The 52500-nt window shown below is 46.8% G+C and carries 44 protein-coding genes and 1 pseudogene (1 of these 45 only partly in view); 31 read left to right on the forward strand and 14 right to left on the reverse strand.

The genetic code is table 11. The features are described 5' to 3' along the window. Positions 1–1563, reverse strand: coding sequence for a chromosomal replication initiator protein DnaA (gene dnaA, locus P6910_RS00005; protein WP_317144249.1), 1563 nt, complete (start codon positions 1561–1563; stop codon positions 1–3). Positions 1564–2408: 845 nt separating this feature from the next. On the opposite strand from dnaA, the gene rpmH reads away from it, so the two are divergent. The 5 genes from rpmH (at position 2409) to mnmE (ending at position 6582) form a co-directional block, all read left to right on the forward strand. Then, positions 2409–2543: a 50S ribosomal protein L34 gene (rpmH, locus tag P6910_RS00010; RefSeq protein WP_252177766.1), complete on the forward strand. Its 135-nt coding sequence runs from the start codon at positions 2409–2411 to the stop codon at positions 2541–2543. A gap of 13 nt (positions 2544–2556) precedes the next feature. Further along, positions 2557–2925 carry a ribonuclease P protein component gene (rnpA, locus tag P6910_RS00015; protein WP_317144250.1) on the forward strand — a complete coding sequence of 123 codons (369 nt, stop codon included), beginning with the start codon at positions 2557–2559 and terminating at the stop codon, positions 2923–2925. Between the two features lie 250 nt (positions 2926–3175). Beyond that, positions 3176–3421, forward strand: a complete 246-nt coding sequence (gene yidD / locus P6910_RS00020; protein ID WP_410493961.1) for a membrane protein insertion efficiency factor YidD — start codon at positions 3176–3178, stop codon at positions 3419–3421. Then, positions 3397–5076: a membrane protein insertase YidC gene (gene yidC / locus P6910_RS00025; RefSeq protein ID WP_317144251.1), complete on the forward strand. Its 1680-nt coding sequence runs from the start codon at positions 3397–3399 to the stop codon at positions 5074–5076. The genes yidD and yidC overlap by 25 nt, the downstream gene beginning before the upstream one ends. A 129-nt stretch (positions 5077–5205) precedes the next feature. After that, positions 5206–6582, forward strand: a complete 1377-nt coding sequence (gene mnmE, locus P6910_RS00030) for a tRNA uridine-5-carboxymethylaminomethyl(34) synthesis GTPase MnmE (RefSeq protein WP_317144252.1) — start codon at positions 5206–5208, stop codon at positions 6580–6582. Positions 6583–6602: 20 nt separating this feature from the next. Here mnmE and P6910_RS00035 read toward each other — a convergent pair whose 3' ends face one another. The 8 genes from P6910_RS00035 to P6910_RS00070 all read right to left on the reverse strand — a co-directional run bounded on the left by P6910_RS00035 (position 6603) and on the right by P6910_RS00070 (position 15708). Continuing rightward, positions 6603–7487, reverse strand: coding sequence for a sterol desaturase family protein (locus tag P6910_RS00035; RefSeq protein WP_317144253.1), 885 nt, complete (start codon positions 7485–7487; stop codon positions 6603–6605). An 86-nt stretch (positions 7488–7573) separates the two neighbouring features. Then, positions 7574–8014 (reverse strand): DUF1499 domain-containing protein, encoded by a 441-nt coding sequence (locus P6910_RS00040; RefSeq protein ID WP_317144254.1) that lies wholly within the window; start codon positions 8012–8014, stop codon positions 7574–7576. Between the two features lie 104 nt (positions 8015–8118). Further along, positions 8119–8718, reverse strand: a complete 600-nt coding sequence (locus tag P6910_RS00045) for a nucleotidyltransferase family protein (RefSeq protein ID WP_317144255.1) — start codon at positions 8716–8718, stop codon at positions 8119–8121. Further along, a complete protein-coding gene (locus tag P6910_RS00050) occupies positions 8699–9706 on the reverse strand; it encodes an XdhC family protein (protein ID WP_317144256.1) in 1008 nt (335 codons plus the stop codon). The genes P6910_RS00045 and P6910_RS00050 overlap by 20 nt, the downstream gene beginning before the upstream one ends. A gap of 71 nt (positions 9707–9777) precedes the next feature. Beyond that, positions 9778–12039, reverse strand: a complete 2262-nt coding sequence (locus P6910_RS00055) for a xanthine dehydrogenase family protein molybdopterin-binding subunit (RefSeq protein ID WP_317144257.1) — start codon at positions 12037–12039, stop codon at positions 9778–9780. After that, the gene (locus P6910_RS00060) at positions 12036–12575 is read right to left on the reverse strand and encodes a (2Fe-2S)-binding protein (protein WP_317144258.1); all 540 of its coding nucleotides are present in this window, start codon (positions 12573–12575) and stop codon (positions 12036–12038) included. The genes P6910_RS00055 and P6910_RS00060 overlap by 4 nt, the downstream gene beginning before the upstream one ends. Positions 12576–12934: 359 nt before the next feature. Beyond that, positions 12935–13993 (reverse strand): ABC transporter ATP-binding protein, encoded by a 1059-nt coding sequence (locus P6910_RS00065; RefSeq protein ID WP_317144259.1) that lies wholly within the window; start codon positions 13991–13993, stop codon positions 12935–12937. Continuing rightward, the gene (locus tag P6910_RS00070) at positions 13990–15708 is read right to left on the reverse strand and encodes an iron ABC transporter permease (protein ID WP_317144260.1); all 1719 of its coding nucleotides are present in this window, start codon (positions 15706–15708) and stop codon (positions 13990–13992) included. Before P6910_RS00070 ends, P6910_RS00065 begins: the two co-directional genes overlap by 4 nt. A gap of 300 nt (positions 15709–16008) precedes the next feature. On the opposite strand from P6910_RS00070, the gene P6910_RS00075 reads away from it, so the two are divergent. The 4 genes from P6910_RS00075 to P6910_RS00090 all read left to right on the forward strand — a co-directional run bounded on the left by P6910_RS00075 (position 16009) and on the right by P6910_RS00090 (position 25368). Next, a complete protein-coding gene (locus P6910_RS00075; RefSeq protein WP_317144261.1) occupies positions 16009–16281 on the forward strand; it encodes a type II toxin-antitoxin system Phd/YefM family antitoxin in 273 nt (90 codons plus the stop codon). A gap of 360 nt (positions 16282–16641) precedes the next feature. Continuing rightward, positions 16642–19272 (forward strand): ATP-binding protein, encoded by a 2631-nt coding sequence (locus P6910_RS00080; RefSeq protein WP_317144262.1) that lies wholly within the window; start codon positions 16642–16644, stop codon positions 19270–19272. 377 nt (positions 19273–19649) lie between these two features. Next, the gene (locus tag P6910_RS00085) at positions 19650–22253 is read left to right on the forward strand and encodes a hypothetical protein (RefSeq protein WP_317144263.1); all 2604 of its coding nucleotides are present in this window, start codon (positions 19650–19652) and stop codon (positions 22251–22253) included. 562 nt (positions 22254–22815) lie between these two features. Beyond that, positions 22816–25368, forward strand: a complete 2553-nt coding sequence (locus P6910_RS00090; RefSeq protein WP_317144264.1) for an ATP-binding protein — start codon at positions 22816–22818, stop codon at positions 25366–25368. 144 nt (positions 25369–25512) lie between these two features. Here the strand turns inward: P6910_RS00090 and P6910_RS00095 are convergent, their stop codons facing one another. Together P6910_RS00095 and P6910_RS00100 are read right to left on the reverse strand one after the other, a co-directional pair. Then, the gene (locus P6910_RS00095; protein ID WP_317144265.1) at positions 25513–26529 is read right to left on the reverse strand and encodes a Fe(3+) ABC transporter substrate-binding protein; all 1017 of its coding nucleotides are present in this window, start codon (positions 26527–26529) and stop codon (positions 25513–25515) included. A gap of 234 nt (positions 26530–26763) precedes the next feature. Continuing rightward, positions 26764–27816, reverse strand: coding sequence for a hypothetical protein (locus tag P6910_RS00100; RefSeq protein ID WP_317144266.1), 1053 nt, complete (start codon positions 27814–27816; stop codon positions 26764–26766). Between the two features lie 865 nt (positions 27817–28681). Here P6910_RS00100 and mnmG point away from each other — a divergent pair. Beyond that, positions 28682–30556 carry a tRNA uridine-5-carboxymethylaminomethyl(34) synthesis enzyme MnmG gene (gene mnmG / locus P6910_RS00105; protein WP_317146597.1) on the forward strand — a complete coding sequence of 625 codons (1875 nt, stop codon included), beginning with the start codon at positions 28682–28684 and terminating at the stop codon, positions 30554–30556. Here the strand turns inward: mnmG and P6910_RS00110 are convergent. Beyond that, complete coding sequence (locus P6910_RS00110) at positions 30531–30902, reverse strand: hypothetical protein (protein WP_317144267.1); 372 nt, start codon at positions 30900–30902, stop codon at positions 30531–30533. The two genes, mnmG and P6910_RS00110, sit on opposite strands and share 26 nt — an antisense overlap. Before the next feature lie 331 nt (positions 30903–31233). Between P6910_RS00110 and rsmG the strand changes: the two genes are divergently transcribed. The 8 genes and pseudogenes from rsmG to P6910_RS00150 all read left to right on the forward strand — a co-directional run bounded on the left by rsmG (position 31234) and on the right by P6910_RS00150 (position 37303). Further along, positions 31234–31878 (forward strand): 16S rRNA (guanine(527)-N(7))-methyltransferase RsmG, encoded by a 645-nt coding sequence (gene rsmG, locus P6910_RS00115; RefSeq protein ID WP_317144268.1) that lies wholly within the window; start codon positions 31234–31236, stop codon positions 31876–31878. A gap of 52 nt (positions 31879–31930) precedes the next feature. Beyond that, positions 31931–32737 (forward strand): ParA family protein, encoded by an 807-nt coding sequence (locus P6910_RS00120; protein WP_317144269.1) that lies wholly within the window; start codon positions 31931–31933, stop codon positions 32735–32737. After that, positions 32734–33639, forward strand: a complete 906-nt coding sequence (locus P6910_RS00125; RefSeq protein ID WP_317146598.1) for a ParB/RepB/Spo0J family partition protein — start codon at positions 32734–32736, stop codon at positions 33637–33639. The genes P6910_RS00120 and P6910_RS00125 overlap by 4 nt, the downstream gene beginning before the upstream one ends. Positions 33640–33752: 113 nt before the next feature. Then, positions 33753–33896 (forward strand): hypothetical protein, encoded by a 144-nt coding sequence (locus tag P6910_RS00130; protein WP_317144270.1) that lies wholly within the window; start codon positions 33753–33755, stop codon positions 33894–33896. 15 nt (positions 33897–33911) lie between these two features. Then, positions 33912–35288, forward strand: a pseudogene (locus tag P6910_RS00135) (bifunctional 2',3'-cyclic-nucleotide 2'-phosphodiesterase/3'-nucleotidase); the annotation flags it as partial. A 38-nt stretch (positions 35289–35326) separates the two neighbouring features. Further along, entirely contained in the window at positions 35327–35611 is a 285-nt protein-coding gene (locus P6910_RS00140) for a recombinase family protein (protein WP_317144271.1), read from the forward strand. Positions 35612–35622: 11 nt separating this feature from the next. Further along, positions 35623–36786 (forward strand): RNA-guided endonuclease TnpB family protein, encoded by a 1164-nt coding sequence (locus P6910_RS00145; protein WP_317144272.1) that lies wholly within the window; start codon positions 35623–35625, stop codon positions 36784–36786. Positions 36787–36841: 55 nt separating this feature from the next. Beyond that, positions 36842–37303, forward strand: a complete 462-nt coding sequence (locus P6910_RS00150; RefSeq protein WP_317146599.1) for a 5'-nucleotidase C-terminal domain-containing protein — start codon at positions 36842–36844, stop codon at positions 37301–37303. Positions 37304–37897: 594 nt separating this feature from the next. On the opposite strand, the gene P6910_RS00155 is transcribed toward P6910_RS00150, so the two are convergent. Beyond that, positions 37898–38089: a hypothetical protein gene (locus tag P6910_RS00155; protein ID WP_317144273.1), complete on the reverse strand. Its 192-nt coding sequence runs from the start codon at positions 38087–38089 to the stop codon at positions 37898–37900. 468 nt (positions 38090–38557) lie between these two features. On the opposite strand from P6910_RS00155, the gene P6910_RS00160 reads away from it, so the two are divergent. The 10 genes from P6910_RS00160 to P6910_RS00205 all read left to right on the forward strand — a co-directional run bounded on the left by P6910_RS00160 (position 38558) and on the right by P6910_RS00205 (position 47159). Beyond that, complete coding sequence (locus P6910_RS00160; protein WP_317144274.1) at positions 38558–39460, forward strand: LysR substrate-binding domain-containing protein; 903 nt, start codon at positions 38558–38560, stop codon at positions 39458–39460. 320 nt (positions 39461–39780) lie between these two features. After that, positions 39781–40176 carry an ATP synthase subunit I gene (locus P6910_RS00165; protein ID WP_317144275.1) on the forward strand — a complete coding sequence of 132 codons (396 nt, stop codon included), beginning with the start codon at positions 39781–39783 and terminating at the stop codon, positions 40174–40176. A 54-nt stretch (positions 40177–40230) separates the two neighbouring features. Further along, positions 40231–41112, forward strand: coding sequence for a F0F1 ATP synthase subunit A (gene atpB / locus P6910_RS00170; RefSeq protein ID WP_317144276.1), 882 nt, complete (start codon positions 40231–40233; stop codon positions 41110–41112). Positions 41113–41203: 91 nt separating this feature from the next. Beyond that, on the forward strand, positions 41204–41458 hold the full coding sequence (gene atpE, locus P6910_RS00175) for a F0F1 ATP synthase subunit C (RefSeq protein WP_257253757.1): 255 nt from the start codon (positions 41204–41206) through the stop codon (positions 41456–41458). A 211-nt stretch (positions 41459–41669) separates the two neighbouring features. Then, a complete protein-coding gene (locus P6910_RS00180; RefSeq protein ID WP_317144277.1) occupies positions 41670–42140 on the forward strand; it encodes a F0F1 ATP synthase subunit B in 471 nt (156 codons plus the stop codon). Between the two features lie 12 nt (positions 42141–42152). Continuing rightward, entirely contained in the window at positions 42153–42686 is a 534-nt protein-coding gene (locus P6910_RS00185) for a F0F1 ATP synthase subunit delta (protein ID WP_317144278.1), read from the forward strand. 37 nt (positions 42687–42723) lie between these two features. Continuing rightward, positions 42724–44265, forward strand: a complete 1542-nt coding sequence (gene atpA, locus P6910_RS00190; protein ID WP_317144279.1) for a F0F1 ATP synthase subunit alpha — start codon at positions 42724–42726, stop codon at positions 44263–44265. Between the two features lie 85 nt (positions 44266–44350). Beyond that, positions 44351–45211 (forward strand): F0F1 ATP synthase subunit gamma, encoded by an 861-nt coding sequence (gene atpG / locus P6910_RS00195; protein WP_317144280.1) that lies wholly within the window; start codon positions 44351–44353, stop codon positions 45209–45211. Positions 45212–45253: 42 nt separating this feature from the next. Next, positions 45254–46630 (forward strand): F0F1 ATP synthase subunit beta, encoded by a 1377-nt coding sequence (atpD, locus tag P6910_RS00200; RefSeq protein ID WP_317144281.1) that lies wholly within the window; start codon positions 45254–45256, stop codon positions 46628–46630. Between the two features lie 103 nt (positions 46631–46733). Then, positions 46734–47159 (forward strand): F0F1 ATP synthase subunit epsilon, encoded by a 426-nt coding sequence (locus P6910_RS00205; protein WP_317144282.1) that lies wholly within the window; start codon positions 46734–46736, stop codon positions 47157–47159. A gap of 101 nt (positions 47160–47260) precedes the next feature. Here the strand turns inward: P6910_RS00205 and P6910_RS00210 are convergent, their stop codons facing one another. After that, the gene (locus P6910_RS00210) at positions 47261–49711 is read right to left on the reverse strand and encodes a hypothetical protein (RefSeq protein WP_317144283.1); all 2451 of its coding nucleotides are present in this window, start codon (positions 49709–49711) and stop codon (positions 47261–47263) included. A gap of 430 nt (positions 49712–50141) precedes the next feature. Between P6910_RS00210 and P6910_RS00215 the strand changes: the two genes are divergently transcribed. From P6910_RS00215 to P6910_RS00225, 3 genes are all read left to right on the forward strand, one after another. Then, positions 50142–51707, forward strand: a complete 1566-nt coding sequence (locus P6910_RS00215; protein ID WP_317144284.1) for a hypothetical protein — start codon at positions 50142–50144, stop codon at positions 51705–51707. 151 nt (positions 51708–51858) lie between these two features. Further along, positions 51859–52143, forward strand: coding sequence for a hypothetical protein (locus P6910_RS00220; protein ID WP_317144285.1), 285 nt, complete (start codon positions 51859–51861; stop codon positions 52141–52143). Positions 52144–52232: 89 nt separating this feature from the next. Next, a protein-coding gene (locus P6910_RS00225; protein WP_317144286.1) for a hypothetical protein crosses the window boundary here: on the forward strand, positions 52233–52500 show its 5' end (the start). The gene runs 1292 nt beyond the window's last position; the window shows 268 of its 1560 coding nt (coding positions 1–268); its start codon is at positions 52233–52235; the stop codon falls past the right edge of the window.

A 52500-nucleotide genomic window follows, 5' to 3' on the forward strand; every position in this document is an offset into this window, starting at 1 on the left:
TCAGCTAGTCAGAGATCTCAAAAGATTTTTGTAGTCATCACGGATTTCACCGTCTTCATCCACCAGCTCTTTCACTTTACGGCAGGCATGAAGCACAGTGGTATGATCCCGTCCGCCGTAGGCGTCGCCAATTTCAGGCAGACTGTGACTGGTCAGTTCCTTGGAAAGAGCCATTGCAATCTGTCTGGGTCGGGCCACAGAACGACTACGACGTTTAGATAGAATATCAGCTACCTTGATCTTGTAGTACTCAGCCACTGTTCTTTGAATATTATCAATACTGACCTGTTTATCCTGCAAGGCAAGCAGATCTTTCAGGGACTCCCTGATCAGATCAATATCAATCTTGCGCCCCATAAAATGGGCACTGGCAATCACCCGTTTCAGAGCGCCTTCCAGTTCACGGACATTGGATCGAATTCGCTGAGCGATAAAGAAAGCCGCTTCATGGGGTAAATCCACTTTTTGCTGTTCTGCCTTCTTCATTAATATCGCTACTCTGGTTTCGAGCTCGGGAGGCTCTACTGCGACCGTCAGGCCCCAGCCAAATCGGGACTTTAATCGTTCCTCGACACCACTGATTTCCTTGGGGTAACGATCACAGGTCAGAATCATTTGTTGGCCCCCCTCAAGCAGCGCATTGAAGGTATGAAAAAACTCTTCCTGGGAACGCTCCTTACCGGCAAAGAACTGGATGTCATCAATCAGCAGGGCATCGACGGAGCGATAGTAGCGTTTGAAGTCATTTATGGCATTTAATTGCAACGCCTTGACCATGTCGGCAACAAAGCGCTCGGAATGCAAATATACGACTCTGGAATTACGATTTTGGCGAACCAGAGAATTACCCACGGCATGCATAAGGTGAGTTTTACCCAGACCTACACCGCCATATAAAAACAGTGGATTGTAAGCGGCTCCGGGGTTTTCAGACACCTGACGGGCTGCTGCAAGTGCCAGCTGATTCGATTTACCTTCAACAAAGGTATCAAAGGTGAAGTGGGCATTCAGGGAGCTGTTATGTTTTATTGAACCCTCAACTTCTATTTGTCGTCCGGAAGAAGGTTCTTCTTTCTTGGCAGGATGACTGCTGGCAGTGGCCTCTTTTGCTTTCAGAGGATTGACTTTCTTAGGTATGGCAGGGGGCTCAATACTTTCAGACGACACAGGTTTACTAGTTGAAAGGCCCGATGCTTCACTGAGGTTGGACACCAGCTCCCGGGTCACCGCCCTCTTTTCTTCTACGACAGGCTTGGGTTGTTCAGGGCGTAGAGGACTGCTGCCAGGTGAAGAACTCCTTCGGCTGAGAGACTGGGGACGACGGTTCGACACGGCCAGCGCTAGCGCCGGCGACTGTCCATCGGTCAGTTCATCAAGTATCTCTTCAATGCGCGGCAGAAACTTCTCTTTCACCCAGTCTGCGACAAAACGATTAGGAGCCAGCAGGCAAAGATCGTGTTCATCACCCATGACTTTCAATGGGCGAATCCAGGTATTGAACTGCTGTGAGGACAGTTCATCTTGAAGCAAGTCCACACACTTTTGCCAGAGCTCTAAAGGCACAGGCGCTCTCCTGAAAATGGGTGAAATGGAAGCCGGTCAGCCTGCCTGCTGGACGACTTCACTAATGGCAGGAAACAGAATCTGTCCAGAAACACTTATTCTTCCACAGCAGAACAATGCAGAAACGCAGGAAGAATAGGCCAAAAAACAGCTTCAATTGTATCCTTTCAGGGAAAAGTTATCCACACCTTAAATTTTTTTGAAGCCTATCCAGAAAATAGTCTTTTTACTTAATTATCAACACTCTATAGGCAAAAAGAGACAAAAAAAGAGACCGCCAGTGATGAAAAAATAATGTGGAAAAGGCTGTGTTCACAAAGGCTGATGAAGGATGAGTGAGCTGTGAATAAGTATGATGCATTGACGTGCTGTGTATAAAGTACCAGTTTATACACAGGCTGTGAGCAGGCAGAGAACAGTATAGTCGCTTATTTTCTACACATTCACACACACGAACGAAGCCAGAGAACAAAGGGCTTTATAGGACTTATCCACATAAAAAGTGCTGCTTAATATTCATTAAAAAAACAAAACACCGTCACTCAAGTACATATGTATTATATGTATTTCATTATCTTGAATGACTCGCAAAAACATTTTTGATTTATAAACGTCATTTAAAAATCGTTGGTGTGCTATTTTTCCCTTATATATAAGGAACGTAATTTCCCTTATAAGAATGCACTTTTTCACTAACCCTTCTTGATATCTGCATAGAGTTGCCAGCCCTCTAAGGATTGAGCCCTGAGCCTCGGTGGCAAACTCTTGACAAATGCAAATTGACGCTTATCTCTCAATTACTTAGAATGCCCGTCTTTTTGTAAATCGATAAAACGAGTAACGTCATGAAAAGAACATTTCAGCCCAGTAATCTGAAGCGCAAGCGCACTCACGGTTTCCGTGCTCGCATGGCTACCAAGAACGGTCGTGCGGTTATCAACCGTCGTCGTGCCAAAGGTCGCAAGCGTCTGGCCGCCTGATTTGGACTGACAGGTGAGCTTCGCTTTTGGTCGCGATCTGCGACTTTGCTCAGCAGCTGATTTTAAGCAGGTTTTCGACCGTACGGATATCAAGGTCAGTAGTCGCCATTTGCTGATACTGGCTTGCCAGAATGAGCTTGACCACCCCCGGCTGGGGCTGGTGATCGCCAAAAAAAATATCCGTAAAGCTACCGGCCGTAATCGAGTCAAACGGCATATTCGGGAAACCTTTCGCCTCCATCAGGGGGAACTGGGAAACCTGGATATCGTTGTCCTGGCCAGAAGGGGTCTGGGTGAGCTGGAAAGCTGCGATATCAATAAACTGCTCACCCACCAATGGTTTAAACTGGCCAGACGTCGGAACGAGCAGAAGGTTTCCTGAATGGAGACCATCGCCTGAAGCAGGCACTCTATGGAGTTGCATGACAGTGGAGGTAGAAACTACCTCCAGTCTCTCTTCAGAAAGCCAGTCATACTGTCTCCACTCAAATCAGCCGATGCGTTTCCTGTCTATTCGGCACAGACAGAGTAAAGTCGACATGACCAGACCTGTGATGAATTTTCTCGTGCTTTTGCCCAGACGCGCTGCCATGGGATTGATCAAGGTGTACCGTTACTGCCTGAGCCCCATTATGGGCAGACATTGTCGCTTTTACCCCAGCTGTTCCAGCTATTCACAGGAAGCTCTCCAACATCATGGTTTTCTGAAAGGCAGTTTTCTGACCTTGAAACGACTGCTGCGTTGCCATCCCTGGCATCCAGGAGGTTTTGATCCGGTGCCCGCTCCCTCGGACAAACAACACCGGTCATCAGACGATCATATTCATCACCAAGACTCTTTGGCTCGGACATCATGGATCTGCAAAGAACACTCTTGATAGGTGCTATAGCCGTTGTTGGTGTATTTACACTTCAACAATGGAATGAAGATTACAATCAGACCCGGCCGACCAGCGATGCTGTTGTGGCTAATGTCTCCACTTCTCAAAGTGGTTCTGATTTACCCACTATCTCACCATCATCTTCCTCTCCGGAAATTCTGGATGACAAAGTTCAGACCTCTGCTCAACTGATCAATGTTAAAACAGATACACTGAACCTTCAGATTGACCCCGTCGGTGGTGACATTATCGGACTCAGCCTGCCCAAATACCCGGCCTGGCTGCCTGAAGAAGGCGAGAAAGCTACGCCTTTCCAGCTGCTGGTTAACAGACCCGACTGCACACCGGGTGAAGTGACCTGTGTCTACACCGCTCAAAGCGGCCTGATTGCTACTGACGGTCCTACCAACGATCAGAATCAGAGGCCCCTCTACAGCACTGCACAGACCAGCTACACCTTGCCAACCGGTCAGGACCAGCTGATGGTTAAACTGACTCGCAGCGCTGGCGATGTTCAGGTGACCAAAAGTTATACCTTTAAGCGCGGCTCCTATGAAGTCGAACTGGCTTACGAAATTGCTAACAACAGCGACAAGGTATGGCGTGATCCCTTTTATGCCCAGCTGAAGCGGGATGGTTCAGAAGACCCAAGCTCTGTAAACTCCAGTGCCCCCATGAACACCTATCTGGGGGCGGCTGTTCGTTCTATTGATGAGCCATACAGAAAGCTGCCTTTCGATGATTTCCAAAAAGAGCCTTTCAAGGAAAGAGTCGAGGGTGGTTATGCTGCCATTCTTCAGCACTACTTTGTCAGTGCCTGGGTGCCTGCCCAGGACAAGCCTCATAATTATTACACACAGGAATCTCGTAACAACGAATACTACAGGGTGGGTTTCTACAATGACCCTCTGGTGGTAAATCCAGGTGAGAAAGCCATCACCGGTGCTACGCTTTATGCCGGTCCTAAAGATCAGCCAGCCTTGAAGAATCTGGCTGATGGTCTGCAGCTGACCATGGACTTTGGCATGCTTTGGTTCCTGGCTCAGCCTCTGTTTAAGTTGCTGCAGTTCATCCACTCTCTGGTAGGCAACTGGGGTTGGGCAATCATCCTGCTGACAGTCTGTGTGAAAGCGGTATTCTACCCACTGAATCAGGCCAGCTTCCGTTCTATGGCTAAAATGCGCAAGCTGGGGCCAAAGATGCAGGAGCTGAAAGAGAGATTCGGTGACGATCGCCAGAAGATGTCTCAGGCCATGATGGAGATGTACAAGAAAGAGAAAGTCAACCCAATGGGTGGCTGCCTCCCGATTCTTGTCCAGATGCCAGTATTCATTGCCCTCTACTGGGTACTGCAGGAGGCTGTAGAACTGCGTCAGGCTCCCTGGCTTGGCTGGATTAAGGATCTGTCCCAGATGGACCCTTACTTCATCCTGCCGTTGATCATGGGTGCTTCGATGTTCGTGCAGCAGATGCTGAACCCGACACCTCCTGACCCTGTTCAGGCCAAAGTGATGAAGTTGATGCCGCTGATCTTTACCGTATTCTTCCTGTGGTTCCCTGCAGGGCTGGTACTCTACTGGGTAACCAACAACATTCTGTCGATTATTCAGCAATACATCATTACCAGAAAGATCGAGAAAGAAGACTCCTGAGTCTGTAAATCTCAAAAAAAACGGACCACAACGGTCCGTTTTTTTGAGATCCCTGACGGTCATGGCACCAGCAACCACCTTGGATTAGACTAGGCCATCATTTTTCTTATTCCTCAGCCAGTAATTGCTATGTCCGATCTCAGTGCACTCCATAAAGACACTATTGCCGCTCAGGCAACCGCTCCCGGTAGAGGTGGGGTAGGGATCATCAGGGTCTCAGGCCCTGAAGCTTTAAGGGTTGCCAGAGAGGTTCTAAAGATGGAGCCCAAGCCTCGTTTCGCTCATTATGGTCCTTTTTACGATGAGCAGGATGAGGTTCTGGACGAAGGCCTGGCTCTTTACTTTCCTAATCCAAATTCATTTACCGGAGAGGAGGTCATTGAGTTCCAGGGGCATGGTGGTCCTGTCATTCTGGACTTACTGTTGAAAAGAATTAATGCCCTTGGGGTAAGGCTGGCCAATCCCGGAGAGTTTTCCGAAAGAGCCTTCCTGAATGACAAGATGGATCTGGCGCAGGCTGAGGCCATAGCAGATCTGATCGACAGTACTTCAGAACAGGCAGCCAGATCGGCATTAAGATCACTGCAAGGCGCTTTCTCCAGAAGAGTCAACGAACTGGTCGAATCCCTGATTGAACTGAGAATTTACGTTGAAGCCGCCATCGACTTTCCGGAAGAAGAGATTGATTTCCTGGCCGACGGCAAAGTGGCAGGCGACCTCAAAACCATCATCAGCCATCTTGCCCAGGTCATGAGAGAAGCGGGTCAGGGGGCTATTCAGCGTGAAGGTATGACCGTAGTGATTGCCGGACGTCCCAATGCCGGTAAATCCAGCCTTTTGAATGCGTTATCAGGACGGGAGTCAGCTATTGTAACGGACATTGCCGGTACCACCCGTGATGTCCTCAGGGAGCATATCAATATCGACGGTATGCCCTTGCATGTTATTGATACCGCCGGTCTGCGAGAGACAGATGATAAAGTCGAACAGATTGGTGTAGAACGCGCCTTCAGGGAAATAGAAGACGCTGATAGAGTACTCCTGATGGTGGACGGATCAACCACTGACGCAACCGATCCACACGACATATGGCCAGAGTTTGTTGACCGGCTGCCTTCCAGAGAAAAGCTCACTGTGATCCGTAACAAGATTGACCTGACAGGCGAACAGGCAGGCATAGAGGACGCTGAAGGGGTTCCCCTCATAAGGGCCTGTGCCATGAGAGAACACGGCCTGGACGCTCTCAGAGAGCATCTGAAAGCCTGTATGGGCTATGAGGGTGCCATGGAGGGTGGTTTTTCTGCCCGGCGCAGACATCTGGATGCGCTGCGAAGAGCAGAGGAGTTTCTGGATAACGGTCAGAAGCAGCTTGAATACATGGGGGCAGGTGAACTTCTGGCTGAAGACCTGCGACATGCCCAGAAGGCTCTGGGCGAGATCACCGGCGAGTTCTCCAGCGATGATTTGCTGGGCAGGATTTTCTCCTCCTTCTGTATTGGCAAGTAGGTGAAATTCAGAGGTTCAGTTTACTTTTTTAACATTTGCTCTGAAGTTTCAGGCTCTGCCAATGTTGGTCTATCACTTGGTGGAGCAAGAAAGATCTTCAGGCGCTGTTTTAGTGTCAGGTGTTTGCCTTTTGCTTCCCTAAACATATCCCGCCATTCAGAGAAGGTCACAGTCAAAGGGTTAAAGCTGTCGACAGGCTTGCTGACCCCGTAACGCACAGTTTCTACTTCTGGTTCAAAGGTACCGAATAGCTTATCCCAGACGATCAGAACACCGGCATAGTTTTTATCAATGTAATGAGAGTTGATACCGTGGTGAACCCGATGATGGGAAGGTGTGTTAAAAATAAGCTCGAACTTGCCAAGATTGCGAACCCACTGAGTATGGACAAAGAACTGAAGCCCTAAGTTAAGCAGCACTGCAAAGATAACCCATTTAGGCTCAAAACCGATGATGACTAAAGGAACCCAAAACAGCCACATACCGGCAATTGGGTACATCAGGCTTTGGCGAAACGCGGTGCTGAAATTCATTCTTTGCGAACTATGATGTGCGACATGGGCAGCCCACATCCAGCGTATCCTGTGGCTGGCGCGATGAAACCAGTAGTAGCAGAAATCCTGTAAGATCAGCAAAGCAACAAAAGAAGCTGCGTTCATTTCAATCTCTAGTAACTTCCAGCCAAAAAGCCAGAAATAGAGTTTAACGATCACCAGGCCTGTAACGAGATCTGCCAGCTGATGCATACCTGCTAATGAGAAATTACACAGTACTTCTGGCAGTTTATAGGCGGAGCTTTCCGGTAGCATTCCGCCCTTTTGGCCGATGAAATATTCCGCCAACATTAAACCGATAAACAGCGGCGCCAGCAGCATCAGCAACCATTCGGGATGGTCAATAATCATTTGAAATTCCATCTTCTGCCTTCGTCAATAAGGGTTAACATTTGGCATAGTGATCTTCAGTTTGCCCGGGCAAGTTGCCAAATAAACTAATGCTCTTTTAGGGCTTTAAGAGAGGTTTTCAGACTGTCGAGCCAGAGCGTGATTCTTTTCTTGTTCGCGCCAAGATCGGAGTAGCCGTAATGTGAGCGAGAGTAAATGGCCAGTGTGCTGGTATCTTCCCCCTGACTGTAAAAACGTACGGTAATGGTATCCGGATAGCCCATGAAAGGGGTTCTCTGGACATAGTCGACTTGCTGACCATCATCACTGGTGCGCAAGACTTCTACCTTGTCCTGACTTTGGGCAATATCTGAAAACCGCTCTTGCAGCTCTGTGACACCGACGTTCAGAACAGGGCTGATCTGATGGGGCTCTGCTAAAAACTTGCCTTCTGGCAAAACCAGATATTGATTGGGCTTTTCGTGCAGTTTTAATGTTTCAAAATCAATGACCCGGTCATCAATAGCTGTGAAAAGGAAGTCCAACATCAGATTTTCTCCGAATCAGTTTTTCGGGCATCAGTATGACGGATCTGAGTGGAGGCTGAAAGAGCCCTGGATGCGTTAAATCTCTCTAAGCTCGTTTCAGGGCCTCAAGTGTAATCAATATCCTTGATCACACCTTCGTCAGAAGTTTCTATCAAAATCGGTTTGTGGGTTTTGAGAATAGATTTAGCACCTTCATCACCACTCAGCAATGTTAAATCTGTTTGCAGAAAAGCCGGAAATAAAACGGGATGAGCAGGGATGGGATCTGAATCTTCAGATTGATAGATCGGCCTGATGATTTTCTTGAGTTCATTGTTTTTAAAGCTTTTTATGAGGTGCCTGTAGGTGTCAAATTCAATGTAAGGCATATCTCCCAGACAGAGAAGGATGTTTTGATCCTCAGGGATATTGTCAATAGCTATAACAATGGATGAACTCATACCTTTTTCAAAATCAGGGTTTTCAGTGTAAGAAAGACCGTATGTATCTAATGCACGTTTAAGAATGTCATCCTGAGGCCTGACGACCACTAAAACCTGATTAACATGGGGCAGGGCATTCAATGCACTAACCACGGCCATAGGGATGCCGTTAATCTCATGCATCATTTTATGGCCGTTAAATCGCGAGCCTTTGCCTGCGGCTAAGATAACCGCTGTTATTTTCTCGCAAGGGTTGAATTTTTCAATGCTGGCTGATGTCACAAGCGGTCGTCTGACTGATTTGATCTTCTTTCTTTTCCAGCGCCTTACCGGGCTGTATGCCATTTTTAATGGCAGTGATTTCAGCGAGAATAGAAAGTGCGATTTCAGCCGGGGATTTACTACCGATATTTAATCCAACCGGGCCATGGAGCTGGTTAACCTCAGCATCAGTGAAATCAAAATGCTCCCTGAGGCGTCTGCGACGCTGCTGATTGTTGAGTCTTGAGCCAAGAGCGCCAATATAGAATGCATTGCTTTTTAATGCCGTTAGTAAAGCCATGTCGTCTACTTTCGGGTCGTGGGCCACTGCGACAATGGCTGTGCGAACATCGACATTTAAATCCTGAATGACATCATCGGGAAAGCCTTTTAATAACGGCAAGTCTTTTAAGGGCCAGTTGCTTCGATAATCAGGCCTGGGATCGCTGACCAAAACTTCAAATCCAAGGCCGCGTGCAAATTCAGCCAGATATTGGCCGGTTTCACCGGCACCAATCACCATTAATCGCCAGGTTGGTCCAAAGACGTTTTGCCAGTGGGTTTGTGACAACCCTGGTTCTTGTTGCTTCCAGGGAGTATAAATCACTTGACCCGTTTCAAGGCTCACCTTTCTTAAGACGGTTTTTCTCGCTTCAATGTGATCAATAAGCAATTTAACGTCTGCCATTTCATTGAGAGGCTCCGCCATGAGTTCCAGAGCCCCTCCACAAGGTAATCCGAATCGGTGACGTTCTTCAGCCGTTTCTCCGTAGATGATTTTTTGCACAAATCTGACAGGGTTTTGGGCTAGCTGTGCAATTAAATCTTCTTCAACACATCCGCCACTGACGCTACCAAAAAAGCGACCAGAAGAACTTACCGCTAAAAGGGAACCTACCGGTCGGGGAGAGGTGCCCCAAGTCTTAGCGACACTGACGAGGGAGATTTCATCACCTTGTTCAAGACAAGATAAACAACCTTTGAGAACTTCTAATTGTGAATCTTGCATATTGAACCTTTGCTTATTCATCCCAGGCAGTATTCTGTCCCTCGCGATGCTGAGGGACCAAGCTCGACAAATTAACTGAGTTTAAGAGGCAAGCTTCTTAAACGCTTACCTGTTGCTGCAAAGATGGCATTGCCCACAGCCGCTGCAATGGGCGGCAGGCCTGGTTCACCGACACCGCTTGGTGCTTCATCGCTGTCAACGATGACCACATCAATTTCTGGTGATTCATGCATTCGCAGTATCGGGTAATCATGGAAGTTACTTTGAATCACTGCACCGTCTTTGAGTGTGATCTCTCCATAAAGAGCAGCGGTCAAACCAAATAAGATGCCACTTTCCATTTGTTGGATAACGATTTCGGGGTTAACCGCCAGACCGCAATCTACCACACAAGTCACTTTGTGAACTTTGATTTGGCCGTTGTTCACAGATACCTGTGCGATTTCTGTCACATATGACAAGAACGAAGTATGAGCTGCTACGCCGTGATAATGACCTTCTGGTAAAGGATTTCCCCAGCCCGCTTTGTCGGCAGCAATTTTTAAAGTGTTCGCCAGTCGAGGATTATTTTTCAGGTGTTTAAGGCGATAGGCGACAGGATCCTGTTTTTGCAAAATGGCGATTTCATCCATCATGCTTTCTTTAAAGAAACCGCTGAATGAGTGACCAACACTACGCCAAAAACCTATGGGCAGTCCCGGATCAACCGTAACATGGTCAACGGATTTATGGTTGGCATCATAATCTTCGAATAAGCCTTCTACTGAAGTAGGATCCACCGTCCAGCCATCAAACAGGCCGTAACCGGCTTTACTGATCCAGTCGACCATAGCGTCAGGCAGGAATGCTGGCATCATGGCATCGGCCAGTTCATCCATGCTATAAGGTATGACATTTGCACCAGAGCGCTTAACGTTCCAGCTGTCAATATTACCGTCTTTATCTAAGCCAACTTGAAACTTAGCCAGGGTCGCAGGGCGATAATAGTCGTGTTTTGTATCATCTTCGCGACTCCAGATCAGTTGCACTGGCAGGCCTGATGCCTTGGCTATGGAAACGGCTTCGGCAACAAAGTCGCTTGATATACGACGTCCGAATCCTCCCCCGAGAAATGTACTATGAATCGTGACGTCATCTTTTGCTACATCACCGTAAAAAGCACCCAGTTTGGCGGCAATTCCGGGGTTTTGGCTTCCTGTCCAAATGTCTAATTTGTCACCCGTGAATTTCGCGGTGCAATTCATAGGTTCCATAGTGGCGTGGGCCAGGAAGGGGGCCCAATATTCTCCAGATACAACGGTGCCGGAAGCTTTTAATGCATTGCGACCCTCTCCTTCTTCGTGTGCATTATCCGCTTCATCGCTATCCAAAGCTTCTTTAAAGAGTTGTTTACCGTTACCTGCTTCAGTGGCAGCGCTGGTAAATTTTGAGAGAGTTTCAGGTAATTCCCATTGTACTTCTAGCACAGGTAAGGCCGCTTTTGCCTGATAGTAATGATCCGCAACCACGGCTACACCGTTGAAGATTCTGACAACAGCTTTTACACCGGGCATGCTTTTCACTTTGCTGTCATCAAAGCTTTTCACAGTGCCACCAAATACCGGGCAACGCTTTAACACAGCCCGGTGCAGGCCCTCAAACTCTACATCCAAGCCAAATTCCGCCAAGCCTGTGCTTTTTGCTACAGCATCCAGACGTTTTGAGTATTTACCAATATATTTGAAGTCTGCTCTTTTCTTGATGGGTGTTTCTTCAGGAAGGCTCAATTGAGAAGCCGCTTCGCTGAATGCACCGTAAGGTAGCTTTTTACCCTTGGCTACAATCATTCCATTATCAGTTTGGATTTGATCAACTGACAAATGAAGTACGTTTGCGGCAGCTTGTCGAATAACCATACGAACATTTGCTGCCATTTGGCGAAGCGCAATGAAATGAGTACGAATACTGTTGCTACCACCTGTTAGTTGCAGGCCATATTCCGGGTTTGCGTATTCTTCGCAAGCGCCAACCAGTTTAACCTTGATGTTATCTGGATGAACGTCGAGTTCTTCTGCCAGCACTGTGGTCAGGCCTGTGTATACACCCTGTCCCATTTCCGAGCGGGGAAGATAAAAATAGATTTCATTATTGCCGGTAATTTGCAGCAAAGCATTGGGTTGCAGATCACCGTTCATATTATTGTGGGATTTATTGCTGGCACAGGCAGCCAGGGGAATTCCAACCACCAGACCGCCACCAATAATGCCCAGTTTTTTGAGAAAGCTACGGCGGGAGCTGTTTTCTAATGTCTGTTCTTTTTTCGGTAGCGATTTTTTTTGTTCAGTGACACTCATGATTGCACTTCCTGTGTTTCCAGTGAAGAAGTTGCCCTTGGATCAAACAGTTGCGCGGCTTGCAAACGGCCTTTGCCATTTCTTAAATCTGCCGCAGCATTTTTGATGGCTTTTTTCACATTAGGATAAGTACCGCAGCGGCAAATGTTGCCGCTCATGGCGTTGTCGATGTCACTGTCACTGGGGTTTGTATTCTGGCTAAGTAATGCGGTAGCACTGACGATTTGCCCACTCTGGCAATAGCCACATTGTGGAACACCGGCTTCTACCCAGGCGTTCTGCAAAGTGGACATCATTTTTGGATTACCAATGCCTTCAATGGTGGTGATATTTCTATTGGCCACGGCTTGAACGGGCATAATGCAGGCTCGGGAACTGACACCATCGATTAACATGCTACAGGCACCACACAAGCCCATACCGCAACCGAATTTTGTACCTTTCATTTTTAAATGTTCGCGAACCACCCAAAGCAAAGGTGTATCGCCCGGTGCGTCTACATTGACCGTTTGTCCGTTGAGTTTAAAGCTAATCACTTGTGCCACCCAGCTGTGCCAGTTTCTTGTCTGGCTCAAAAAAACAACCCTGTTAATATGCTTTGAGCCATTTATTATTTTGTGGTTTAGGGTAACCACCTCATATCCGTCGTATACTCTGCTGCTTAAACAATAGTCTCAGCAACCCGGCGGAGGCAGTTTCAGTCACGGATCATTATACGGAACTCTGCCCACAAGCATAGTGGGAGGTCTGGTCACGCTTTCAAAGACCAGAATGGCCTGCCAGAGACACTGAGCATGGATGGATTGTTAAAGTGGAATGGATAGCCTGACAATCTGATTTTGTTTTCAGGATACACAGGCTTGGTTGCGCCGGGTAAAACATAAACTCTGAAGCGTCAGATTGAATACCCTTTCTGATCGAACAGAAGCAGGTCATGGGGTCTTACCGAGATATCCACAGGTGTGCTTTCCGGGAACGGGGTTGAGTTTTCCACAACCAGAATATTTTCTTCCAGCTTAACCTCGGTCCTTAATCGGGTTCCCATAAACTGCTGGCTTTTAATCTGGGCAGGATTCAGCGGGTTTTCGCACTGACACCTCTCAATCGAAAACATTTGCGGGCGGATAAACAGTTCTGCAGTCTGACCGGGGTCTGCTGAAATATCAGTGGATGACTCAACGACGCCGACCGGTGTTGAAACAGTGCGACTGTTTATCACTTCACAGGGCAGGAGATTACCAGACCCCATAAACTCTGCCACAAAGCGGGATGCCGGGCGGTTATAGACGTCGAAAGAGTGACCTCGTTGCAGAATGTTGCCATCATGCATAATGGCAACGGAATCAGCAAAGGCAAAACCTTCATCACGATTATGGGTGACAAACAGTCCAGTGACTTTCTGTTGCTTGAGAATATCCCTGACCTCCCTCACCAGTCTCTGTCTTACCTGACTGTCAATATTGGAAAAAGGTTCGTCCAGCAACAACAGGGAAGGGCTGTTAGCCAAGGCTCTGGCAATAGCAACACGTTGTTGTTGGCCGCCAGAAAGTTCATGAGGATAGCGCTTGTCCAGGCCAGAAAGGTTGACCAGCTCCAGCATGGCTTCGACACGCCTGCGGGTATCTTTGCGAGAAAGGTTTTTCAGACCAAAAGCAATATTGTGAAACACAGTCAGATGAGGGAACAGAGCATAGTCCTGAAAGATCATTCCCATTCCACGCCGTTCCGGGGGCAGTGTTCCATGGACTGAACTGACAACCTGACCGTGCAGGGAAATGGTCCCTGCAGATGGCTGAAGAAGACCTGAAATGGCTTTTAAAAGCGTGGTTTTACCGCAGCCGCTTCGACCCAGCAGGCAAACAATTTCTCCCTGTTCTACCTCAAGGCTCAGGTTAGAGAGTACTTCTGTCTGTTCATAACGGCAGCTCAGGCCTGCAATAGTCAGGGCGGTCATTTTTGTTCTGCCTCCAGCGAACGGTTCAGAAGTATCAGTGGTATCAGTCCGGCCAGTACCATTATCAATGCTGCCAGAGCAGCCTCTTCCAGTCTTTCATCGGAAACAAACTGGAAAACCCGGGTAGCCAGTGACTCAAAGCCAAAAGGTCTCAAAAGAAGAGTAGCTGGCAGCTCTTTCATGGATTCGATAAAAACCAGCAGAAATCCAGTCAACAAACCTCTGCGAATCATGGGAATATGAACGCGTCTCACCATTTCTGAAGGTTTGCATCCCAGTGTTCGGCTGGCCATATCCAGAGAAGGGGAGACTCTTCCCAGGCTGGATTCGACACTGCCAACGGCCACGGCAGAGAAGCGAACGGTGTAGGCGAAAACAAGGGCAAATATCGAGCCACTGAAAATCAGGCCAACGGGTGGTAATTCAAAGGCCATAATCAAACCATTCAAACCGTGGTCAGACAGGGTTAATGGGGTTAACACCGCAATCGCCAGAACATTTCCGGGAAGGGCATATCCGCTAGAAACCAACCGGGAAGGAATATTGGCAAAGCGATCGTCCTGAAGGCGCTGATACAGTCCCAGAAATAAGGCGACCAGTGTTGCAGATGTGGCTGCGGCTAATGAAACCTTCAAACTGTTGAGGCTGTAAGTCAGCCATTCCTGGTTCCAGGAATCACTGAAATATCGGAAAACGTAATCCAGCAAAATAGCGGCAGGCAGAAGGAAACCCAGTATTACCGGCACCCAGCACCAGAACATGGCCAATGGCTTTTTCCAACCCCTCAAAACAGAGGCTTTCCTGTGATCCTGCCCGGTGCTTTTCTGGTAGAGCTGTTGTCTCCTGCGACTGTAACTTTCCAGTGAGATCAGCAGCATCACTACAACCAGCATGATGGCTGAAAGTTTGGCAGCGGCATTCAAACTGCCATAACCCAGCCAAGTGTCATAGACAGCTGTCGTTAGAGTCGGAACAGCAAAGTAATCAACCGTGGCAAAATCACCCAGTGTTTCGATGCCCATGAGGGCCAGGCCGGTGACGATAGCCGGTCTGGCCATGGGGATTGAGACCCTCAGAAAACTGGAAGCAGGAGAGCATCCGAGCAGTCGGCTGGCCAGCGTCTGACTCTGGGAATGTTCAAGAAATGCGGTTCTGGCCAGCAGATAAAGATAAGGATAAAGCACCAGCGCCAAAATGATGACTGCACCACCCAGACTGCGAATATCCGGGAAAAAATAATCCGCAGCACTCTGCCAACCCGTTAAATCCCTCAGCAGTCTTTGCACAGGGCCGGCGTACTCCAGCAGGTCTGTATAGATATAGGCGACCACGTAAGAGGGCATGGCCAGAGGCAGTACCAGAAGCCATTGCAGATAACGTTTACCGGGAATTTCACAGTTTGCCATGATCCAGGCTGCAGGAAGGGCAAGGATCAAACCCAGAATAGCGACACCCAGGATCAACAGTACGGTGTTGAGGATATAAGTGCCCAGCACAGTATTTCGCAGATGAGCAAAAATCTCACCGCTAGGCGCCGACGCTTCATAGACCAGAGCCAAAAACGGAGTAAAAAGCAGAAGAGCCAGCAACCAGCTGCCAGCTCTCCAGAAAATCGAAAGGCCTTGTCTTGAATATGACTTATCAATGCCACGCTGCAAAGAGAGTGGTGATAAGTCATTTTCCTGTGTTTCTATGGCGGTAAGCACCTGTTTCATGAAAGTCTGTTCAAATATCTGTCCGAGCTCTGCCAGGCGGTCAATTTTACAGAAAACGGAATGAATATCAGTAAAATTTGCATCTCTCTTTCAAACAGCAGGGTCTGTTCTGAAAAGAGATCAACTCAATGACAGATCAAAACGGACTTCGTCCAACAATTTCTGAGTGGTCACGTAGTTCTCAGTGAAGGTAGCCTGAGCTTTCTCACTCAAACTATGCAGTCACGTGTAGACTTGCCTTTTAAATGCCTGCTCTCAATTGTGTACGGTAATACAGTAGACCAAAGGTTGAGGTAATTTATGGAGAGTGTCAGCGTTAATCAGTTCAGGGGTAACCTGAAAAGCTTTGTGGAGAAGGTTGTGGACAACCGCATTCCGCTTAAGGTCACTCGGCGCGGTGGAGAAGACTTTGTAGTGATCAGTGCTGATGACTGGGAGCGGGAACAAGAGACCCTTTATGTGCTGCAGAATAGTAGCTTGATGCAGCAGATTGCAGACTCAAAGAGTACACACAGCCGGGGTGAGGGCTATCAGCCAAGTGAAGAGGATATCAGTGAGATCATTGGTCTTTGAGGGTAATACTTGGCAGGTATACGTAGCTTTACGCGAGAAAGATAGAGTGTGTCGTAAAAGCCAAAATTCAAATCCAGTAGGACGGGGATTCCTGTTAGTCACCTGACAGGTTCCTGTTTCACAGTTCGTTGCTCTGGGAACAAGCGGGGCCGCCCAGGCTTGGTTCTCACACAAAAGCAATGAACTAAATCATTTCCTTTCTGTCTAAATATTAGGGCGATAGTACAAGTTACGGATAATTTACCTCTTCTCTTGAGATTGCCTGTAGAACGGTCATGAAGCATTAAATTTGCCAGGCAAATGAGCTGACCACAAGGACAGTATTAACAGCAGATACAACTTAATAAAGGACGATTAATTATGGATAATGCAAATACTTTTGTTACCGGCCATCAGTCAGGTGTACCTCTCCAATACGGAAAAACAGAGACTGAATCATCTAAAATAACGGCTGAAAATAGCCCCTCTCTCACCACTTCAGGTTCCACCTCAAGAAGTGTAAAGCCCTCGCCAGTAAAAAATGGTGGTGAGATGAGCGTCGCTGACAACCCGAAAGAAAGGGGGGATTCAAGCGGGCAGACGCAGAGCCTGAGGAAAAGAATAATTGAAAATTCCAGTACTTCGTTCTCCGCAAGCGGTACTGTCATATCTAAACAAGGTTCAAAACAATACCGACCCTACTTCTATGACCCTTTCTACGAAGTTGATCGGGGTATTCAAGAACATCATATTGAATCTTTACGCAAGATAACTCCCTCTTACAAATCCTTCCCGGCAAATGGCAGTAATAGGCCCATGGATGAACTATTTGCCGAACATACGATTCATTGGCTCCAGCGCATTAACACATCATACGAAGAGCGGAGCTCAGTCATTACAAGCATTTATGATTTTTATAATTTTTATAAAAAAAAGGCATCATTAGAAAAAGTCAGTGTTACCAAATTGAGCACTGGCTTAGACTCGACAAGTTTATCTCCTTCTGGCTCAGCCAGGGCAGACTGTTCTCCTTCCTTTGCTCAGATGTATGATGGGATAGAACGGCTGGAGTTAAGAAAACGTCTGGGTATATTTTATCCTGAGGATTATAAGAAATATGAACTTCCCGAGCTGTCATACGGTATCTACCTCGGGCGGCACACACTACCAGAATTTTTTGACCTGGGTAACAGAAACAGTTTTGTAGCAGTGGATAACGGGCATACACCCAGTGAGTGTCTGAATGCTTTTTTTCATGGTCCTACCCTCGCGGACTGTGCAACGGCTTTACTGGCCTGTCAGTATCGAGCCATTGAATCCATCATTGGCACTGACGAATTCAACCGGATCTTTGGTGCACCGATCTCAAAGTTCAGAATTTCCTGTACGATTATGTCGCATACCAGCAAACACACTACTAACGTCGGGAATATTGATCCAATCGATGCCACCAACCCTATCTATGATCTGTTTTACAATCTTTCGCTCAGTGACGAAACCGGCACTAATTTAACTGGCAGGGAACTGTCAGAACGGGATATCAAAAAGGGTGATGTCATCTACATTCAGGGTGTTGAAAGCTACCTGGAGAAACATAAGAGCGGTTGTTCTCTGGGTTTTAATCTGATGTGCACCGGGCAAAACAGCAGCGGACAGAATCTCTATCTGGGGTTTGGTCCAGATAAATTTGATGAACCGAAAACCTACGACCAAGTCAAAAAAATACTGATTGATGGCTACAATAAACCACAGAATTCTGTGACAAACTATGCAATCAAAAAGGGGGAAACGCAGTATGCCCAGCTGAAAGACAGTATTCTGCCCCATGACCACCCTATTGTTGGCATCACTTTTGCGCTTCGCTTCAGTATGGAGTTCTGGAAATATTTTTCGTCGCAGCGCGACCAAGTCTGGCATCATCGACCGCTGTTGCCTGTCACACCGACTATGAAACCAAAGCCGGTGCATCAGGTTTCACTGTTCACCATTGAAAATCTTGATGCTGATCTGGATCAATTGGAACCCGACTCAGAACAGCAGGAACGGATGAAAGATGCGGCCCGGAAGTTCACACACGCTGTGATTAATAATCAGGGTGGAGCCTCGCACAAAAAGCCCATGGGACTATTCCTGACCGGATCAGCGGGAATAGGAAAAACGTACCTTTGTGTAGCTGTTGCCAAAAAAGCAGCCGAATATGGTGCCAGCGTCCTTTACATAGACGAAGCTATGGTACGCGATCTGTATATGGACTATCAGGGTAGAGAAGAGCAATGGGCCAAAAAGATCGACGAAATGCTTGCCGGAAAGGATTTGGTGGTCATTGATGATGCCAACGACGGATGCCTTTGCAAAAAACTTCTGGCAAAAGCAATGAAACATGTGATGACTGATAACAAGGCCATCATGCTCAGTTCAAATAATTATATTCCTGTCAAGGATGCAACCCCTTGCGTTATTAATCCCTTAACCAGGGAAGCCCATAACTTTCTTTACCTGAGCGATTTGCAGGGGGACAGTCGCCGTTCCCAATGGTGGCACAGCCCTGAAATACAGGCTGCTGATGCAATATCGCAACTGGGTCAGTATCATGGCCCCAGGGCGGCAGCAGTCATCACCGAGAACGCTGTATCAATAGACGAAATGGCCAGAATGCTCAGTATTCCGGCAGAACAGATCCGTCAGGTGGGTTCCCCTCTTTCGCCCGGACTCCCACTAAAAATAAGCCCTGATTACCGTCTCAGCGATTTATCCAAAACACAGCATCAGGCTGTTTTTATGGAGTGTGATCCTGCTTATAGACGTGATGTTGAGCAGCTCATAAATATTGTTCAGAGAGTACACGACGAAGGCTTAAAGCTGGTGGTCAAAACCAAAGACCGCTTATTATTGTTAAAAGCTGTACCGGATCTCCTGGAGAAAGACTTTTTTCTTGAAACGTACGAACTCCGTATTGCTGACCGACTCAAGCATATGTTCCGGGACTTTTCGGAATCCGGACTCCAGGGTTGACTCGGGGCTCGGCCAGCAGAATTGCTTTTACATCGGAAGCTAAGGCGCCGAAGCCTCGACCAGAGTCAGTCATTAGCGGAGTAAGAAGCCAGGCAGATCGTCGGATTTGAACTCAGCTCGGGAAACGGCCAATCAGCTTCAAATACACAATCTGGTAGATTAGGGTTCAAATTCCTGACCAGAGCCCCCCTTTAGCAGTGAACTAAATCATTTCCTTTCTGTCTAAATAAACAGAGCGATAGTACAAGATTCGGATAATTTACTCCTTCTCTTGAGATTGCCTGAAGAACTGTTATGAAGCATTAAATTTGCCAGGCAAATGAGCTAACCAGAAGGATGGTATTAACAGCAGATACAACTTAAAAGGACGATCAATTATGAATAGTGTAACTTTTTCTACTACCGGCTGTCAGGCCGCTGTAGCTTTCCAATTCGAAAATATAGAAAATAGTCCCCCTTTCACCTCTTCAGTTTTCACCTCAAGACGTGTAAATCCCTCGCCAGTAAAAAATGCTCCTGAGATGAACGTCGCTAACAACCCGAAAGAAAGGGTGGATTCAAGCGGGCAGTCGCAGAGCCTGAGGAAAAGAATCATTGAAGAGTCTAATACTGCCGCAAGCGGTACTGTTCTATCTGCACAAGGTTCAAAACAACATTTTCCTTTCTCTAATGCCTCTGTCTCACGAGATGATGATGCTATTCTGGCAATTCATTTCAAATCTTTAGACACGATTACACCCTCTTACAAACCCTCCCCGGTAAGTCACAGTAATAAGCCCATGGATGAACAATTTGCCAATAAAACGATTCATTGGCTCGAGCAACTTAACACATCATACGAAGAGCGGAGCTCAGTCATGACAAGTTTTTATGATCCAGTTCCGCCAATGAACGCAAGTTTTACCCAATTGAGCAATAACTTTGTCAGGACAAACTTTTATGATCCAGCTGCGTTTATGGGCACACTTTTTACGAGCAATGGCCTTGACATGACAACCTGCGGTGCTTCTCGTTCGCCAGAAGTGCAGGAAGCAAGAAAACGTCTGGGTGTTTTTTATGATGAGGATTATATGGACTATGAACTTCCCAGGCTGTCAAACGGTATTAACCTCGTAACGCACTCACTACCAGAATATTTTGACAGGAGTTATAGATCCAGTTTTGTAGCAAAGGATAACGGGCATACACCCAGTGAGTGTCTGAATGCTTTTTTTCATGGCCCCACCATTGCAGACTGTGCGACAACCATGCTGGCCTGCCAGTATCGAGCCATTGAATCCATCATTGGCACCGACGAATTCAACCGGATCTTTGGTGCACCGGTGGCAAAGTTTAGAATTTCCTGCACGATTATGTCGCACACCAGCAAAAACCCTTTTAACTTCACGAATAGTGCCGGATATTTAAAGCCGATCGATGTCAGCAACCCTATCTATGATCTGTTTGACAATCTTATGCACATTGACGAAACCGGCACTTATTCAGCTGACAGGAAACTGTTAGAACGGGATATCAAAAAGGGCGATCTCATCTACATTATGGGTGTTATAAGCTACTCGAAGAAACATAAAATCGGTAATGCTACAGGTTTCAATCTGGTATGCACCGGGCAAAATAGCAGCGGACAGAATCTCTATCTGGGGTTTGGTCCGAATGAATTTGTTGAACCGAAAACCTATGACCAAGTCAAAAAAATATTGATTGATGGTTACAATAAACCACAGGGTCCTGAAACAATCCGTGCAATCGAAAAGGGGGAAACGCAGTATGCCCAGCTGAAAGACCATACCGTGCCCCATGACCACCCTATTGCTGGTATCACTTGTGCGCTTCGCTTCAGTAATGAGCGATGGGAATATTTTTTGTCGCAGTGCGATCAAGTCTGGCATCGTCAACCACTGTCGTCTGTTACACCGACTATGGAATCAAAGCCGGTGCATCAGGCTTCATCGTTCACCATTGAAAATCTTGATGCTGATTTAGATCAATTCAAACCCGACTCAGAACAGCAGGAACGGATGAAAGATGCGGCCCGGAAGTTCGCACACGCTGTGATAAATAATCAGTGCGAAGTCTCGCATAAAAAGCCCATGGGACTTTTCCTGACCGGATCAGCGGGATTAGGAAAAACATATCTATGTGCAGCGGTTACCAAAAAAGCAGCCGAATATGGTGTCGACACCCTTTATATAGACGAAGTTACGGCAGCTGGTCTTTATAATGACTCAGAGGGTAATGAAGCGCTGTGGGCTGAAAAGATCGACGAAATGCTTGTCGGTAAGGATTTGGTGGTCATCGATGATGCCAGCGGCGGATATCTTAGTAAACAACTTCTGGCAAAAACAATGAAACATGTGATGACTCATAACAAAGCCATCATGGTCAGTTCAAATCCTCATATTCCTGTCAAAGATGCAACCCCTGACGTTATTGATCCCTTAACCAGGAAAGCTCACAATTTTCTTTATCTGAGCGATTTACAGGGAGACAGTCGCCGTTCTCAATGGTGGTGCAGCTCTGAAGTTCAGGCGGCCGATGCAATAACGCAACTGGGTCAGTATCAAGGTGGCAAGGCGGCAGCAGTGATCATTGAACGCGCTCTATCAATAGACGAAATGGCCAAAATACTCAGTATTCCGGCAGAACAGATCCGCTGGGTGGACTCACCTCTTTTGCCCGGACTCCCACAAAAAATAAGCCCCGATTTCTTTCTGAGCGATTTATCCAAAACACAGCATCAGGCTGTTTTTATTGAGTGTGATGCTGCTGGTGGCTTAATTGAAATTGAGCAGTTCATAAATATTGTTCAGAGAGTACACGATGAAGGCTTAAAGCTGGTGGTTAAAACCGAAGACCGCTCATTATTGTTAAAAAATGTACTGAATTATTTAGAGAAAGATTTCAGTATTAGAAAGTACAGGATCCGTATTGCTGACCGTCTCAAGCATATGTTCCAGGACTTTTCGGAATCCGGACTGTAAAGTTGACTCGGGGCTCGGCTCGCTGAATTGCTTTTACATCGAAAGCTGAGGCGCCGAGGCCTTATAGACCGGAGTCAGTCATTAACGGAGTAATGCCAATCGTGCTTTCTAACTCCCATCTATAGCGCAATAGGGCGTTAGAAAGTTCGATTGGTGTAAGAAGCAGAAAGAGGCAGCAAGCAGCCGCCCGCTCTCCAGAAGGCCGAAAGACCTTTTAATTACAGATCAAAACGGACTTCGTCTAACAGTTTCTGAGCACTCGCGTAGTTCTCTGCCAGCTTGTAGACAGGCAGATCGTCGGATTTGAACTCACCCCAGGAAACGACCAATAAGATTCAAATACGCAATCTGGCAGATTAGGGTTCAAATTCCTGACCTGAGCCCCCCATGTAGTAGTGAACTAAATCATTTCCTCTCTGTCCAATAACAGGGTGATAGTACAAGATACGGATAATTTACCCCTTCTCTTAAGATTGCCTGAAGCATTAAATTTGCCAGGCAAATGAGCTAACCACAAGAACGGTATTAACAGCAGATACAACTTAATAAACAACGACTAATTATGGATAATGTAAATACTTTCGCTAACAGCTATCAGCCCGCTGTACCTCTCCAATACGGAAAAACAGAGACTGAATCTTCTAAAATATCGGCTGAAAATAGCCCCTCTCTCACCACTTCAGGTTCCACCTCAAGAAGTGTAAAGCCCTCGCCAGTAAAAAATGGTGCTGAGATGAACGTCGCTGACAACCCGAAAGAAAGGGTGGATTCAAGCGGGCAGACGCAGAGCCTGAGGAAAAGAATAATTGAAGAGTCTAACGCTGACGCAAGCGATACTGTCGTATCTGCACAAGGTTCAAAACAATGTCTTTCCTCCTGTAATGCCCCTGTCTTACGAGATGATGATGCTACTATGGCAATTCATTTCAAATCTTTAGGCGTGATAACTCCCTCTTACAAAGCCTTCCCGGTAAGTGACAGTAATAAGCGCATGGACGAACAATTTGCCAATAAAACGATTCATTGGCTCGAGCAACTTAACACATTATACGAAGAGCGGAGCTCAGTCATGACAAGCTTTTATGATCCTGTTCCGTTTATGGACGCAAGTTTTACCCAATCGGACAATAGCTTGGTCAAGACAACTTACGATGATTCTCGTGCGCCAGAAGTGCTGGAAGTAAGAAAACGTCTGGGGGTTTTTTATGATGAAGATTATATGAACTATGAACTTCCCAGGCTATCAAACGGTATGAACCTCGTGAAACACACACTACCAGAATATTTTGATAGGACTTACGTAAACAGCTTTGTAGCAGAGGATAACGGGCATACACCCAGTGAGCGTCTGAATGCTTTTTTTCATGGCCCTACCCTTGCGGACTGTGCAACGGCTTTGCTGGCCTGTCAGTATCGAGCCATTGAATCCATCATTGGCACCGACGAATTCAACCGGATCTTTGGTGCACCAGTCGCAAAGTTTAGAATTTCCTGCACGATTAGCCAAAGTTATTATAAGTTCACGAATGGTGCTGAAAATTTAAAACCGATCGAAATCAGCAACCCTATCTATAACCTGTTTTACAATCTTTCGTACCTTGACGAAACCCGCATTGCTTCAGCTGACAAGGAACTGTCAAAACGGGATTTCAAAAAGGGTGATATCATCTACATTGCGGGCGTAAAAGACTACTCGAAGAAACATAAAGTCGGTAATGCCACAGGTTTTAATCTGATATGCACCGGGCAAAACAGCAGCGGACAGAATCTCTATCTGGGGTTTGGTCCGGATAAATTTGATGAACCGAAAACCTACGACCAAGTCAAAAAAATACTGATTGATGGCTACAATAAACCACAGGGTCCTGAAACAATCCATGCTATCGGAAAGGGGGAAAGGCATTATGCCCAGCTGAAAGGCCATATCTTGCCCCATGACCACCCTATTGTTGGCATCACTTGTGCGCTTCGCTTCAGTAATAGGTACTGGAAATATTTTTTGTCGCAGTGGGATCAAGTCTGGCATCGTCGACCACTGTTGCCTGTCACACCGACTATGGAACCAAAGCCGGTGCATCAGGTTTCACCGTTCACCATTGAAAATCTTGATTCTGATTTTGATCAATTCAAAGCCGACTCAAAGCAGCAGAAACGGATGAAAGGTACTGCCCTGAAGTTCGCACACGCTGTGATAAATAATCAGTGTGAAGCCTCGCATAAAAAGCCCATGGGACTATTCCTGAGCGGATCAGCGGGAATAGGAAAAACACATCTATGTACAGCGGTTGCCAAAAAAGCAGCCGAGTATGGTGTTGACACCCTTTACATAGACGATGCTACGGCAGGTACTCTGTATAATGACTTAGAGGGCAATGAGGCGCTATGGGCTGAAAAGATCGACGAAAAGCTTGCCGGAAAGGATTTGGTGGTCATCGATGATGCCAACGGCTCACTTAGCAAAAAACTTCTGGCAAATACAATGAGTCATGTGATGACTCATAACAAAGCCATCATGGTCAGTTCAAATGTTCATATTCCTGCCAAAGATGCAACCCCTGGCGTTATTGATCCCTTAACCAGCGAAGCCCATAACTTTCTTTACCTGAGCAATTTGCAGGGAAACAGTTGCCGTTCCCAATGGTGGCGCAGCTCTGAAGTTCAGGCGGCTGATGCAATATCGCAACTGGGTCAGTATCAAGGTGGCAAGGCGGCAGCAGTGATCACTGAGCGCACTGTATCAATAGACGAAATGACCAAAATACTCAGTATTCCGATGGAACAGATCCGCCGGGTGGGTCCCCCTCTTTTGCCCGGACTCCCACAAAAATTAAGCCCCGATTACTTTCTCAGCGATTTATCCAAAACACAGCATCAGGCTGTTTTTATGGAGTGTGATGCTGCTGGTGGTAAAATTGAAATTGAGCAGCTCATAAATATTGTTCAGAGAGTACACGATGAAGGCTTAAAGCTGCTGGTTAAAACTGAAGACCGCTCATTATTGTTAAAAAATGTACTGAATTATTTAGAGCGTGACGCCTATATTAAAAACTACAGGCTCCGTATTGATGACCGTCTCAAGCATATGTTCCAGGACTTTTCGGAATCCGGACTGTAAAGTTGACTCGGGGCTCGGCTCGCTGAATTGCTTTTACATCGAAAGTTAAGGCGCCGAGGTCTCGTAGACCAGAGTCAGGAGGTAGGTAGCAGAAAGAGCCAGCAAACAGCCGCTGGCTCTTCAGAAGGTCGAAAGGCCTTTCAATTACAGATCAAAACGGACTTCGTCTAACAGTTTCTGAGCGGTTGCGTAGTTCTCTGCCAGCTTATAAACAGGCAGATCGTCAGATTTGAACTCACCCCAGGAAGCAACAATCTTTGAAACAGGTACGTCAGGGTTTACAGGGTATTCCATATTGACTTCAGCGAAGGTGGCCTGAGCTCTATCACTGGCCAGGAATTCCATTAACTTCACGGCATTGTCTTTGTTAGGAGCGTATTTGGTCAGAACCATACCACTCACATTAACGTGGGAGCCATTGCCTTTCTGATCAGGGAAGTTAATGTAAACGGACTCAGCCCATGAACGCTGTTCTTTATCCGACATCATCTTGCCATAGTAATAGCTGTTACCGATAGCCAGATCGCAAACGCCTTCCTTAATAGCCTTTACCTGGGCACGGTCGTTACCCTGGGGACGACGGGCAAGGTTTTCCTTGAAACCTTCCAACCATTCTTTGGTCGCTTCCTCACCATTGTGAGCGACATAAGCAGCAACGAGACCAACGTTGTAAGCGTTTTTACCGCTGCGTGTGCAAATTTTGCCTTTGTACTTTGGATCGGCCAGATCGTCGTAAGTGATGCCTTCCGGCTTCTCTGAACGTTTGGTGCTGTAGATGTTTCTGACACGCTTGGTCAGGGCAAACCATTCACCCTCAGGGTCTCTGTACTGGGCAGGAATGTCGTTATTGATTGATTGGTTGTTAACGGGCTGGCTGAGATCTTTTTCAACCAGATTCATCAGTCGACTGATGTCTGTCGTCAATACGAGGTCAGCAGGGCTCAGTTTGCCTTCACGTTCAAGACGCTCACTCAGACCTTTTTTAGCAAACACCGTATTGACTTCAATACCGGTGTCTTTGGTGAACTCTGCGAACAGAGGTTCAACCAGAAAGGGCTGACGATAGGAGTAAACATTAACCACTTCTGCGGCCAGGGAGATGGCAGATGCAGCCATAAGACCTGTTGCTAAAAGTGCTGAAGAGACTTTATTTTTCAACATGAGCGACAACCGTATTTTTATAATATCAATCTAAATAAGAAATATTATCATTCGCGTATTCTACAGAAATCCTCCTTTATCGCTAGTTTTTAAGTACATAAGTACTAACTTTTTTGTTCTATTCGCCCACCTTTTCAGATTTGCCAGAGCCCCACACTGAACAGCCGGCCTTACGGCGGGCTATATGTGGCTATTGCATCTCAAGATAGGGTGTATCGAGTTCACCCCCCCAACTCACTGGCCTCCCTCATAAGATGTCACAAATGACCTGAGTCGCTCGAATAGTTGCCGTACTTGAGTCGTTGTCAGAAAAAATTGAACGGTGCCAGGTTTTACTTCCTCTTTTTCGGGAGTACAACCTCCTCTGTAAACCCTCCGTTCTTTATAAGCTAATGCACCCTCTACTCCTTCTCCATTAAGGAAACTAATCATTTCATTCCGAATTTTGTAGCCACTCACTCTGCATGGCATTAACAGCATGTCAAGAATGATGTTGTATCCGTGCCCCTCTATCGGGGAAGTTTGTTTTGGATTATAAGGGAATGAGCAGGTTTCCAGTTTCTCAAATAATTTGCAGACTTTCTGCCATAGTTGAACTCGTTTGTCACTTTGGTCGAATTGATTAAGTCGGGATCTGAGATATTGTGCGCCATCAGACCCAAAAGCCTGGGCTAATGTATCTTCAAGAACCTGCCCTGGATGAGTATAAAAGTAATCTCGCCAGACCAATGCTGAGTCAGATTCAGGCAATCGGATATCTAGACTGGGTATTGGTTGCTCAGTAGCGTTTAGCTTTTCAGTTGATTCCAAAGCAGGTAAGGCAACCCCCTGCTGATTAGCTGTGCTGTTGGAATTATCAGGCTCGGTGAATAGAACTTTTGCCATATTGGCTTTGTACATCTCTTCAACCAACTCTGGAGGCAGACTGTCCGGCCAACTATTGTTGTCATAGTTAACTCCGTTAATTTTTGACGTTTTATTCAGTTTCCAGCACACCGTTCCAGACGGTGATTCATTTAGGTCATACCTGGGTCCCGGACTTAAAACCAGTAGTGATTGAATGTTGATGTTAGTTGCAGGTGTGGTTTGCTCGGTTCTTCGATCCGCAAGATCCAGATGGTAGAGTTGGACGGATCCTGCTCTGAATGTAGGGCATAATGGCTCGTCTTCTCTATGAACACTGACGGACATTCCACCAATGGCGCCTGCTAGCGTCTCTACCGGTGATTGATCGGGCGTTGACGGGGGGGGTGACTCGGCAAAGCCGTTATTTCTTATTCCATCCATGGCACGTTCCTCCTAAAAATACATTCATTATTTTGGAGTAGTTTTTGGAATGAAAGTTCAAAATATTGTTGTCAGTACACCTAACTAAACAACAGGACTTCGATTCTGGGTTGAGCGAATGCCCTTCCTTATGGTTCAGATGCCCTTGAGCTCCGCTAGCAGTCTGCGTCTTACCTGATCTTCTGTTTCTCCATCCCCTTTCCAATCTGCGAAGAACCTTCTGACTATTCGAACTTGCTGATACTGCCTTGTGGATAAAAAATATCTTTTTATGAGTCTAAAATACGCTTCAAACGTAGGTTTTATCGACGTTTCAGAGAGGAGATTCTGTTAAAAAAGCGTTGTGGAAAGTTCTATAGAGAAGCTATTTATAGGTACCGGGATAAGATATTGATAAATTTCAGGTGTGGATAAAAACCACTTTATCCACAAGTAAACCACATCTTAACCGAAAGATCCCAACAGCAGACTGACACACTTATTCATTTTATAAATATTTGATATAAATAAATTTTTTTTACTTACCCACAGAAACTACTCACACCATACATAATAAAAATATCTAATAAACACTACGTTAAAGATGGCAATTGTATTTAATATTACGCACAAGTAAGGACCTCTAAAAACAGTAGGAAGATGACATACAAGACTTCGGGCTTTACGACTGAAACCTTCGCTGGTGCCGCTCTAAGCTATACATCTGAAGAAATAAGGCCTTGGTTAAATACCCCCTCAGCTGAAAAAACAGGCTGAAAGCGTCTGTGATGAAAAGGATGCGTGTTGTGGACAAAAGAGCTGAGGTATAATTCGCCTCTTTTTTTTATTAGACCCATAAACGAACAAAGGTGATGTGACCTTGGCAGTGGATTTTCCAACCCGGTTTGATGTGATAGTGATTGGTGGTGGCCATGCGGGCACAGAGGCTGCTCTTGCTTCTGCACGTATGGATGTTAAAACACTCTTGTTGACCCATAACATCGAAACTCTGGGGATGATGTCCTGCAATCCTGCCATCGGTGGTATTGGCAAGAGTCACCTGGTGAAAGAAGTGGATGCCCTGGGTGGTGCCATGGGTCTGGCGACGGATTTGGCGGGTATTCAGTTTCGGGTTTTGAATGCGCGAAAGGGGCCGGCTGTAAGAGCTACCCGTGCCCAGGCGGACCGGTCGCTCTATAAAGAAGCTATCCGAAACATTCTGGAAAATCAGGACAACTTGTGGATATTCCAGCAATCCGCTGATGACCTGATGGTTGAACAGGGTCAGGTTACCGGTGTAGTGACCAACATGGGGGTTCGTTTCTTTGCAACCAACGTGGTCCTGACCGCAGGAACTTTCCTGGGTGGTCGAATTCATATTGGTCTGGAAAATCACAGCGGTGGCAGAGCTGGAGATCCTCCTTCCATAGCATTGGCCAATAGATTGAGAGATCTTGATCTGGCCGTTGAGCGTCTGAAAACCGGGACGCCTGCCCGCATTGACGCCCGATCTGTTGATTTTTCGATGATGGAAGAGCAACCGGGTGATACACCGGTTCCGGTTGTATCCTATCTGGGCTCTGTCGAACAGCACCCCCGTCAGGTGTCTTGTTATATTACCCACACCAACGAACGGACCCATGAGATCATTCGTGGGGGTCTTGATCGCTCACCTATGTTTACTGGTGTGATTGAAGGCATTGGCCCAAGGTACTGTCCTTCTATTGAAGACAAGATCACCCGCTTTGCCGATAAGTCTTCACACCAGGTATTCCTCGAGCCAGAGGGCCTGAATACCAATGAGCTCTACCCCAATGGAATTTCTACCAGTCTTCCCTTCGATGTTCAGGTCGATCTGGTGCGTTCTATCCGTGGTCTGGAAAATGCTCACATTACCCGTCCGGGTTATGCCATTGAATACGATTATTTTGACCCGCGAGGTTTGAAGTATTCTCTTGAAACAAAAGCGATTGGTGGTTTGTTCTTTGCCGGGCAAATCAATGGCACCACCGGCTATGAAGAGGCAGCGGCCCAGGGACTGCTGGCTGGTTTGAATGCCGGTCTGAGAGCGCAAGGTAAAGAGAGCTGGTGCCCTCGCAGGGATGAAGCCTACATTGGCGTTCTGGTAGACGATCTGATTACCAATGGCACCAGCGAGCCCTACAGAATGTTTACCAGCCGTGCGGAATATCGCCTGATTCTGCGTGAAGACAATGCTGATTTGCGTCTGACAGAAAAAGGACGTGAGCTGGGTCTGGTGGACGACGTCCGCTGGTCAGCATTCTGCGACAAAAAAGAGCGAATTGAGAAGGAAAATGAACGCCTTCGGACCACATTCATTCATCCAAAGACCGAAGCTTCGGCAAAAATCGACAATAAACTCTCCAGGCCCATCAGTCGTGAATACAGCCTGCAGGAACTGCTGCGCCGTCCCGAGCTGACTTATACGGATGTTGCCGGACTCTCCGGTGAGCCCCAGGATAATCCACAGGTCTGTGAGCAGGTTGAGATTGCTACCAAGTACGAAGGTTATATCCATCGCCAGACGGAAGAGATTGATCGTCTTCGCCGTTATGAAGGCACAAAGATTCCTGAGGCCCTGGATTACAGCGTGATCGAGGGGTTGTCTAATGAGCTGAAGCAGAAGCTCAATGAAAACAGGCCTGAAACTCTGGGACGGGCTTCCCGAATTCAGGGGATGACACCTGCAGCGGTCTCGTTGCTACTGATTCATCTTAAAAAACGTTCGATGGTTGCCTGATTTTGGCTCGCTGACGCAGACCTGGCTTTATGGTCGAGAAACCAAGCCTGTTTCGATTCGGGTATCGGTTTTTCCTTCTCAAAGCCTCGTCACGGGATGACTGGCGCTTTGTTTTTAAACGATTACGCAGCGCCATTCGTCCTTTTTTTATCGAATAGGGCGTGACAGGTTGAGCGATCAGAGTGGGTTTCCTGATATTCAGAGTCGATGGTGAAAAGTTAGTGATTAACTGAGTCTGCTCTCTGACAGTCAATCCGGTTTCTGACCGATCAACTGAGAAAAGATCAACGGTTGACTTAAGCCTGTTCAGAATAGTCTGTGAGAGTCGTTTGATTATTTTTTTCATAAGTCTGTTGATAACGCACTGTGAGACTTCCCAAAGAAATTAGTAGAGGCACAGCCAAGAGTTTATCATCACCATCTTTTGTCTGATCGACGATTTGTACTCCGGCCTTTTCTTTAAGCCTATCCGCCAAACAGGCTTTTCACCATCGAGAAGGTTTAATTTCAGCCTGAAAAGTGGCACATCGGGTTCGATACTGCTTTTTATCAATAAGGCTATGAAAATTGACGTGCAATCAGAAGGTTATCAATTCGACTGAATCTGCTATTTGCAATACACTATCCATCAAGCCATGAGGCTGTTAATCCATGTACCCTATCTGGACTGCTTCTTGATGTCATTTCTGTCCTTACGTGAACGCATCTGCAAGGGCGCACTTGCGCAATCCCTGTCACTGGCGGATAGCCAGGCAGACTTGCTGACACGTTATGTAGAGCTGCTTGCCAAATGGAACAAAGCTTATAATCTGACTGCCGTCAGGGATCCGTTGGAAATGGTGTCACGGCACATACACGACAGCCTGAGTATTGCGCCCTTTATGGAGGGGGATCATCTAATGGACGTAGGTTCCGGGCCCGGTCTGCCAGGCATACCCATGGCGATCCTGAATCCAGAAAAGCAGTACACCCTGTTGGACAGTAACGGTAAAAAAACACGTTTTATGACTCAGGCTAAAACAGAGCTGGGTCTTGGAAATGTCACAGTGGCGAATTGCCGGGTAGAATCCTTTGAGTCAATCCAGCCGTTTGACGTTATTATGTCCAGAGCATTCAGTTCTCTGGCTGATATGGTGAATGGCTGCCACCATCTGATCAAGGCAGGTGGTAAGTTTCTGGCAATGAAAGGCCTGTACCCGGAACAGGAACTGGTCGATCTGAGGCAGCTAAGACCGGAAATTTCCCTGCTGGAAAGCCATGCCCTTGACGTCCCGGGTTGTGAAGCACAGAGGCATCTGGTTATTCTGAAGGCTGGCGTGTAATTTAAACAGACAGCTTTTCAAAAACATAAAGACGATACGGTAGCAATTGGCAGTGGGAAAAATTCTTGCGGTAACGAACCAAAAAGGTGGGGTAGGAAAGACCACTTCCTGCATCAACCTGTCCGCCTCTCTGGTAGCGACCAAACGAAAGGTGTTATTGGTTGATATGGACCCTCAGGGAAATGCCACGACGGGAAGTGGTATCAATAAACATGACCTGGAGTATTCCTCCTATCACGTTCTGACCGGACGATGCTCCATCGATCAGGCTATTGAGAACGCTGAAGATGCGGGCTACGATGTGGTCCCCACTAACGCTGACCTCACTGCCGCTGAAGTTGAACTCATGTCGATGGAAGCCAGGGAAACCCGGTTGAGAAATGCACTGGCTTCTGTCAGTGAACACTATGACTATATTCTGATTGATTGCCCACCGTCGCTTAATATGCTGACGCTGAATGCTCTGGTTGCCGCAGAAGGTGTCATTATCCCCATGCAGTGCGAATATTATGCGCTGGAAGGCTTAACTGCCCTGATGGAAACCATTACCGGTATCAGACAGACCATTAATCCTAAGCTCCATATTGAGGGGCTGCTCAGAACCATGTACGACCCCCGAATGGGTTTGACCAACGAAGTATCCAGACAGCTGATTGGTCATTTTGGCGATCAGGTTTATCGTACAGTTATCCCACGGAATGTGCGTCTGGCTGAGGCCCCAAGCCATGGCAAACCGGTGCTGGCTTATGACCGAACCTCCAGAGGGGCGGTAGCTTACCTGGCGCTGGCGGGTGAGCTGGTTCGCAGACAAGAGGCTCTTAACAAGGGGCTCAAGACTGAAAGGAAGACAGGGACCTGATGGCTAAAAAACGTCTTGGCACCAATTTAAGTGCATTGATGGGAGGCGCAAACCTCTCATCATCGGTTTCCGATGAATTAACCAACCCGACAGAAACGCCTGAAGGCGAAACACTTGATAATAAGGAACTCAAAGAGATTCCTGTCGAGTTTATGTTGCGTGGCAAATATCAGCCGCGTCGGGATATGCATCCGGATGCTCTGGAAGAACTGGCTGAAAGCATCAAAGCCCAGGGCATCATGCAGCCTATTGTGGTCCGTCCGGTGTCCCGGAATCGTTATGAGATCATTGCCGGAGAACGTCGCTGGAGAGCCGCACAGCTGGCCGGTCTGGCTGAGGTGCCAGCCCTGGTTAGGGATGTTCCTGATGAAGCGGCCATAGCCATGTCCCTGATCGAAAACATCCAGCGGGAAGATCTTAACCCCATTGAAGAAGCCATTGCGCTGTCTCGCTTGCAGAAAGAGTTTGAACTGACTCAGCAGGAGGTGGCTGAGGCCGTAGGTAAATCCAGAGCAGCAGTAGCCAATATCTTGCGTCTGATGTCTTTGAGTTCTGACGTGAAGAAAATGCTGGAATACGGTGACCTGGAGATGGGGCACGCCCGAGCTCTGTTGCCTCTGTCTGATATGGAGCAGCTGGAGGCCGCAAGGACCGTTGTGGCCAAAGGACTTTCTGTTCGCCAGACAGAAGCTCTGGCACGTCGTATGGTGCAGGAAAAAGAGCAGGGTAAGAACAAAACTTCGAAGAAAATAGATCCTGACATCAAGCGCCTGGAAGATGACTTATCGGATCGCGTCGGAGCCAGGGTTGCCATTACCCATAACGCCAAAGGCAAGGGAAAACTGGTGATTTCCTACAACAGCCTGGATGAACTGGACGGGGTTCTGGCGCATATTCAATAAGTGTCCGATGCCCAATAAACACAAGGAGTTTGTTCGCAAAACCCTGATATTAATGTGATTGGCACTCATATAAGCTCTGATGAAAAATATCACTCACAGCATCAGGATCTTCCATGCGTTTCACTAGGGCGACTCTTTTCGCAGCTGTTTTTGCTGCTCTGGCTTCTCTGGGCGGTCCTTCACAGGCAGCCACTATTGAGCTGAGAGTGCTCGAAACCACCGATATTCACACCAATATCATGGATTTCGATTACTAAAAGGGACAGCCTACCAACCAGTTCGGTTATGCTCGTGTTGCAACTTTGATTCGCGAAGCTCGTGCTGAAGTTGAAAACAGTGTTCTGGTTGATAACGGCGACCTGATCCAGGGGTCACCCATGGGGGACTTCATGGCGGATAAAGGTCTGAAAAAAGGAGAAGTCCACCCCGCTTATAAAGCCATGAATTTGATGGATTATGATGTCGGTAACATTGGCAATCATGAATTCAACTATGGTCTGGATTTTTTGGTTAAGGCCATCAGTGGAGCGAACTTCCCCTATATCAGTGCCAACGTTTACGATGCCAAAACGGGTAAGCATGTTTTCAAACCGTACCTGATTAAAAAACAACAGTTCACCGATACCGAAGGTAATATTCAAACAGTAAAAGTGGGGTACATTGGATTTGTGCCGCCGCAGATTATGGTGTGGGACAAAAAGAATCTGGAAGGCAGGGTGATTGCCAGAGACATCACCGAAACGGCAAAAAAACTGGTCCCTCAAATGAAGCAAGAGGGGGCAGAAGTCGTTATTGCAATCCCTCATTCCGGTGTCAGTCAGGAAACTTATAAGGCCATGGCGGAAAACTCGGTCTACTACCTGACCCATTTAGAGGGTATTGATGCCATCATGTTTGGTCACTCCCATGCAGTATTCCCCGGTAATAATTTCGCCAGTCTGAAAGGCGTGGATCTGAAAAAGGGCACCATCAATGGTATTCCTTCTGTGATGCCGGGTCGTTGGGGTGATCACCTGGGGGTTGTTGATCTGGTTCTGGATAACAGTAACGGTCACTGGGAGGTCATAGATGGCAAAGCCATCAGTCGTCCTATTTTTGATCGTCCCAACAATCGGTCTCTGGCCAAGTCTGATGAAGCTGTCCTCAAAGCGGTAAAAACAGAACACAAAGGCACTCTTGACTTCGTAAAACAGCCAATTGGCAAAGCGTCTGACAATATGTACAGCTTCCTCGCTCTGGTTCAGGATGATCCTACGGTTCAGATCGTCAACGATGCCCAGATTGCCTATGTTGAGAGATTTATTCAGGGCGATCCCGATCTGGATGGTATTCCGGTTATTTCCGCAGCCGCGCCCTTCAAGGCCGGGGGTCGCAAAGACGATCCCAATGGCTATACCGAAGTAGAAGCTGGAACCCTGACGTTCAGCAATGCAGCTGATCTCTATCTGTATCCTAACACTCTGGTTGCCCTGAAGATGACAGGTAAAGAGCTGAAAGACTACCTGGAGAGAGCGGCTGGCCAATTTAACCGTATTGATCCCTCCAGCACCGGGCAACAGCATCTGATCAACTGGGATGGTTTCCGTACCTACAACTTCGATGCGGTTGAAGGGGTTAAAAACAGTTCGCAACAATCTATTATAATCTAAAACTATCTTATAAAATCTCAAGTATAAATAAGAGATTAGTGAAGATAGGTGAGGCAGCTCGTCTACTTGGTACAGACCCAGTAACACTTCGAAAATGGGAAAGTACAGGTGAGCTGCTTCCTGCCAGAAAGACCAAAGGTGGAACTCGTTACTACGACATGTCTGAATTCATAGGCTACAGTAACGAAGCTGCGCCTACGCTTTGCTATTGCAGAGTATCCGGTCACGGCCAAAAGCCAGACTTAGACAGGCAGCAAGAGTTACTGGAAGCCTGCTGTTCTGCAAAAGGTTGGCGAACTCAGGTTATACGAAAAAATGCTTGAGACTTTGCGAGATGTTGTTAGCTCACAAGATTGAACTCAGACCGACAAAACAACAAGCCGATTATCTTGATAGAGCTTTTGGTTCTCGTCGTCATGCGTTCAATCAACTGTTAGCCCATTTCAATCAAGAAGGCGTTAAATGGTCAAAGAAGGCTGCGAATGAAAAATACCAAGAACTCAGGCTTGAGTTTCCCTGGTATGCCGAAGTCAGCCAACGTGTGACCAGGAATACAATCGACGATCTTCATGACGCCTTTACTCACTTCTTTCGTCGGGTGAAGAAAGGAGAAAAAGCAGGTTATCCAAGATTCAAGAAGCGAGGACTACACGACAGCTTTTCTCTCAGAGAAAAACCCAAGTTCGATGTTGATGGCAGAACACTTCGCATTGAGAAACTGAAAACCCGCATCAAGATGCGCCAAGAGCTGAGGTTCACAGGAACACCCTGTCAGGTGACGATCAGTAAGCGAGCCGAAAAGTATTTCGCTTCTATTTTGGTAGACACTCAGGATTACGACCCAAAAGCACAAAGCAATGAGTCTGTAGGCGTTGATTTTGGCATCAAGGATTTAGCTATTTGTTCGAATGGCAAAACCTTTGCTGCTAATCAGAAACTGAAAGGCTCTCTGAAACGCCTTAACAGGAAACAGAGGGCGTTAAGCCGCAAAACAAAGGGAAGCAACCGCTATGTGAAAGCCAAGCGAGCGGTTGCCAAACTGCATTACCGGATAAGTAACCAGCGATCAGCCGTACTACATGAGGTAAGTGATTATCTGACGTCAAGATTCAAAATAATCACCCTCGAAAATCTGAATGTCAAAGGCATGGTAAAAAACCGCAAACTGGCAAGAGCAATCAGTGACGCAGGTTTCGGTAAGCTGAGAGAACTTGTTGAATACAAGGCAGAGCTGAGAGGATGCCAGGTTGTGATTGCAGACCGGTTCTTTCCCAGCTCGAAGAAGTGTGCGGTTCATACTTGCGACTACGTAAATGACAATCTTACTCTGTCTGATCGTGAGTGGCGGTGTCCAAAATGTAAAACTCTGCATGATAGGGATTACAGTGCGAGTTTTAACCTTGATAATTATGGTCGAGACACGTTACAGCTCGACCCTAAACCCTACGCAAGAGTGGAGTTAGACACGATTCGTCGTGCATCCATGTGGACGGCGTAGATAAGTCTACATAATTACAGATTATGTCAGATTTTTAGTAGCGGTTGATTATCAGATTGATGTCACTCAGCCTGCCCGTTTTAGCGGCGATGGTCAGTTGGTTAACCCTGACTCTCATCGCATTACCGGGTTGACTCTGAATGGGAAGCCGGTAAAAGACGATCAACCCTTTATTTTGGCCACCAATAATTACCGTGCGTTTGGTGGCGGTAACTTTGCAGGTACCGGAGAGGCGTTTGTTGCTTTCGCTTCTCCAGATGAAAACCGTCAGATTCTGGCAGACTATATTAGCCGAACGACCGAAGAGAAAGGTCAGGTTGTTCCCGGTGCTAACAATAATTGGAGCATTGCACCCATCAATAGCAAGGTAGACCTGAGTGTGGTGGTTGAAACGGCTCCCGGCAAAAAAGCAGAGACATTCATTCAGAAAAACTCGGTGTACAAGATGGAAAAGATTGGCACAGATAAGGAAGGCTTTGCTGTTTACCAGATTGATCTTTCAGAGAAGCGCCATTGATAGCTGCTTATTGTTTTTAATGAAGTGTTTTTAAAGGCTGGATCAGAAGAGGCAAAAAAGAGAAGAATATTGCAGGTAAAAAAACGGCTGCATAAAGCAGCCTAATACCTTGTCGCACACTGGTCAGCTTGGAAAAAGCTATCGGATTTTGTCCTGATGATTACGGGTTTGAATAAACAAAATCTGATAGCATTTTCACTGCATTGATAAATACATTAGCAGGTGAAGATAATAGATATTGAATACATTTATCTTATCTTGTTGTCTTTTATGCTGATCCCTCTTGTAGCTGCTTATCTTTCAATGTCGGAGGTTGAAGGTAGCGGCTACTTATTGTTGATGATGATGATGAGCGAATTATAGAGTTCTGAAAGTCTTTTTGGACAATCAATAAAATTATAGGCACATATAAGTCAAACTTATGGGTCGTGTGTTTTATTGTTACTGGGCTCCTGAAAACTGGTAAGTTTGTCGGTTATTAAAAAATAGCTCAATACATGGTCAGACAAGATTTGGCCTTGAAAAAGTGTTCGAATTTTATCCTGCAAGAAGCCGTAGAAGCAGACAAAACCGGTAACTTATACGACGATCTGATTACTTCAAATGTTTATCTGCTTCGCGGAAAAAAGCACCAAGATTATCAAGCGTTGATGAATACTTTCTCTTTTGTTTGCAGTACACAATTTTTTCGAGAACGGATGTTTGTTTTTTAAGATCGACCCAATGCTTTACATTACGATCATTATATTCTCGGTACATAGCCACTCCTTGTTGGACAATTTTCATAAAAATCTTTCTGAGTACGGTTTCAAAAAAACTCTATGATATTGATCTGCGATGGTGACTGCATTATATGGACTAGGCTTATTCCCTGGATAATCAATAAAACAGGAGAGTCATATAAAGAGCACTTATGAGCGGGTAATTGAAAGGCAAATCAGGAAGCCTGCACCCACTTAAAAACCTCGTTGGTTTTATTATAAAAATCGTCAAGGTTATCGAGGGATGGCGTGCTCTTCTTTATAATGTACGTGTAACGAAGGATCTCTTTCATTGCGGGTGTCATTTTTTAGGCCAACCCGGGTTTTGGTGTCCTTTTCGCTTATAACAACTCCTAAAAGTTAAGGTGTTAACCGTATGGGGTTGATATAAGAAATATTTTTACTATTTGGATTCATTTTAATCTTACTTTCATCTATGCCACCCGGGATTTCACCGTCCTTTTTGAGCTGGCAATGGATATCGGAGCAGTAAATGCATATCACATTGAGACAGCTTGAAATTTTTAAGGCGGTCGCCCAGTCCGGCAGAGTCACAGCAGCGGCAGAATCCCTGTTTATTTCGCAGCCTGCTGCCAGTATGGCGCTGTCAGAACTGGAAAAGCATTTAGGCCCCTTATTTGACCGACATGCTGGTGCGTCCATGACTTTAAACGACTCTGGTCGATCATTATTACCTATGGCAGCAGAGCTGATTGATCGGGCCCACGAGATTGAAACCCAGTTTATAGAGGGTAGCTGCTATAAAGAGGGAACGCTGAAGTTACATGCAAGTTCTACCATTGGTAATAACCTGATGCCTCGTATTCTTGGGGATTTTTTCAAGGAATTCCCTCATATCAGGGCCGAACTGGCGGTTGAAAATACCCGCAGTATCCAGCAGAGAATATTGGCTATGGAGATTGATCTGGGTGTCGTTGAAGGCAGCTGTCTGCACCCGGATATAGAGGTAATCCCCTGGCGCGAAGATGAGCTTGTTATTATTTGTCATCCTGACCATCCCATGGCAGGGAAAACCGTGGATCTTCAGTCCCTGAAACACGAAGAGTGGATACTCAGGGAGCCAGGCTCAGGAACCCGGGAACTGTTTGATGAAGTCTTGGCAACACGTTTATGTACACCTAACGTTATAATGAGTCTTAACCGGGCCGAAGCCGTCAAGCAGGCTGTTATGGAAGGGTTGGGTATTGGTTGTATTTCCAACCTGGCTATATGGCGTGCCAGGGATGCGGGTCTGCTATCGACCATCAATGTTTCTGACCTGACTCTGAATCGTCATTTTTATCTGTTACTTAACAGGAAAAAATATCGAAGTGGCGTGATCAAGAAAGTCTCTGAGTTTATTTTGCAATGGGATGACGAGCTTTTAATCCGTTAACTATTGGATGTCATTCATTGGGGCTCCTGGGATAATATTAACCCGAAGTCGTCTAGCGTCAACCTTTAAGATATTAGTTGAACGTAGGTGCATGTCACTAGTATACTTTCGCGCGCCGTAGGGGTGAAAAAAAGTTCTAAGATTTTCAGTTGTGTGAAGTTTTGCCATCTGATGTTTAACTGTATTCACACATCGCAAAGGCTGAAACCCCTGGTAGTTTCTTAGGGGCGGATTGAGACTTATCGGACCTGTTATGATACTCAGGTTAAGCACAGGAGTCTGTGTCTGTAAGGACGACGTGGAGAGTCAAAAGTAAAGAGATGTTTAGAAGTGACAGTCGGGCCAGTTACCCGCATCTGCAACAGCCACGTATCTATCGTGTAGTCGTTGCTCAACTGTTGGCTACAGTATCTCTGACATTACTTTTACTGCCGCTGGGTAAGTCTTTCGCTATATCCGCCCTGTCAGGTGGTTTGGCATGCAGTATCCCCAATGCTTATCTGGTCTGGAGAGCATTTCGATACCGGGGAGCCAGAGCGGCACAGAAAATAGTCAGGTCTTTTTACCAGGGTGAAGCGGGGAAGTTTGCTTTAACGGTCCTTGCGTTCATTCTGATTTTTACACTGATACCGTCAATCGACCCCCTGGCGATGTTCGGTGCATTTGCTTTGATTCAGGCGGTAAACTGGCTGACCCCTCTTCTTATAAAGAGTTGAGGCGGGTTTACTGACGAAAGATTTATACAATGATGATGGTGTACGGGAAAATTCATGGCAACGACTGCAACTGAGTACATAGCCCACCACCTGCAGAATCTTACCTTCGGTAAGCTGCCTGCAGGTTTTGAACGTGTGGACAATTATGGCAATGAGCTGGGTGTTCTGTCGGAAGACACCTGGACCTTTGCCAGAACGGCTGCTGAAGCAAAAGAAATGGGTTTCTGGGCGCTTCACGTAGACAGTCTGTTCTGGTCTGTTCTGCTGGGTGTGGTGTTCATTACGATCTTCCGTATGGTGGCCAAGCGTGCATCTGCCGGTGTTCCTACTGGTATGCAGAATCTGGTTGAAATGGTCGTTGAGTTTGTGGATGGCAGTGTCAAAGACTCTTTTCATGGCAGAAATAACCTGATCGCACCCCTTGCATTGACTATTTTCTGTTGGGTTTTCTTTATGAACCTGATGGACCTGATTCCTGTTGACTGGATTCCCGGTCTGGCCTCTGCATTGGGCATTCCTTATATGAAGATCGTACCGAGTACGGATCCGAATATTACCTTGGGTATGTCGCTGTCTGTCTTTATGTTAATTATCTTTTACTCCATCAAAGTGAAAGGTATTGGTGGTTTTATTGGTGAGCTGACCCTGCATCCGTTCAGCAGCCCTAACAAGGCTGTGCAGGCTCTGTTGATTCCAATCAACTTCCTGCTGGAATCTGTGACCATGATTGCCAAGCCCATCTCTCTGGCACTGCGTCTTTTTGGTAATATGTACGCAGGTGAGCTGATCTTTATCCTGATTGCCCTGGTCGGCTACATGCAGCTACCTTTGCACTTTGGATGGGCTGTTTTCCATATTCTGGTGGTCACTCTGCAAGCATTCATCTTTATGATTTTGACCATTGTTTATCTAAGCATGGCAAGCGAAGACCATTAATTATAGATATTGTACGTCAGGTGACTGACGTAGTGTGTTAACTAACCTAAAACTTCAATTTAACAAAGACCACAATAGGTCGGGAGGAAATATGGAACTGGTAGTAGGTCTGACTGCAATCGGTGTTGCTTTCATGCTGGGTCTTGCGGCTCTGGCTACAGCTATCGGCTTTGGTTTACTGGGTGGCAAATTTCTTGAAGGTGTTGCCAGACAGCCTGAAACGGCTCCAATGCTGCAAACCAAAATGTTTATCGTAGCGGGTCTTCTTGACGCTGTGCCAATGATTGCAGTGGGTATAGCCCTGTTCTTCACCTTTGCTAACCCTTTTGTAGCTCTGGTTCAGTAATCGCTGCAGTGAAGATCCGGCTTGGCGTTGAAGTACGGCCGGTCTGAGAGCCGTAACGAAACGAAAAGCCGAATAAAGATCCTGGTTGTACTCATTGGCTAGGTAAGCTGATCTAAACAACTTTGTTGGGAGCGTCTTATTTTGCTAAATAGAAGTAGTACGCTCATCTGAGGCAGGATTTTAAGATTTTACTGGAGCATTTGGAGTTCGCATGAATATCAATGCAACTATCATCGGTCAGACGATCGCCTTTGCTGTGTTTGTCTGGTTCTGCATGAAGTATGTATGGCCACCCATCATGCAGGCCCTTAACGACCGTAAGAAGCAAATCGCTGACGGACTGGACGCTGCAGCTCGTGGTCAGAAAGAGCTGGAACTGGCTCAGAAAAAGGTTCTCGAAGAACTGCGTGAAGCCCGTGAAAAGGCTCAGGAAATCATCGAGCTGGCAAACAAGCGTTCTGCCCAGATCCTTGACGAGGCCAAAGAGCAGGCCCGTGAAGAAGCTGACCGCATCAAGGTGGCTGCACAGGCTGACATCGAGCAGGAAGCTAACAGGGCCCGCGAAGCTCTTCGTTCTCAGGTTGCAGCTCTGGCTGTAGTCGGTGCTGAGCGTATTCTGGGTGAGAATCTGGATGAGTCAGCTAACAGCCGTCTGGTTGATGACCTGGTTGCTGAACTCTAAAGGGGATTGACCATGGAATTGACTACATGTGCCCGTCCCTACGCCAAAGCCGCATTCAAGATAGCAAAAGAGCACGATCAGTTATATGAATGGTCTCAGATGCTAACGTTATGTGCGAGTGTATCCAGGCGTGAGGCTGTGGGCAGGATGCTGAAAGACCCGTCCACCACAGGGGAGATGAAGGCAGACGCCTTTATCAAACTGTGCGAAGGCAGTATTTCGGTTGAAGTCGAGAATTACATTCGGATCCTTACGAATAAAAAACGGATTTTTCTGCTTCCCCAGATCGACGCGATCTTTGAGCAGATGAAAGCACAAGATCAGAGTTATCAGGATATAGTCGTCACTTCGGCTTTCCCGCTGTCCGATGAACAGCAGGACAAAATTGCAAAGAAAGTTGAAAAACGACTTGGTCGATCAGTACGAATGCATACACAGGTAGATACCTACCTGATCGGCGGCGTCATCGTGAAAGCTGGAGACCTCGTTATCGACGGCAGTGTCCGCTCGCGGTTGACCAAGCTTGCCGATGCGATGATTTCATAATTACTTTTTTTTAAGTAAAAAGTTTGGCAGGTAAGCTATGCAACTGAATCCTTCCGAGGTCAGTGACATCATCAAGAGCCGCATAGAGCAGCTTGATGTGTCCAGTGAAGCCCGCAATGAGGGCACCATCGTCAGTGTCACTGACGGTATTGTTCGTATACACGGTCTGCAAGACGTAATGTACGGAGAAATGATCAAGTTCTCCGGCGGTGTATACGGTATGGCGTTGAACCTGGAGCAGGACTCCGTCGGCGCCGTTGTATTAGGTGACTATAGTCAGTTGGCTGAGGGCCAGACTGTTCAGTGCACCGGACGAATTCTTGAAGTACCTGTTGGCAGGCAGTTGCTCGGACGTGTTGTTGACGCGCTGGGTAACCCCATCGACGGCAAAGGCCCCGTTGAAGCTACTGAAACGTCGCCAATCGAAAAAGTAGCGCCAGGCGTTATTGCCCGTCAGTCTGTCGACGAGCCGATTCAGACAGGTTACAAGTCCGTTGACGCCATGGTTCCTGTTGGTCGTGGTCAGCGTGAGTTGATCATCGGTGACCGTCAGACGGGTAAGACCGCTCTGGCCATCGACGCGATCATCAACCAGAAAGGAACTGGAATTAAGTGTGTGTACGTAGCGATTGGCCAGAAGCAGTCTTCTATCGCCAACGTGGTACGCAAGCTCGAAGAGCACGGCGCCATGGAACACACTATTGTTGTTGCCGCAGGTGCTTCTGATCCGGCATCCATGCAGTTCCTGGCTCCTTTTGCCGGTTGCTCCATGGGTGAATACTTCCGCGATCTGGGTGAAGATGCCCTGATTGTTTATGATGATTTGACCAAGCAGGCCTGGGCCTATCGACAGATCTCTCTGTTGCTGCGTCGTCCACCGGGCCGTGAAGCTTATCCGGGTGACGTATTCTACCTGCACTCCCGTCTGCTGGAGCGTGCTTCCCGTGTAAACGCCGAGCATGTTGAAAAGCTGACCGATGGTAAAGTGAAAGGCCAGACCGGCTCCCTGACGGCTCTGCCTATCATTGAAACCCAGGCAGGTGACGTATCAGCCTTCGTACCGACTAACGTAATCTCTATTACCGATGGTCAGATCTTTCTGGAAACCGATCTCTTCAATGCGGGTATCCGTCCTGCGATGAATGCCGGTATCTCTGTATCCCGTGTAGGTGGTGCTGCCCAGACCAAGATCATCAAGAAACTGGGTGGTGGTATCCGTCTGGCTCTGGCTCAGTACCGTGAACTGCAGGCGTTTGCCCAGTTTGCCTCTGACCTTGATGAAGCTACCCGCAAGCAGCTCGAACACGGTCAGCGTGTTACTGAACTGATGAAGCAGAAACAGTACGCGCCAATGTCTGTTGCTGACATGGGGGTTGTCATCTACGCCGCTGAAAAAGGCTACCTGGAAGGTGTTGAGTTAAACAAGATCCTGGACTTTGAAGCTTCCCTGTTGAGCTTTGTGAACTCTGAATTCAGTGAGCTGATGGCTCGCATCAATGAATCTGGAGATTACAACGGTGAAATTGAAGAGGGTATCAAAGCGGCTATTGAGAAGTTCAAGGCCACCCAGTCATGGTAACGGTTTTCAGTGGTCAGTGGTCAGTGGTCAGTAAAGCTGGCTTACTGGCCACTGGCCTCGAAAGCCTGGCTTGAGGAACTGAATAATGGCAGGCGCAAAAGAGATCCGGACGCAGATATCGTCCATTAAAGGTACGCAGAAGATCACCAGCGCCATGGAAATGGTGGCGGCGAGTAAGATGCGTAAAGCTCAGGAGCGGAGAGAAACCAGCCGCCCTTATGCCGAGCGTATCCGTCAGGTTGTAGGGCATGTTGCTCACGCCAATGCCGAGTACAAGCACACCTTCATGACAGAACGTGAGGTGAAGCGTGTCGGTTTTATCATCGTTTCCACGGATCGGGGCCTCTGTGGGGGTCTGAACATCAACCTGTTCAAGAAAACCATTGAGAGTATGACTCAGTGGAAAGATCAGGGTGCTGAAATAGATCTTTGCCTGATCGGCAGCAAGGCTGTTGGATTTTTCCGTAGCTACGGCGGGAACGTCGTAGCAGCCACAACACATATTGGTGACTCACCCAACATTGCTGATCTGATCGGTGGTGTAAAAGTGATGCTGGACAAGTACGAAAACGGCGAAATTGACCGTTTGTATGTTGTTCACAACCGCTTCGTCAACACCATGACCCAGTCTCCTGAGGTATTGCAGTTGTTGCCTCTGGTTCCAGATGAAGATGAGTCACTGAAAAGACCCTGGGATTACATTTATGAACCTGATGCCAAACAATTGCTGGATGGCCTGTTGGTCAGGTATATCGAATCCCAGGTATTCCAGGCAGTAGTAGAAAATAACGCCTGTGAGCAGGCCGCGCGAATGATTGCCATGAAGAACGCAACAGATAACGCCGGCAATCTGATCGATGACCTTCAGTTGGTTTACAACAAGGCTCGTCAGGCTGCAATCACACAGGAACTGTCCGAAATCGTCAGTGGCGCTGCAGCGGTGTAAATAAGGCGGCTGTATAAAAGATTAAAGGGTAGAGGAAAGGCTATGAGTAGTGGTCGTATCTTACAAATCATCGGCGCCGTCGTTGACGTCGAATTCCCCAGGGAAAGTGTTCCCAAAGTCTACGACTCTCTGAACGTCGAAGACAAAGATCTGGTACTGGAAGTTCAGCAACAGCTGGGTGACGGTATTGTTCGTACTATCGCCATGGGTTCCACCGAAGGTGTATCCCGTGGTCTGACAGTGGCTAACAGTGGTGAACCGATTCAGGTACCTGTAGGTACCAAGACTCTGGGTCGTATCATGGACGTTCTGGGTAACCCTATCGATGAGAAGGGACCTATCGGTGAAGAAGAGCGTGCGTCCATCCACCGTAAACCACCCACCTATGCAGAGCAGTCCGCTTCCAACGAATTGCTGGAAACCGGCATCAAGGTCATCGATCTTGTCTGTCCTTTTGCGAAAGGTGGTAAGGTAGGTCTGTTCGGTGGTGCCGGCGTTGGTAAAACCGTAAACATGATGGAGCTGATCCGTAACATTGCGATCGAGCACTCCGGTTTCTCTGTTTTCGCGGGTGTCGGTGAGCGTACTCGTGAAGGTAACGACTTCTACCACGAGATGACCGATTCTAACGTAATCGACAAAGTATCTCTGGTTTACGGTCAGATGAATGAGCCACCCGGAAACCGTCTGCGTGTTGCTCTGACAGGCCTGACTATGGCTGAGAAATTCCGTGACGAAGGTCGTGATGTACTGCTGTTCATCGACAACATCTATCGTTACACCCTGGCGGGTACTGAAGTATCTGCTCTGCTGGGTCGTATGCCATCTGCGGTAGGTTACCAGCCAACTCTGGCAGAAGAGATGGGTGTACTGCAGGAGCGTATTACTTCCACCAAGACCGGTTCTATCACCTCTATCCAGGCCGTATACGTACCTGCGGATGACTTGACTGACCCGTCTCCGGCGACCACCTTTTCGCACCTTGATGCGACAGTTGTACTGAGCCGTGACATCGCTTCCAAGGGTATCTACCCTGCGATCGATCCTCTGGATTCTACTTCCCGTCAGCTGGATCCTCTGGTTATCGGTCAGGATCACTACGACGTGGCTCGTGGTGTGCAGACCGTACTGCAGCGTTACAAAGAGCTGAAAGACATCATTGCAATTCTGGGTATGGACGAACTGTCTGAAACAGACAAGCAAACGGTCACACGTGCTCGTAAGATTGAGCGTTTCCTGTCCCAGCCATTCTTTGTTGCGGAAGTCTTCACTGGCGCACCTGGTAAGTACGTTTCCCTGAAAGACACCATCAGTGCCTTTAAAGGTATTCTGGCCGGTGAATACGATCACCTGCCAGAGCAAGCGTTCTACATGGTAGGCGGCATCGAGGAAGCGATCGAGAAAGCCAAGTCCATGTAATGGCCGGGACGCTCTGCTTTTCAGGAGCGTCACCCCGTACCGGGAATGGCTCAATCATTTCCGGTCTACCGTCCATTCGAGGACATAAGAGGAGGTGACACAAATGGCGATCACGGTTCACTGTGACATCGTCAGCGCCGAGGAGGAGATCTTCTCCGGACTGGTAGAGATGGTTATTGCTACCGGTTCTCTGGGTGACCTGGGTATTGCCCCTGGCCACACGCCTCTGCTGACTGATCTGAATCCGGGTCCAATCCGCCTGATCACCCAGGGCGGCGAAGAAGAGGTGTTCTACATCTCAGGTGGATTTCTGGAAGTACAGCCTAACCAGATTAAGGTTCTGGCTGACACGGCTCTGCGTGCAGACGATATGGATGAGCTTGCAGCTGAAGAGGCCAAGAAACTGGCTGAACAGGAGCTGACTAATCAGAGCGGTGAGTTTGATTACTCCCGTGCAGCCACTCAGCTGGCTGAAGCTGCTGCCCAGCTGCGAACTCTGCAGGCCATTCGCAAGAAGCTTGGAAAATAAGCAACTTGTGTCTTATAAAAAAGCCCGGTTGATTCCGGGTTTTTTTATACCTGAAAAAATCACCTGCACGGGTACAACGGGATTGAAGTATTTTGTCTTTTTTATTGCTGCATGAAAAACCGGAAACCGTTACTCCCTAAGTTATTTTCCAAAGAAGGAACATCGGGCAATTCGTCAACGTTAATGATATTGGGTTGACCGGGGAAAGGATCTTGCTGATAGGCAAAAGTCCAGTGGTTTGTATTGATGAATACTAAGATCAACGCATTATCAATATGTTGAGGTACATCGGCAGGGTCAATGTCTTCCGGCTGGCCCTGGTTCCACACAGTCACCTGCAAATCAGAGCTATGGTTGAATTGCGGGTGTATTACAACAACGCTCCTGCCGAATGCCAGTGAAGCGAAGGCAGCCATGGATATATCAACCCAGCCGTCTGGCCCGTCTGATGATATCTGGGCTAAAAGTTCCGGGGCCAAGGACATAATGCTTTCGGGAACATAACCCTGGTAGTTTGAGGGGGACGCAAGAAAGTTTTGTAACGCACGTCTTATGCTTTCTTCATCGTAACCCGGTAATTGCTGTGCCAGCGCATGGGTAAAGCAATGTCCATCACCGGGAGTATCACCCAATGTCAGCTGTTTTTGTTCGAGAAATTCATTGAGTTGCCGGGCATATTCAGACCCGTCTGTGGTATTCGTTTGTAGTTTCTGATAAATGGTCGATAGCTGCTGCGCAATATCTTCACGCGCCAGATGGTTAAATATGAATTTTCTTTTATAACCACCTATGTAATGCATATGGGGATGGACCGTTGCATCGCCAACGCCGATCGCATGAAAGATCAATGTCCATAGTGCGCTGTGCAGGGGAGAGTAGCTATAAGCAGCAATGAAATTTATGGTATCGATCTCACTGTAACCGGGGCGCAGAAAACCAATGCTGAACATCACCTGCAGCATTTTCGAAATGCTTATGTCATCAGTGTCAAGCTTGGCAATCCCTTCATTGAGCAACTCAGGTGCTGTAATGGGAGAGTTAACAACGACTTCCTTGATTCCTTCTGGAAGTCTATTACTACCCGCGCTGATCATAAAGAACCCCCGGGGTTTCTCGCTGTCATCCCTGCTGCGATGATCGGCATTGAAATCTGAGAAATCAGGTGTCGATGTAAAAGGGGGAACTTGATTTTCTGTACTATACCATTGTTGTTGGGTTTGCCCGTTTTTATATTTGTTCGCAGCGTTTTTCAGAGCTGAATAGCTGACTCCACTGAGCGTAACAGAATCCTGGGGTTTAAAGGGCAATTGTGTCTTATTCTGATCCGGAAGCAATCGCACTAAAGCATTAATACTTGATATGTGCCGGTTGACAAACAGTCTCAGGGCTTGCTCTTGTTCCCGTGCAAATTTCCGTTGCTGTTCCAGCTCCCGGTCCGGGTCCAGCATCAACCTCATTGTCTGTCTCTGTCGCAGCCAGGGAACTGAGTTCATGTAAGTTGATTTTATGGTTTCAAACACAGCCCCCTTTAGTTGAATGACCGAGCTGGATAATTTATGCAATTCCCAGGCAGCCAGTTCTTTCTCGCCATTGATTGGCTTGTTCTCAATAATGTCTAACAGCTCAGCTGTTGTCATATTATCGAAGTTAGTAGTGCTTAGTGCTTGTGATAAACGTTTATACAGATCAGCCAGAGTGAAAGCCATACCCAGATGAAGTGCATCGTTGAGCCTTCCAACGAATTCTTTTTCCTGATCTGTCAATTGTGTCCATATTTCTTCTGATTCCTGATTGTTACTTGTTGCGGGATCTTCCTGCATTGGATCACTAACTGGTGTTACCGAATAGGCCAGGATAAAGTCGTTTTTCGGTTTTGGTACAGAGCCCTCATTGTCAAGGAGCATAAGCCTTATTTGCATAGCCATTGAATAAAGCTCTGAGGTATTGTCTCGTCTTGAAAAAAAACCTGGAAGCGGATAGATAATGTTTGAATTAAGAAGCTGTATCAGTTTTTCGGGGTATTCAGTGAAGTACTGAAAAAGTAGCCCGGTTATATCTGTTTTATCTTCAACGTTTATGCGGTCAACATACTGCCAGAAAGAAGGCGTGGCATTGGGATCTTCAGGCTCATATTCAAGCAGGTCGTGAAGGCTTAACACGTTAGAGGCCTGAGTTGTAAAGCGTCCGGTGGACCTTTCCAGTTCAAGGTAACGATAGATTTTTTTATTGTAATCAACTCTTGTCAGGTCCTCCCTGACATGGGTGTAAAAACTAAAATTGTCTCTGCATTTCAACCAATGGGCATAGCCATAGGTTGCAGGTAATTGGGCTTTAGCTGAATCAGTACAATGGCTGCTTTTAATCAGCAGAGAGATATCCAGCAGTTTTTTTCTTACCAGCTGATAATAGTGCTTTTGTTCTTCATTTTCTGCCTGAACCGGAGAGGCTGTATACAAAAGAGCAAGTACAAGTGCTTTAAATTGAGGTTTTTTTAATACAACACTTATTAATAAAGTTTTTGTTAACGCTGTCCTCAGCTTTTTAATATCCATAGTATCTTATATCCTGTTTATGATTTTAATTAAGGTTGTCAATTATAGTCGAAATTAATAAAAGTGCCGGTCTTACCCATTTTGCGTAAATAAAACCCACCCCCCCTATTCAGGAATAAATAAATTGGTACGTAAATACTAAATTGACATCCTCTAGTTCGGTGGGGGGCTCACGCAAATTGAAGATAAATACTGATTTTAATAAGGGAGAAGCAGGCAGAGATTATATATAGGGTTATTTCTTTATCAAACTGTCAAATCATTGAACGCATGTGCCATGCAATAGACTTCATAAGAATCAGTTTTTATAAATCGTTTATATACAGTTGGCCGCTGAAAGACACACTATACTTCCGGCTTTGTTGAGTGTGATGGGGCCTTAATTCATAGGCTCTTCGCCATATCGCAGTTACCGTCGGGGAGTTTAACTATGGAAAGAGTTTTAAGGGTTTTGCCTGTGCTGGTGTTATCCGTTTCTGTCACTTTTAATGGTATAGCTTTTGCGGGTGGAGAGAAAAACATCGGGGTGCTTATGGAGTCGAATTTAGATAAACCAGGAGAGTATAAACTTGCAATATTCTTGATCGGTTTTGCATTGGGCGGGACTGCGTCTTGGGTAACTTATTACCTGGTCTCACATTCTTTTCAGACAAATACTGAAGACGACTCAAATGTTGAGAAAGGAAATTGTGTGGGTTTATCATCAAATCAGAGTACTGCCAGCAGCAATTCCAGTGCATTGATGCAGACGACGAAGGTTCCTGAACACTATCAGAAAACAATCATTGATCAGCACAATCTGCTTCCTTTTAGTGTCGATGAGGATAACTATGCTGATGCGAAGAAAAAACTGAAGTACCTCTGGGCAAGGGCGACCTTGCTTGATGCCCATCCCCTGCACCTTGATGAAGGCAAAGTTCAACCGGCACTATTTCCATTGAATACTGCATACGATCCGGTTTATCCCATTGGGTCAGCAACCGAGCTTTGTATTTCTCCACTGCCGAAACCTTTAACCAAAAAATTCCGCTGCAATGATCAGCAACTGACCGGATTTTGTCGAGTCAAGTTCATGCTCAATGGCAAGATCAGTACCTTGGTTGGTATGCTGGCAAACACACCCGATAATGTCAGCGGATGTCTGTTATCGAGTCGAAAAAGAGATAATTTCCTGGTGTCGTTGGGGGATGAAACTTTGTTACCCAGAGATATTCTGGTCAGCGACAAAAAGTACTATCAGATTAATGTTACTTATGACAAGGTCTCCTATCAATTTCAGGATTGGCTCTGGAATCTACTACCCTTTGCATCAACAATACTGTTGTCTGGAAGTTTGCGTCATGAAAGCCTGTGTAAAGATGGGGCCAGTCCCGGAGTCCAATGGTACAACGATGGAGCTCATAGCAGCGAGTATCGATGTGCAGCCCTGACAGCTGAGGCTGAGCCAGCAGGCGATATATCCCACTTTATCCCTGTACGACAGAAAGCTCATGAAAGCAGACCGTCTCCTGTGATATGGCAGGAAGTGCCATTGCAAGAAGATAAAGGAACAGTCAGCATCGAAGTTCAGAAATACTTTTGTTCTCCCAGAAAGCCTTACAAAGAATTTATGCTGGGCTCACTGGCAGGAGAGGGAGTTGATAAGTATTGTACATACATTGGTACCAGTGGAAAAAGTGGCTTCGTCGCTACTAATCAGGATGGCAGCATCGCTTCCGATTACCTGACTCCTGCGGTCGATGGTAATATTCGCTGGCAGGCATTTGAAGATGATCTGCCAGAGAAGGCCATTATTGCCGGTTATAGCTTTTCAAGTTCTGGTAAAAAAATAAGCAAGGTACCGGAATATTTTTGCCGTTTTGTGAATAACGGTTTCAAGACATACGGCAAGTATTTTAAGAAGAGCAAAGATTGTAAAGCTTCTTTTGCAACACCCAATGGAGACTCCCACGCTTTAGTCGATTCAAAGACCTTTGAAATTCTGGTCGGGGAGTGATGGAATCAGTTGAAGGGGAAGTGTGTATTCCTGAAAGTCTTTGAACCAACTGGTCAGGTACTTATTTCATAAGAATCAGTTTTTATCGAATGAGCGTAAAAGCCAGTACTTCTAGAGGGTGTAGCAAAACTCTCTCCAACGTGCGAACGAGTTGACTCTCGTCATTCCCGACTTAATTCTCGTCATTCCCGCGAAGGCGGGAATCCACACTGACTCACCTCAGAACCATACTGCCCGGTGCCCCCCTGGCCTTGTCATCCCCGAGAAGGCAGAGATCCACCGTTGGCGCTGGACTCCCGCCTTCGCGGGAATAACGACTTCAGAGCATGGGAACGAGCTATTGGAGTTTTGCGATGGAGTTTTGCGAGACCCTCTTCACGGCGGGGAGGATGTCAAAAATCATTTCTATACTATTTGCTGTTGGAATAGACACTAAACTCTTGGCTTCTTTGAGAGTTATGGATACTTTGTTTTTGGGCTCTTAACTCTCAACTTATCACAGTTATTGCGTGGAGTGGCTTGGCTATGAAGCGAGTTTTGCGGGCTTTATCCGTGCTGGTGTTATCCATTGCTGTCACTAACAATGCTATCGCTGTGGTTGGGGCGCAAGTCCATGAGTTGCGTACGTACTCGTATTCACAACAATTAAAGGATTCAACGTTATTTAGGGTACTGGCTGTAATGGGCTTATCTGTGTTTGTTTTTGAGGCGGGGTTCTCGGTTGGGCATTTTTCTACGCTATACGCTTTAGAACTTGAGAAAGCTGACAAAGCTGAGAAAAAGAGTCCTGGTA

It is taken from the genome of Endozoicomonas sp. 8E, from assembly GCF_032883915.1.
GTDB lineage: Bacteria > Pseudomonadota > Gammaproteobacteria > Pseudomonadales > Endozoicomonadaceae > Endozoicomonas_A.

Bases quoted from the DNA above. Each gene is read 5' to 3' on its own strand.
- rpmH (WP_252177766.1), top strand. From the start codon at position 2,409: ATGAAAAGAACATTTCAGCCCAGTAATCTGAAGCGCAAGCGCACTCAC.
- yidD (WP_410493961.1), top strand. From the start codon at position 3,176: ATGGGCAGACATTGTCGCTTTTACCCCAGCTGTTCCAGCTATTCACAG.
- yidC (WP_317144251.1), top strand. From the start codon at position 3,397: ATGGATCTGCAAAGAACACTCTTGATAGGTGCTATAGCCGTTGTTGGT.
- mnmE (WP_317144252.1), top strand. From the start codon at position 5,206: ATGTCCGATCTCAGTGCACTCCATAAAGACACTATTGCCGCTCAGGCA.
- P6910_RS00035 (WP_317144253.1), bottom strand. From the start codon at position 7,487: ATGATTATTGACCATCCCGAATGGTTGCTGATGCTGCTGGCGCCGCTG.
- P6910_RS00040 (WP_317144254.1), bottom strand. From the start codon at position 8,014: ATGTTGGACTTCCTTTTCACAGCTATTGATGACCGGGTCATTGATTTT.
- P6910_RS00050 (WP_317144256.1), bottom strand. From the start codon at position 9,706: ATGCAAGATTCACAATTAGAAGTTCTCAAAGGTTGTTTATCTTGTCTT.
- P6910_RS00055 (WP_317144257.1), bottom strand. From the start codon at position 12,039: ATGAGTGTCACTGAACAAAAAAAATCGCTACCGAAAAAAGAACAGACA.
- P6910_RS00065 (WP_317144259.1), bottom strand. From the start codon at position 13,993: ATGACCGCCCTGACTATTGCAGGCCTGAGCTGCCGTTATGAACAGACA.
- P6910_RS00070 (WP_317144260.1), bottom strand. From the start codon at position 15,708: ATGAAACAGGTGCTTACCGCCATAGAAACACAGGAAAATGACTTATCA.
- P6910_RS00075 (WP_317144261.1), top strand. From the start codon at position 16,009: ATGGAGAGTGTCAGCGTTAATCAGTTCAGGGGTAACCTGAAAAGCTTT.
- P6910_RS00080 (WP_317144262.1), top strand. From the start codon at position 16,642: ATGGATAATGCAAATACTTTTGTTACCGGCCATCAGTCAGGTGTACCT.
- P6910_RS00085 (WP_317144263.1), top strand. From the start codon at position 19,650: ATGAATAGTGTAACTTTTTCTACTACCGGCTGTCAGGCCGCTGTAGCT.
- P6910_RS00090 (WP_317144264.1), top strand. From the start codon at position 22,816: ATGGATAATGTAAATACTTTCGCTAACAGCTATCAGCCCGCTGTACCT.
- P6910_RS00095 (WP_317144265.1), bottom strand. From the start codon at position 26,529: ATGTTGAAAAATAAAGTCTCTTCAGCACTTTTAGCAACAGGTCTTATG.
- P6910_RS00100 (WP_317144266.1), bottom strand. From the start codon at position 27,816: ATGGATGGAATAAGAAATAACGGCTTTGCCGAGTCACCCCCCCCGTCA.
- P6910_RS00110 (WP_317144267.1), bottom strand. From the start codon at position 30,902: ATGAAAAAAATAATCAAACGACTCTCACAGACTATTCTGAACAGGCTT.
- rsmG (WP_317144268.1), top strand. From the start codon at position 31,234: ATGTCATTTCTGTCCTTACGTGAACGCATCTGCAAGGGCGCACTTGCG.
- P6910_RS00130 (WP_317144270.1), top strand. From the start codon at position 33,753: ATGCGTTTCACTAGGGCGACTCTTTTCGCAGCTGTTTTTGCTGCTCTG.
- P6910_RS00145 (WP_317144272.1), top strand. From the start codon at position 35,623: ATGTTGTTAGCTCACAAGATTGAACTCAGACCGACAAAACAACAAGCC.
- P6910_RS00155 (WP_317144273.1), bottom strand. From the start codon at position 38,089: ATGAAAATTGTCCAACAAGGAGTGGCTATGTACCGAGAATATAATGAT.
- P6910_RS00160 (WP_317144274.1), top strand. From the start codon at position 38,558: ATGCATATCACATTGAGACAGCTTGAAATTTTTAAGGCGGTCGCCCAG.
- P6910_RS00165 (WP_317144275.1), top strand. From the start codon at position 39,781: ATGTTTAGAAGTGACAGTCGGGCCAGTTACCCGCATCTGCAACAGCCA.
- atpB (WP_317144276.1), top strand. From the start codon at position 40,231: ATGGCAACGACTGCAACTGAGTACATAGCCCACCACCTGCAGAATCTT.
- atpE (WP_257253757.1), top strand. From the start codon at position 41,204: ATGGAACTGGTAGTAGGTCTGACTGCAATCGGTGTTGCTTTCATGCTG.
- P6910_RS00180 (WP_317144277.1), top strand. From the start codon at position 41,670: ATGAATATCAATGCAACTATCATCGGTCAGACGATCGCCTTTGCTGTG.
- P6910_RS00185 (WP_317144278.1), top strand. From the start codon at position 42,153: ATGGAATTGACTACATGTGCCCGTCCCTACGCCAAAGCCGCATTCAAG.
- atpA (WP_317144279.1), top strand. From the start codon at position 42,724: ATGCAACTGAATCCTTCCGAGGTCAGTGACATCATCAAGAGCCGCATA.
- atpG (WP_317144280.1), top strand. From the start codon at position 44,351: ATGGCAGGCGCAAAAGAGATCCGGACGCAGATATCGTCCATTAAAGGT.
- atpD (WP_317144281.1), top strand. From the start codon at position 45,254: ATGAGTAGTGGTCGTATCTTACAAATCATCGGCGCCGTCGTTGACGTC.
- P6910_RS00205 (WP_317144282.1), top strand. From the start codon at position 46,734: ATGGCGATCACGGTTCACTGTGACATCGTCAGCGCCGAGGAGGAGATC.
- P6910_RS00210 (WP_317144283.1), bottom strand. From the start codon at position 49,711: ATGGATATTAAAAAGCTGAGGACAGCGTTAACAAAAACTTTATTAATA.
- P6910_RS00215 (WP_317144284.1), top strand. From the start codon at position 50,142: ATGGAAAGAGTTTTAAGGGTTTTGCCTGTGCTGGTGTTATCCGTTTCT.